Annotated in this window: 48 protein-coding genes and 1 tRNA gene (1 of these 49 cut by a window edge); 22 read left to right on the top strand and 27 right to left on the bottom strand. The window is 44.2% G+C overall.

The features are described 5' to 3' along the window. Positions 1 to 163 precede the first annotated feature (163 nt). The gene (locus ABD894_RS14475) at positions 164 to 829 is read right to left on the bottom strand and encodes a DNA alkylation repair protein (RefSeq protein ID WP_345211762.1); all 666 of its coding nucleotides are present in this window, start codon (positions 827 to 829) and stop codon (positions 164 to 166) included. 153 nt (positions 830 to 982) lie between these two features. Continuing rightward, positions 983 to 1,525 carry a hypothetical protein gene (locus ABD894_RS14470; RefSeq protein WP_345211761.1) on the bottom strand — a complete coding sequence of 181 codons (543 nt, stop codon included), beginning with the start codon at positions 1,523 to 1,525 and terminating at the stop codon, positions 983 to 985. A gap of 191 nt (positions 1,526 to 1,716) precedes the next feature. Here ABD894_RS14470 and ABD894_RS14465 point away from each other — a divergent pair, with 191 nt between their 5' ends. The 3 genes from ABD894_RS14465 (at position 1,717) to ABD894_RS14455 (ending at position 3,664) form a co-directional block, all read left to right on the top strand. Continuing rightward, positions 1,717 to 2,304, top strand: coding sequence for a Crp/Fnr family transcriptional regulator (locus ABD894_RS14465; protein ID WP_345211760.1), 588 nt, complete (start codon positions 1,717 to 1,719; stop codon positions 2,302 to 2,304). Between the two features lie 80 nt (positions 2,305 to 2,384). Next, complete coding sequence (locus ABD894_RS14460; RefSeq protein WP_345211759.1) at positions 2,385 to 3,068, top strand: alpha/beta fold hydrolase; 684 nt, start codon at positions 2,385 to 2,387, stop codon at positions 3,066 to 3,068. Beyond that, positions 3,065 to 3,664, top strand: a complete 600-nt coding sequence (locus ABD894_RS14455) for a Crp/Fnr family transcriptional regulator (protein ID WP_345211758.1) — start codon at positions 3,065 to 3,067, stop codon at positions 3,662 to 3,664. The genes ABD894_RS14460 and ABD894_RS14455 overlap by 4 nt, the downstream gene beginning before the upstream one ends. A 144-nt stretch (positions 3,665 to 3,808) precedes the next feature. On the opposite strand, the gene ABD894_RS14450 is transcribed toward ABD894_RS14455, so the two are convergent. The 5 genes from ABD894_RS14450 to ABD894_RS14430 form a co-directional block, all read right to left on the bottom strand. After that, positions 3,809 to 4,744: a hypothetical protein gene (locus ABD894_RS14450; RefSeq protein WP_345211757.1), complete on the bottom strand. Its 936-nt coding sequence runs from the start codon at positions 4,742 to 4,744 to the stop codon at positions 3,809 to 3,811. 219 nt (positions 4,745 to 4,963) lie between these two features. After that, positions 4,964 to 5,632, bottom strand: a complete 669-nt coding sequence (locus tag ABD894_RS14445) for a MarC family protein (protein ID WP_345211756.1) — start codon at positions 5,630 to 5,632, stop codon at positions 4,964 to 4,966. A gap of 112 nt (positions 5,633 to 5,744) precedes the next feature. Further along, the gene (locus ABD894_RS14440; protein ID WP_345211755.1) at positions 5,745 to 6,431 is read right to left on the bottom strand and encodes an ATP-dependent Clp protease proteolytic subunit; all 687 of its coding nucleotides are present in this window, start codon (positions 6,429 to 6,431) and stop codon (positions 5,745 to 5,747) included. Continuing rightward, the gene (locus ABD894_RS14435) at positions 6,432 to 6,704 is read right to left on the bottom strand and encodes a hypothetical protein (protein WP_345211754.1); all 273 of its coding nucleotides are present in this window, start codon (positions 6,702 to 6,704) and stop codon (positions 6,432 to 6,434) included. Beyond that, the gene (locus ABD894_RS14430; RefSeq protein ID WP_345211753.1) at positions 6,685 to 7,215 is read right to left on the bottom strand and encodes an RNA polymerase sigma factor; all 531 of its coding nucleotides are present in this window, start codon (positions 7,213 to 7,215) and stop codon (positions 6,685 to 6,687) included. The genes ABD894_RS14435 and ABD894_RS14430 overlap by 20 nt, the downstream gene beginning before the upstream one ends. Positions 7,216 to 7,628: 413 nt before the next feature. Between ABD894_RS14430 and ABD894_RS14425 the strand changes: the two genes are divergently transcribed. Then, the gene (locus ABD894_RS14425; protein WP_345211752.1) at positions 7,629 to 8,738 is read left to right on the top strand and encodes a hypothetical protein; all 1,110 of its coding nucleotides are present in this window, start codon (positions 7,629 to 7,631) and stop codon (positions 8,736 to 8,738) included. Between the two features lie 92 nt (positions 8,739 to 8,830). Here the strand turns inward: ABD894_RS14425 and ABD894_RS14420 are convergent, their stop codons facing one another. Next, on the bottom strand, positions 8,831 to 10,003 hold the full coding sequence (locus tag ABD894_RS14420; RefSeq protein ID WP_345211751.1) for a PepSY-associated TM helix domain-containing protein: 1,173 nt from the start codon (positions 10,001 to 10,003) through the stop codon (positions 8,831 to 8,833). A 2-nt stretch (positions 10,004 to 10,005) separates the two neighbouring features. Then, on the bottom strand, positions 10,006 to 12,408 hold the full coding sequence (locus ABD894_RS14415) for a TonB-dependent receptor (protein WP_345211750.1): 2,403 nt from the start codon (positions 12,406 to 12,408) through the stop codon (positions 10,006 to 10,008). Between the two features lie 151 nt (positions 12,409 to 12,559). Between ABD894_RS14415 and ABD894_RS14410 the strand changes: the two genes are divergently transcribed. Together ABD894_RS14410 and ABD894_RS14405 are read left to right on the top strand one after the other, a co-directional pair. After that, entirely contained in the window at positions 12,560 to 13,183 is a 624-nt protein-coding gene (locus ABD894_RS14410; protein WP_345211749.1) for a methyltransferase domain-containing protein, read from the top strand. Positions 13,184 to 13,308: 125 nt separating this feature from the next. Next, positions 13,309 to 14,139 carry a hypothetical protein gene (locus ABD894_RS14405; RefSeq protein WP_345211748.1) on the top strand — a complete coding sequence of 277 codons (831 nt, stop codon included), beginning with the start codon at positions 13,309 to 13,311 and terminating at the stop codon, positions 14,137 to 14,139. 97 nt (positions 14,140 to 14,236) lie between these two features. Here the strand turns inward: ABD894_RS14405 and ABD894_RS14400 are convergent. Next, positions 14,237 to 14,310: transfer RNA gene (locus tag ABD894_RS14400), tRNA-Asn, on the bottom strand. Between the two features lie 86 nt (positions 14,311 to 14,396). Here ABD894_RS14400 and ABD894_RS14395 point away from each other — a divergent pair. Next, positions 14,397 to 15,311 (top strand): PfkB family carbohydrate kinase, encoded by a 915-nt coding sequence (locus ABD894_RS14395; RefSeq protein ID WP_345211747.1) that lies wholly within the window; start codon positions 14,397 to 14,399, stop codon positions 15,309 to 15,311. Positions 15,312 to 15,561: 250 nt separating this feature from the next. Here ABD894_RS14395 and ABD894_RS14390 read toward each other — a convergent pair whose 3' ends face one another. The 4 genes from ABD894_RS14390 to ABD894_RS14375 are packed head-to-tail and all read right to left on the bottom strand — an operon-like array spanning position 15,562 to position 17,853. Further along, entirely contained in the window at positions 15,562 to 15,798 is a 237-nt protein-coding gene (locus ABD894_RS14390) for a cytochrome b5 domain-containing protein (RefSeq protein ID WP_345211746.1), read from the bottom strand. Further along, the gene (locus tag ABD894_RS14385; protein ID WP_345211745.1) at positions 15,795 to 16,478 is read right to left on the bottom strand and encodes a lycopene cyclase domain-containing protein; all 684 of its coding nucleotides are present in this window, start codon (positions 16,476 to 16,478) and stop codon (positions 15,795 to 15,797) included. The genes ABD894_RS14390 and ABD894_RS14385 overlap by 4 nt, the downstream gene beginning before the upstream one ends. Beyond that, the gene (locus ABD894_RS14380) at positions 16,475 to 17,008 is read right to left on the bottom strand and encodes a hypothetical protein (protein WP_345211744.1); all 534 of its coding nucleotides are present in this window, start codon (positions 17,006 to 17,008) and stop codon (positions 16,475 to 16,477) included. Before ABD894_RS14380 ends, ABD894_RS14385 begins: the two co-directional genes overlap by 4 nt. An 8-nt stretch (positions 17,009 to 17,016) precedes the next feature. Beyond that, positions 17,017 to 17,853: a phytoene/squalene synthase family protein gene (locus ABD894_RS14375; protein WP_345211743.1), complete on the bottom strand. Its 837-nt coding sequence runs from the start codon at positions 17,851 to 17,853 to the stop codon at positions 17,017 to 17,019. A 98-nt stretch (positions 17,854 to 17,951) separates the two neighbouring features. On the opposite strand from ABD894_RS14375, the gene ABD894_RS14370 reads away from it, so the two are divergent. After that, positions 17,952 to 19,421, top strand: coding sequence for a phytoene desaturase family protein (locus tag ABD894_RS14370; RefSeq protein ID WP_345211742.1), 1,470 nt, complete (start codon positions 17,952 to 17,954; stop codon positions 19,419 to 19,421). 816 nt (positions 19,422 to 20,237) lie between these two features. Here the strand turns inward: ABD894_RS14370 and ABD894_RS14365 are convergent. Together ABD894_RS14365 and murB are read right to left on the bottom strand one after the other, a co-directional pair. Next, the gene (locus ABD894_RS14365; RefSeq protein ID WP_345211741.1) at positions 20,238 to 20,777 is read right to left on the bottom strand and encodes an RNA polymerase sigma factor; all 540 of its coding nucleotides are present in this window, start codon (positions 20,775 to 20,777) and stop codon (positions 20,238 to 20,240) included. Between the two features lie 280 nt (positions 20,778 to 21,057). Then, complete coding sequence (gene murB / locus ABD894_RS14360; protein WP_345211740.1) at positions 21,058 to 22,080, bottom strand: UDP-N-acetylmuramate dehydrogenase; 1,023 nt, start codon at positions 22,078 to 22,080, stop codon at positions 21,058 to 21,060. A gap of 101 nt (positions 22,081 to 22,181) precedes the next feature. Here murB and ABD894_RS14355 point away from each other — a divergent pair, with 101 nt between their 5' ends. Further along, on the top strand, positions 22,182 to 22,808 hold the full coding sequence (locus ABD894_RS14355; RefSeq protein WP_345211739.1) for a hypothetical protein: 627 nt from the start codon (positions 22,182 to 22,184) through the stop codon (positions 22,806 to 22,808). 132 nt (positions 22,809 to 22,940) lie between these two features. After that, on the top strand, positions 22,941 to 23,666 hold the full coding sequence (locus ABD894_RS14350) for a hypothetical protein (protein WP_345211738.1): 726 nt from the start codon (positions 22,941 to 22,943) through the stop codon (positions 23,664 to 23,666). Between the two features lie 12 nt (positions 23,667 to 23,678). Here the strand turns inward: ABD894_RS14350 and ABD894_RS14345 are convergent, their stop codons facing one another. The 4 genes from ABD894_RS14345 to ABD894_RS14330 form a co-directional block, all read right to left on the bottom strand. Beyond that, complete coding sequence (locus ABD894_RS14345) at positions 23,679 to 24,119, bottom strand: sterol desaturase family protein (RefSeq protein WP_345211737.1); 441 nt, start codon at positions 24,117 to 24,119, stop codon at positions 23,679 to 23,681. Positions 24,120 to 24,253: 134 nt separating this feature from the next. Next, positions 24,254 to 25,657: a dihydrolipoyl dehydrogenase gene (lpdA, locus tag ABD894_RS14340; protein WP_345211736.1), complete on the bottom strand. Its 1,404-nt coding sequence runs from the start codon at positions 25,655 to 25,657 to the stop codon at positions 24,254 to 24,256. Between the two features lie 541 nt (positions 25,658 to 26,198). Then, the gene (locus ABD894_RS14335) at positions 26,199 to 26,663 is read right to left on the bottom strand and encodes a hypothetical protein (protein WP_345211735.1); all 465 of its coding nucleotides are present in this window, start codon (positions 26,661 to 26,663) and stop codon (positions 26,199 to 26,201) included. A gap of 3 nt (positions 26,664 to 26,666) precedes the next feature. Continuing rightward, entirely contained in the window at positions 26,667 to 27,128 is a 462-nt protein-coding gene (locus tag ABD894_RS14330) for a DinB family protein (RefSeq protein ID WP_345211734.1), read from the bottom strand. Between the two features lie 156 nt (positions 27,129 to 27,284). Between ABD894_RS14330 and ABD894_RS14325 the strand changes: the two genes are divergently transcribed. From ABD894_RS14325 to ABD894_RS14315, 3 genes are read left to right on the top strand one after another with little or no spacing between them, the layout of a single operon-like run. Beyond that, positions 27,285 to 29,003 (top strand): ArnT family glycosyltransferase, encoded by a 1,719-nt coding sequence (locus ABD894_RS14325; protein ID WP_345211733.1) that lies wholly within the window; start codon positions 27,285 to 27,287, stop codon positions 29,001 to 29,003. Between the two features lie 15 nt (positions 29,004 to 29,018). After that, the gene (locus tag ABD894_RS14320; protein ID WP_345211732.1) at positions 29,019 to 30,044 is read left to right on the top strand and encodes a hypothetical protein; all 1,026 of its coding nucleotides are present in this window, start codon (positions 29,019 to 29,021) and stop codon (positions 30,042 to 30,044) included. Between the two features lie 24 nt (positions 30,045 to 30,068). Beyond that, complete coding sequence (locus tag ABD894_RS14315) at positions 30,069 to 30,788, top strand: DUF2490 domain-containing protein (protein WP_345211731.1); 720 nt, start codon at positions 30,069 to 30,071, stop codon at positions 30,786 to 30,788. A gap of 84 nt (positions 30,789 to 30,872) precedes the next feature. On the opposite strand, the gene ABD894_RS14310 is transcribed toward ABD894_RS14315, so the two are convergent. The 4 genes from ABD894_RS14310 to ABD894_RS14295 form a co-directional block, all read right to left on the bottom strand. Beyond that, entirely contained in the window at positions 30,873 to 31,616 is a 744-nt protein-coding gene (locus tag ABD894_RS14310) for a head GIN domain-containing protein (RefSeq protein WP_345211730.1), read from the bottom strand. Between the two features lie 89 nt (positions 31,617 to 31,705). After that, complete coding sequence (locus ABD894_RS14305) at positions 31,706 to 32,017, bottom strand: Dabb family protein (protein WP_345211729.1); 312 nt, start codon at positions 32,015 to 32,017, stop codon at positions 31,706 to 31,708. 217 nt (positions 32,018 to 32,234) lie between these two features. Further along, the gene (locus ABD894_RS14300) at positions 32,235 to 33,557 is read right to left on the bottom strand and encodes an ABC1 kinase family protein (RefSeq protein WP_345211728.1); all 1,323 of its coding nucleotides are present in this window, start codon (positions 33,555 to 33,557) and stop codon (positions 32,235 to 32,237) included. Between the two features lie 254 nt (positions 33,558 to 33,811). Continuing rightward, entirely contained in the window at positions 33,812 to 34,465 is a 654-nt protein-coding gene (locus ABD894_RS14295) for a TetR family transcriptional regulator C-terminal domain-containing protein (RefSeq protein ID WP_345211727.1), read from the bottom strand. A gap of 87 nt (positions 34,466 to 34,552) precedes the next feature. Between ABD894_RS14295 and ABD894_RS14290 the strand changes: the two genes are divergently transcribed. Continuing rightward, positions 34,553 to 34,783, top strand: a complete 231-nt coding sequence (locus ABD894_RS14290; protein WP_345211726.1) for a DUF2256 domain-containing protein — start codon at positions 34,553 to 34,555, stop codon at positions 34,781 to 34,783. A gap of 46 nt (positions 34,784 to 34,829) precedes the next feature. Further along, on the top strand, positions 34,830 to 36,134 hold the full coding sequence (locus ABD894_RS14285; RefSeq protein WP_345211725.1) for a DASH family cryptochrome: 1,305 nt from the start codon (positions 34,830 to 34,832) through the stop codon (positions 36,132 to 36,134). Positions 36,135 to 36,589: 455 nt separating this feature from the next. Here the strand turns inward: ABD894_RS14285 and ABD894_RS14280 are convergent, their stop codons facing one another. The 3 genes from ABD894_RS14280 to ABD894_RS14270 all read right to left on the bottom strand — a co-directional run bounded on the left by ABD894_RS14280 (position 36,590) and on the right by ABD894_RS14270 (position 39,772). Next, the gene (locus ABD894_RS14280; protein ID WP_345211724.1) at positions 36,590 to 37,237 is read right to left on the bottom strand and encodes a gluconate 2-dehydrogenase subunit 3 family protein; all 648 of its coding nucleotides are present in this window, start codon (positions 37,235 to 37,237) and stop codon (positions 36,590 to 36,592) included. A gap of 16 nt (positions 37,238 to 37,253) precedes the next feature. Then, a complete protein-coding gene (locus tag ABD894_RS14275) occupies positions 37,254 to 38,987 on the bottom strand; it encodes a GMC oxidoreductase (RefSeq protein WP_345211723.1) in 1,734 nt (577 codons plus the stop codon). A gap of 86 nt (positions 38,988 to 39,073) precedes the next feature. Then, positions 39,074 to 39,772, bottom strand: a complete 699-nt coding sequence (locus tag ABD894_RS14270; RefSeq protein WP_345211722.1) for a 3-keto-disaccharide hydrolase — start codon at positions 39,770 to 39,772, stop codon at positions 39,074 to 39,076. A gap of 34 nt (positions 39,773 to 39,806) precedes the next feature. On the opposite strand from ABD894_RS14270, the gene ABD894_RS14265 reads away from it, so the two are divergent. The 7 genes from ABD894_RS14265 to ABD894_RS14235 form a co-directional block, all read left to right on the top strand. Further along, a complete protein-coding gene (locus ABD894_RS14265; protein WP_345211721.1) occupies positions 39,807 to 40,022 on the top strand; it encodes a hypothetical protein in 216 nt (71 codons plus the stop codon). 314 nt (positions 40,023 to 40,336) lie between these two features. Continuing rightward, the gene (locus ABD894_RS14260; RefSeq protein ID WP_345211720.1) at positions 40,337 to 43,138 is read left to right on the top strand and encodes a 2-oxoglutarate dehydrogenase E1 component; all 2,802 of its coding nucleotides are present in this window, start codon (positions 40,337 to 40,339) and stop codon (positions 43,136 to 43,138) included. 127 nt (positions 43,139 to 43,265) lie between these two features. Then, positions 43,266 to 44,843 carry a 2-oxoglutarate dehydrogenase complex dihydrolipoyllysine-residue succinyltransferase gene (gene odhB / locus ABD894_RS14255; RefSeq protein ID WP_345211719.1) on the top strand — a complete coding sequence of 526 codons (1,578 nt, stop codon included), beginning with the start codon at positions 43,266 to 43,268 and terminating at the stop codon, positions 44,841 to 44,843. A 229-nt stretch (positions 44,844 to 45,072) separates the two neighbouring features. Further along, entirely contained in the window at positions 45,073 to 46,941 is a 1,869-nt protein-coding gene (locus ABD894_RS14250; RefSeq protein ID WP_345211718.1) for a CocE/NonD family hydrolase, read from the top strand. Between the two features lie 2 nt (positions 46,942 to 46,943). Continuing rightward, on the top strand, positions 46,944 to 47,567 hold the full coding sequence (locus tag ABD894_RS14245) for a M949_RS01915 family surface polysaccharide biosynthesis protein (protein ID WP_425562960.1): 624 nt from the start codon (positions 46,944 to 46,946) through the stop codon (positions 47,565 to 47,567). Positions 47,568 to 47,589: 22 nt separating this feature from the next. Continuing rightward, positions 47,590 to 49,257, top strand: coding sequence for a M1 family metallopeptidase (locus ABD894_RS14240; protein ID WP_345211716.1), 1,668 nt, complete (start codon positions 47,590 to 47,592; stop codon positions 49,255 to 49,257). Positions 49,258 to 49,576: 319 nt separating this feature from the next. Further along, on the top strand, positions 49,577 to 50,779 hold the 5' portion of the coding sequence (locus tag ABD894_RS14235) for a DEAD/DEAH box helicase (RefSeq protein WP_345211766.1). The gene runs 15 nt beyond the window's last position; 1,203 of the gene's 1,218 nt are visible here — the first part of the coding sequence; the start codon lies at positions 49,577 to 49,579; its stop codon lies beyond the right edge, outside the window.

Genomic DNA, 50,779 nt, shown 5'->3' with positions numbered 1-50,779 from the left:
ATTCTTTGATCAGCAAACGATAGGTCTGAAGATAGTTCCGCTTAAGGGTGAGGTCATTCGTGTTGATGCGCATGGTGACTAACTTTTTTTAAAGCTAATCTTGTTACCGAATTATATAACCTTTACAGCAATGACATTCAAATATAGAATCAACCTGATCTACTTACCCCTGCCGCCGCACCATCTCATTGATCCAGATGGGGGCAAATGGCGATGTACAGCCCTTTGATGTTGGATAATCGCGGTAAATGCCTAACCGTTCGCCTATGGCTAAGGCACGTTCACGGTAAGCAGGATGATTTATACCGATCTGTGCCAGTGTGCTATTCATGGTCCACTGCACTTCAGGCGGGGCAACAGGCATTTCGACCTCTATCCTATCCAGTAATGCCGGTATATCAATTCCTTCCGGGCTCCTTGCTACCTTTCCGCTGGTAAGGCTCCAGCCTGCACGGGCTGCCATGGGATCGTCGGTAAGCATCCATTGTTCGCGCAACTGTTCCTTATCCGGATATTCCTTTATTACATAAGCGCTAAGCCAATCGGCCACCTGCGAGAAACGTTCCGAGCGCACCATATTGTCCAGTTCTGCCTGCGACAATAGTTTAGGGTTGACCACCAAAGTAGCCAGCAGCCTGGCCTCTACATTCCCGGTTTCCCATAGTGCTTTAGCCAGTTGATGATCGGTTTTTAGTTTTTTGGCCAGCGTTCTGATATCGCCCATCTTTACCCCAAACTGGTTTTCACCCGCCCCAAACTTTACATTATGGGCATATACCTTTTGGTCGGCAAGCGATTTTAGTTTTGTTACAATTTCAGCTACAGTCATGAACATTACAATTTTTACTGCGGATTATAAATTACCAGCAATTTAAGTTTTTGGTGTATAAATAATGTCTTCATCTGCATAAAAACATTATTCATAAAACCAATAACCATGCTAAATAGCATTTTATACCCACCGCAGCATTAAACGAGTGCTTTAGTTGGTAGCTGCTGTAGGGCTTGTTTTTGAAAGGCGAAATGCGGCCAGCAAATAATAAAAAGCTCCAAAAGCTGCATAGCCGGCCAGGCTTGTAATTCCTTTTGTTGGGTCATGTGCCAACAAAATAAACGAGGTGCCTCCAAGGATGGATTGTCCGCCGCTGATGATCATAGGCCATTGGCCACCTAAAACCTTCCTGCGGCGTAACCCTAATATTAGTTGAATTAATCCGGTACCGATAGCCCAGGCACCAAAAACCATTAACGCTTCAGGAACGCCTTTCTGCAGCGCTATACCAACAGCTATGGTAGTGATGCTACTGATCGCCGCGTTAATGTATTGCGGCGTTTTGGATGGGCTGTTTTGATTAGCACGGATATCAAGAAAAGTGCCTACAACATCCCATGCCGGATAAATGATCAGCAATATGGTAGCCATCATAATGGAGGTTTTTGCAAATAGTGCTACAAGTATTACCCATAATACCGAAAATGCGGCGCGGGTAAAATAGAGTTTACGTAGTTCAGAACTTGTTGTCATGATTTTTAATATTTTAATTGCTTGTTAGGGCAAAGTTGTAAAGGATAAGCCGGCATCATTTTCACTTAAGTGAAAATACAAACAGAAGATTACCTTGCAATTACATTCTCATTAAGGTGCTAAATTTTCACCTAAGTGAAAATTTCCCGTTGATATTCATATTATATTTGAAATATAATAACCCGGTATTGATGAAACATGAATTACCTTATTGGTACGAGCCGCTAAAAAGCAAGTACCCGGTGGTGACCGAAGAAGAATGGCACTTACTGGATAGTATGGCTGCTGTTAAATACATCCGTAAAGGCGAATCTTTTTTAAAACATGGTAAGGTGGCACGCTTTTGTGCTTTTGTCATGTCCGGGCAATTCAAGTTTTCAATTGTGGATGAGGATAGTAATGAAAAGATCATCAGGTTCGGCTTCCCTAATGATTTTTTGGCTAACTGCGAAAGTTATAATAAAAAAGCACCATCTGCCGTGAGCATTACAGCACTGGAGGATTCGGTGATCTTAAAAATAAATATCAAAAAATTGCAGCCGCTTTATGAACTGCATATGAATTTGCTGCATGTTAACCTGGATTTGTATCGTGAAATATCAGAGCAGCAATCAGAACACCAGCATATACTTTCGCTAAAAAGTCCGTTGGGGCGTTACCGGTATCTGCTTGAACGCAGGCCCTTAATCATTCAAAAAATAACGCTCACCAATATTGCCCGTTACCTTTATATAAGCCGGGAAGCATTGAGCCGTGCAAGATTATCGGTATTAAAATAGCCATGCAATTTTGTGATTGAAATCACGGGCAAGGCTCTGCTTCGCCGGTAGTTTTGTTTAAAAAAAAAATGAAGCAAAGCATGATCTTACTCCATGGCTTATTCGGAGGATTGAGTAACTGGACCGAAGTTGTACGGTATTTTGACGACCGGTTTGATATTTATGTTCCGGAGTTGCCGCTGTATGAAAAACATAAAGGAGACACTGTTGAATATTTGGTAAATTTTTTGGCATTAATGATTAACGCTGCCAAGCTGGAAAGTGTGATACTGGTAGGAAATTCACTGGGAGGCCATATTGCTATACGCTACACCCACCGTTTCCCAAATAAAGTTGCGAAATTAGTGCTCACCGGAAGTTCCGGACTTTATGAAAACACACAGGTTGGGAGTTATTTAAAACGCGGCAATTATAGTTATATCAAAGAAAGAGTTGCAGCCACATTTTACGATCCGGCTATGGCTACCGACGAACTGATTGCGGAGGTGATGCAGGTTACTACCGATGCTTACAAATGTTTATGTATTATAAAAGCAGCCAAAGCTACCCAGCGCGACCAGGTGCTTACCCGACTTCCGGATATTCAGGTTCCTGCTTTACTAATATGGGGCAATGATGACCGGATAACACCTCCGGCAGTTGCCGAACAATTTAGGGATAATTTACCCAACGCTATACTCGTAATGTTTCAAAATTGCGGACATGCACCAATGATGGAAAAAACCGACGCATTTAATAGTGCATTAGAAAAGTTTATACAATGACCGATAGAAACGAAATATTAATGCAGCATCTAAGAGATTTTGCGCCGTTGAACGAAAAAGACATAACCGATAGTCAGCTTCTTTGGAAAGCCCGAAGAATAGCTAAGGGAGACTTTTTCAACATGCAAAGCATGGTATGTAATGACCTTGGCCTTATAGTTAAAGGAATATTCCGCATCTATTTTCGTGCGCCTGATGCAAAGGAAGATCAGAACATATTTTTCTTTTCAGAAGAACAATTCGTAGTTTCTTTAAGAAGCTTTGTTTCACGCAACCCTTGCTGGTATTTTATCGAGGCTATGGAAGATTCGGAGATCTTTTTCATTTCATATTCCGATCTTAATCGCCTTTATGAAAGCCACCCCAATTGGGCAAAATTTGGCAGGTTACTGGCCGAATTATTCTTTACAATAGCGCAATCACGCACAGAAGAGTTGCTATTTCTATCGCCCGAGCAACGTTATACCCGATTAGTGAAAGAACACCCGGATATTGTAGAGCGTATACCTGCCTATCACATTTCGTCGTACCTGGGCATTACCAATCCCTCATTAAGCCGCATCAGAAAACGTATTGAAAATAAAAAGGCAGAGTAAATTATACAGTTATTTAACAAAGAGGCACAAAACTCGTACTGACTCATTGTAATTCACCATGTGCCGGAAAGTTAACAGCCTCAAGCACCCTACCTGAGGCTGTTAAACATAAGTGCTAAACAGTTTGCATTTAAGCCATCCTTTTTACTTGTAAGTATAATTATATGTTTTAGTAAAATTAGTGGTAACGGCCCTGTAGTAAGTTGTAAATACAGTAACTTTTGTAGGATAGCCTTTGTCGTTATATTCATATACAAAATCGTCCTTTTCGTCGGGTACAAACATGCCCTTGTTAAGATCGTATCTTTCGCCGTTAATTTGTATCGGGTTGTTTTTACAGAACGCCCAGGCAAAATCCCAAGGGTAGGCTTGCGGATAAGTTGCCGGCCAGTAGCCTTTCACGCTGGAGAAAGGCGAAGGCTTATCATCGAGCGTGGTAAATGTTAGGCGATAATATAATGCACCGGCCCGCGGCCCGGACAGATCTACAAATTCTATCAATTTAAGGTTGCCGTTTTCGTAATAAGTATAATTATAATTGCGGCCACCGCCGTCAGATGTAATGGCCTTTACCGGTAAGCCATTCTTGTTATTAAGAAACTGCCACAGGCCGCCGGGGCGACTTTGTGTAACCCCGGTTTTAACGTTTTTATCAAAGTAGGTCCAGCTTACCTGTGTTGGTGCACTGTTAAAAAAATTCACCGAGGTATTGGGTACGCCAACAAGGGTAAACAGATAACTGGTGGTACTTATCTTTGCCAGATCTATGTTGCCCGAAGGACTTTGATCGAAATAAGATATGGTTTCGTCAACCTGGTTTGTGCCTATGTTACGTACAACATCACTATCGCGACCGAATTTCTTTATGTGATTATCTTTATCATACTCGTATTTAAAAATAACAGGATAGCCCGTATTGCCGTCGTAATAGGCACGGCTTATAGGGTACATGGCATTCACAATGGCCGAATCAACAGGTGGTGCAGGTTTTAGGTCGGTTACTTTTTTATTACAATTGGTTAGTAATAAAATAGTACACGCCGCCAGCAAACAAATCACAGCTTTGATAGATGTTTTCATAGTAGGTAAATATTTGAATGTTATTTAATAAACAAGTTATTGTGGAGCCAAAAACTTATTGCAAATAAAGGTGACGATGATGGCAAATACTTTCGCGTATGTTACATATCCTTTCGATTTTGTTGCAATTTGTTTCGCCGTGCAACAATTTAGCTCGAAATAGGATAACGCATGCTTAGCGACAATAGCTGAATTTACTGCATCAGTAATTAGCCCGGCTTATAAATGAAGAATGGCTGTGAGGCCGGAGAAGCCTATTTTTAAGCCTACGCAAAATATCAGGAAAGCGGATATGCGGTTCACTACCATCTCGCCGTTTTCGCCTAGATAATGGATCAGTTTTTCGGTATTGAGATAAAAGATATATACCAGCACGCACATCGCGGTGATGGCCAAAATGATAGATAGCATATTCATATAATACTCGCGGCTGCCAAAAACAGTTACGTGGGCACCAAGTGTGAACAGTACCGATATAGTGCCCGCACCTGTAGTGATAGGGAAGGTAATGGGATAAAAAAGACGGTTGGCTATACTTTTGAAAGGAACTACGACGGGCTTTTCTACACCCTCTGCGGTGTCTTTTTTGTCATCGGTTGATAAAAACTCCCAGCCCATCTTACAGATCATGATGCCCCCGCCAAGCTGTACGATAGGCATAGAAATACCGAACAGCCTTAAAATATACTGCCCGGCAAACAGCGAGATAATGCAAATAAAGAAAGCGTAAATAGTGATCTTTTGTACGGCCACACGTTTATCTGCCGGGCAAAGGTGGGCCAAATAAGGCGATACCATAAATGCCGAGCCGATAGGATTGATCACCGGGAACAGGGCGATCATACCTAAGAAGATAAGATTGATGAAAGAGTTATCTATTTGAAACATATACAGCTGCATTTATGTGCCGGTAATGGTGAAGATAATGAAAAAGCAATATAATAAGCTCATTATCTTCAGCCACTTTTCTATCCGGGGCGGTTTTATGCAGGTATTTGTGTTAATCTATATCTCCCAAAACCTCGTCGACCATGCCGTGTTGCTTTGCTTCGGGACCTGTCATCCAGTAGTCGCGGTCAGATGCTTTGTGCACCCAATCGTAAGTTTGTCCGCTATGTTTAGCTATAATTTTGTAGAGATCTTGCTTTACTTTTATTACCTGCTGAGCGGTGATTTCAATATCTGCCGAAACGCCCTGCACGCCACCCGAAGGCTGGTGAATCATCACGCGCGAATGCTGTAAGGCGGCTCGCTTCCCGGCCTTGCCCGCGCAAAGTAAAATAGCGCTCATGGAGCAGGCCATGCCAATACAAATGGTACCTACATCGGGGGTGATCAATTGCATGGTATCATAAATTCCCATCCCTGAATATACATCACCACCCGGTGAGTTGATATACAACTGGATGTCTTTCTTAGCATCTACCGACTGCAAAAAAAGCAGCTGCGCTTGTATAATGTTCGCCATTCTATCGGCAAGGGGTTCGCCTAAAAATATGATGCGGTCCATCATCAACCGCGAAAAAACATCCATTTGCGCTACGTTCATCTGGCGCTCCTCGGTAATGTAAGGCGTCATGTTTTTGGGGATGCTTATTGCGCGACCAATATAGCTATCCACATGCTGGCTGCCTATGCGGTGGTGTTTAACCGCGTATTTTCTGAATTCGTTATGATTGATATCCATTTAATGCTTTTTGAACAGGTTAACAATGCGCTGCATAAAATCCCGGTGTTGCGGTGCAGCGGCTAATTTTTGTTGTGCCGAAATAATCTCAGCCTTTATCTTTTGCCGGCCGTATTGCCTGATGGTTTCGTGGGTGAGCCGCTGATGCGCTATATCGCTTTCCAAATCATCATTTAATATGATGTTGGCCTCAAACAAAAGCTTGTCGGCGGTGGGCATATAACCTAAAAGGTAATCGTCGATAGTTTTGATGTTATTCAATGAAGTCCGCATAGGTTAATGATTTTTGTTTAACGGTTTCTCTTACTTTTTCGAGGCATTTATACTTTGCTACCGTTGCCGAGTGCGTGCCTGAGTAGCCGAAAATGGTAGCCACATCACCAACCGGTAAATGATCGTAATAACAAGCCTTAAGCAATTCCATGCATTTTTTACCGGCGGTTTCGAGGTAGCGCATTATTTTGCCGGTGGCAGGTTGTTCATTGGTAATGGCTTCGGTGTCGAACCCGTTTAAAGGCTGGTTCTTGCTGCCGGTTTTATAATGCTGCAACCACAGCCTTTTAGCAATACCTAATAAATAAGCCTTTTCATTCAGTACGTTGGCCTGTGTTGACGCAATCTTTTCGTAATATATAACCAGCGTATCCTGAAAAATATCCTGCGCTTCTTCAAGGCTGCCGCCCATTCGGGCCACATAACGGGCAACGGGCGAAAAGGCTTTTTTATAAAGCGCCATAAAGAAAGCTTCACGCAGTTCAGCTGTTGATAATCTGTTGTTATTCATTGCTTATCATGAGTGTTTATTACTATGTGTAATATATGTACGAATTATCACCCATCAAATTGCAAAATATTTTAAAGGTGTATGAATGTGTTAAATAGATGCAATAAGAAATGAAGTCAAAATGCCAATGATATTGACCGAATAGTAATTTAATTAACAGGTGGAAAATAATTCAAAAAGTATTTGGCGGCTTAAAAGCAATAATTAACTTAGAGGCAACCAATAGCCTTGTCAAATTCTTTGCACATGTTAACCTATACCTTTCATAAAACCATTCAAAAATTAGCTAAAACATTTAAGCAATTTAATACCGCTTTCCTTTATCCATAGCATTCTACTGAATAGCACCCATGCTTACCTATGCATGCGTTAGCTTAAATACACCAATTTAAAAACCATTTATTTGAAAAGAAATGAAAAACAATCGTGTTATGAAAAACATGGCATTTATTGCCCTGCTCTTATTTGCCTTTGGCTGTAAAAAAGATGCCAAAGCACCACAATCTGCCGAAAAAAATGATCGCAAGCCAACAGCTAAAACATTAAATACTACTGTTGATGTTTATGTTACCGGCCTTTTTAGTAATAACGGTGTCGGAAGGCAATATGCCCGATATTTTATAAATACCGGCAGCCCGGTAACCTTACCATCAAGTACTGCTGATGCTCAGCCCACAGGTATAAAAATAGTTGGTAATGATGTTTACATTTGTGGATATGAGAGCTCTTTTTCAGCTCCATGGCAGCCCAGGTATTGGAAGAATGGCGTAATTGTAAATCTTCCTGCAATACCCAATTCTACTGCTAATGTAGTGAACAGCATCTTCATATCCGGTACCGATGTATACGTGGTAGGTACAGCTACTGTAACCCCGCCTGGTGGTTCGGCTATGTCGCGCGCTGTAATATGGAAAAATGGCGTATCTACAATAATTGGCTCCAGCAGCTACAAAACCTACGCTACCGATGTAACGGTTGCAGGCAGCGATGTATATATTGCTGGAAGCAAACAGTTACCCACAGGTTACAATACCGGGATATACTGGAAAAACGGCGTAGAATATGCATTAAGCAGTGGCAATAATGTTGCTGTTGCCCGTATTGCAGTGGTAGGTACGGATACCTATATCGCCGGAGTGGGCCCTAATACGCTTTACTTTTGGAAAAACGGTGTTATTGTTCCGTTGAGCGGCGGGCCTACAAATGGCGGACAAAGTAGCCCGGGACTTGCTGTTTCTGGTGCCGATGTATATGTAAGCTGTGTTGGGTTTAATTCAACGGCTCCATACTCAAGTATTTATATATGGAAAAATACAGGAAGCCCGGTATCAACCATCAGTTCATCAGCTACCAATGGTAATGTAGATAGTACCCCTGGCAACCTGGCTGTATCAAGCGCCGGCGATATCTACTTTTCGGGCCGTGATCAGTTTTTGGCATGCTATTGGAAAAATGGCGTTAAAACCAACCTTACCAGCGGTACTTACACTTATCCCTACGGCATAGCCCTTAAAGAGTACTAAGATATTATTTCAAAAGCTATTCAGCCGGAATGAAAAAGGCTGTTCCCATATTACCGGGAGCAGCCTTTTTTTATATGTTGATAGTTAAGTGCTTATGAAGCATTTATAGAAACAGATTTATGGCGCACGCTGCGTGGCCGTGGCTTGCGTTTGTTATACCATATTATAAAACCGGTAACAGGCAACGAAGCGCAAATAAACGAAACAATAAAAGCAAGTATTTTGGTAGATATGCCCGAATAAGCGCCGGTGTGCAGGTCGTAATTCATACTTCTTATGTTTTCGCCACCCGTTAAATTTTCGTTTCCGTACTTCAGTAAAAGCTTGCCGGTATTGCGGTCAAAATAATACCATTCAAACTCATGTGTGCGCTTTTCTGCTAACCGTACCTGAACATCAAAGGGATCAGTCTTTTTCTCGCGGAACCGAATGGAAAAAACATCAGCATCAGGGTAGCTGTTAAGCAAGCCTGCAACAGCGTCATCTATTGCGTTCCAATTGTAATTAGCGTTTGGTGTTGATTTAGGGATCTTCCGCTTTTTTACTACCTGCGCGCCGTTAGCCAGGTATTGTACAGAACTATCGGCCCAATCAAAAGCGAACACCAACCCGGTGATACAAATAATGAGAGCCGGTATCAAAACATAAAAGCCCAGCACGGTATGCAAATCGTAATTGAACCTTTTTTTGCCGGTGCCTTTTTTTATAGAAACTTTAGCTTTCAATGCTTTCTTTTTCCACTTGGCAGGCCACCATATCACCAGGCCGCTTAGCAATATCACAAAAAAACAGGCCACAGATACACCGGTGATCATGCCGCCTATATGCTCGCCCAAAAGCAGGTTGAGGTGTAAACTCAGCACCAGTTGAAAAAACTCATTGCGGGTATCTTCAACATAAGCCACCTTGCCGCTTACCGGGTTAATGTAAACGCGGTAATAGTATTTGTAGTAGTTCCAATGCCCAAATGCTTCGGCATTGGTTTTGGAGGCCCTGAAGACCCAGTTACGGTTGGTTGCAGGGTAAACCTCGCAACGGCTTATCTTATATTTTTCGCCAAGGGCGTTCTGCGCGTTGGCACGCAGAACGCTGAAGTTTAACACCGGTTTGTTCTCAACCGGTCTGAAATAACGGTCGTGATAAAAATATTCCTTTAGCTCGTCGGCAAAAACGTTGATGCAGCCCGTTACACTTACAATGATCACAACAATACCGGTGACCAGCCCTAACCACCTGTGTAGCCACAGAAACGTTTTTTTCGCCATATTTAGAAATTATAGTAAAGATTCAGGTTAGCTGTTGCCCCATTCCCCCGAACATATTCGGCATCGATAGCACGATACTGGCTAACTACCGGATAGTAGGAATTATTGAACAGGTTCTCCACACCTAAGCCTGCCGAAAATTTACTGGTGAACTTATAGTTGGCTACAAAGTTGAACAAATTGATCGATTTTACAGGGCCCTCGCTGTTAGCATATAAACCGGTAGAACGTACATCGAAGCGATCTCTGCTGCCGGTGTACACCCAAAAAAGTTTCATATCAAGCTTGTTATAAGGGCGATAGCCAAGGTAGCCGGTAGCCTTTGGCGGCGCTATACGCAAGCCATTCAGGTATACTTTTGTGCCGTTGGTTTGCTCTGATTTACCTTCTACATAGGCGTAGCTACCACCAACTGTCCATTGCGGACTAAGCAACAGGTCGGCAGTAAGCTCATAACCATGTATGTTTTCAGGCTCGCGCTGTGCTACCAATACGCCATTGCCGTTATCAACTAAATTGGCACCCAGGTTTGATTTACTGATGTAGTAAGATGCCGTTAAATTCAATTTACCTATCGTGCTGCTGAAGCCTGCCTCGTAGTTATTGGTAATAATAGGGTCGGTAGTGATGCTTTCCAGCGTATTGCTCGTAGCGCTCCTTAATATCCGCCCAAGCTCATTAATGGCGAAGCCTTGCGAAAAGCTCACGAAAGGGTTAAATATTTCATATTTATTGTAACGTAGGCCCGCGTTAAAAGTAGTGGTTTTGTAAGGGATCTTACCGCCCTTTACCGCAATGCTGCCCTCGTTATTTGGTCCTTTGGCAATGGTGCTGTAGTCTTTCACCTTAACATTGGCATTTTCATAACGGATGCCCGCCTTCAAAATAAAGTTGGTTAATAGGTCGAGCTTCATTTGCGCGTACGGCGCCTGGTTAACCATGTTCATATCGGGTATGTAAACACGGCCATCAGTGAGTATCTGGTTGGTACGGTCGTTTAACAGGTCGAGGCCGTAGGTTACTTCGCCATCGCCTAATGCGCCCATTGTCCATGGAGTATTCAAGGTAACACGTAAGCCTTTTTTGAACGACTGTATTTTAGTTTGCCCCGGCCCGTACCATGCGCTTGCCTGTGCCACATAGCGGTTCATGGATATAAAACCGTTGTAATAGCCCGAAAGATCAAGCGTGGTATTATATGGCAGCGCCTTGTTATGGTACGATACCAAAACATTATGGTTATAAGGCGTGCCCGCGGGTTCGCCCGGATCATCGCCTTTTTGGCCAACTGACGGATTAACGCCGTATTTGCCTATCACGTTCACATAATCGCTGTTTTGGGTACTTCTGAAAAGATTATACGAGGCGGTTACATCGCTGTTGTCATCAATATGATAACCCAATTTAATAAAGGTGTTGTAAAGGGCGTTTTCGCCAAGTCCGTCGGGTTGCGCGTTCACATTTCCTTTGGCATCGCGCTGTACCCCGGTGTAATTGTACGTGCCATTCACCACATACGAGAAGCGGTTAATAGTACCCGCGAAAGATTGCGATACTCGATAGCCTAATGTATTGGCCGTGTTGGCGAGGTTGCCGCTCATGCCAATACTTGAGGTGCCCGAAAAAGTTTTATCAGTAGCAGGTTTTTTGGTAATAAAGTTGATAATACCACCTGCCGAGCCGTTACCATAAATTGAGGTAGCGCCTTTGATCACCTCTACACGGTCAATCACTGCCGGGTCAAGCGTGCGGATATCGCGACTGCCGTTCATTAACGGCGTTGATTGCGGAATACCGTCTATCAATACCAATACCTGGCGGCCACGCAGGGTTTGGCCCGAATTGGTGGCTTTGTTGGTTGCTGTACCTAAGCCGGGTATAGTATTACCTAATATAGATGCTACAGACGGATTTACATTAAGTTGCTCCCTTACCTGGCGGGCGTTTAAAATGCTCACCGATGAAGGAACTTCATTAATACTTTCGGCCTTTCGCCCTGCGGTTACTACTACTTCTGATAAGGCATTGCCGCCTTGCAGTGCAAATGAAACTTCAATGCTGCCATTGGCAACAAGCTCCACATCTTTAGTTACAGGCTGATAGCCAACCATACTAACGCTAACCTGATGAACACCGGCTGTTAAGCCTTTAAATTCGAATTTGCCTTGCTCATCTGTACGGCCATTGGTACCGCCGGATACGCTAACTGTAGCGTAAGGCAAAGTATGACCTTCGGAGTCGGTTACCGACCCATTAACAGCGGCATTTCCGGTATTGGATGTTTGCGCCGATATAGTAAACGGAATAGCTAAAAATAAAATAAAGAGTGCGGCTGTAATTTGGAGTATTCTGCTATGAGTGCGCAAAACACCACCTTTTTGAACGGCTAATTGATGAGATAGCATAAATTGTGGTATGAGTAAAGTTTTTTGGTAAAGATACCTTATTTAGACCAAATAAAAACAATGCGATATGATTTAGCTTGCACAGCTTATTTAAGCGCTGAATCATGTTTATTTTCGTGCGAAATCATTTTAATGAAAAGCATTTATAGATATGGCAGATACATGGACCAACAGGTGGAACGACCGTTACAGCGACAGTGAATTTGCTTACGGAGAACAGCCCAATAATTACTTAAAAGAGCAACTTGTAAAAATAGATCCGGGTAAAATTCTTTTCCCGGCCGAGGGGGAGGGGAGAAATGCCGTATTCGCAGCCCAACTTGCTTGGGCTGCTTATGCATTCGACATCAGTACGCAGGGGCGAAAGAAAGCAGAACAACTGGCTCAAAAAAATCAGGTAACTATCGATTACCGGGTAGGGGAGTTAGATACATTGGGGTACAATGAAAATGAATTTGATGCCATTGCATTGATATATGCCCATTTCCCGGCAGCTATAAAGTCGCAGATGCACATAACACTCAATAAATACCTGCGGAAGGGCGGCATGATCATTTTTGAGGCATTTAGTAAAAACCATCTCCATTATTTGGCGCAAAACGAAAAAGTGGGTGGCCCCAGGGATATTGATTCACTGTTTTCTATTGATGAAATAAAGGCCGATTTTGGTAATTATGATTTTATAGAATTAGAGGAAACTGAGATACTTCTTAACGAGGGTACTTACCATAACGGGCTGGGCTCTGTTATTCGTTTTGTAGCTTGTAAGAGATGAAATTGCATCGTTAGGTTGAAATTCGGATGCAGAAAACATGTTCGATAATTAATATATAATATACTGCCCGGCAGTTAGTTAACTTCAGTAAAAATTGATAGGTTTATTAATTAATTTTATATAGAATGAACCGTTCACAAAAATCAGGCTTGATTTATTTATATTCAGTTCCACCAGTGGCAGCTGCTATTGGATTCGGTATTGGAAAGGTGAATGTTGCTGTATATTTAACCTTATGGGGCGTAAATATCTGTCTGATGCTATTGGCCGTCTGGCAGCTCACCAAACGCCATCCAAATGCCGGGGGGAGAAAATCAGAGGGTTGGACAAGTGCTGCTATATTGCTGATTATTCCCTGGATGCTGTTCTCTATTTTTGCCGGAATGGGACCGCCGCCGGTTACCATAGCGGGTTGGTTGGACACTGCAACAGAGCAACAAGCCAGGTATACAATTTTAATATGTGGGGGTATCATCGCTTTAATGGGTTTCGCTTTACTCAAGGTAAAATTAGAAGATGAGGGCGAACGGCGATACTCAACTTTAGGTTTTACGGCTTTAGGGGTGGCGATCCCTTTGTTTATACTGAATATGGTATTTTGGGGCTATTACCTCACGGTCATTTTTCAGTATTTTGTAACCCTACCAATAGGTAAAAGGCCTGAATGGTATCCGCCGGTCAAAATGTTTTTTTATGTTATTTCGGTTGTCGAAGTGTCCCTAATTTACCTTGCCACAATCCTATTTGCCATTGCGCTCAAAAAGACAGGTATATTGAACATCCGCGCCGGCTATTGGTATATAGTTATTGCAACAATTGGGTTTGTATTGGTTATATTACCACCTTCCTCGCCCGAACCTTTTTCTACCGCAGGCTATCTGGCAGCTATTCCTGCTATTAATTTTATTATGCCTTACCTTATGGGCGTGCGTTTATTACGCTTTAGTAAGGTTTAGGTTTAAATTCCCGAGCTGGCACACGCGTGCCGTGGCAATCTCATCTTAAATCAAATTTTAAGACATAAAAAAGCCCCGCGGACGTGCGGGGCTTGTGCTCCTGAGGCTGGGCTCGAACCAGCGACCCTCTGATTAACAGTCAGATGCTCTAACCGGCTGAGCTACTCAGGAGTATTTTCCGTTTGGAGTGGTGCAAAAGTATAATTTCTGCGGTAATTTCACAATATTTGCGAAAAAAAAATTAAAAAAAATATCGGATGAGTTTGGTAGTGATTGGTACTGTGGCATTTGACGCCATTGAAACACCCTTTGGTAAAACAGATAAAATTATTGGCGGCTCTGCTACTTATGCGGGCTTGTCGGCATCATATTTCTATGATAAAGTGAAAATTGTGGCCGTTGTGGGTGATGATTTTCCGCAAACAGACATTGCCGACTTCAATAGTCACGGCATTGATACTGAGGGACTTCGGGTGAAAAAAGGTGAGAAATCTTTCTTTTGGAGTGGTAAATATCATAACGATATGAATAGCCGGGATACGCTGGTAACCGACCTGAACGTGCTTGCCGACTTCGATCCGATCGTTCCTGAGAGTTATCAGGATTGCGAATACCTAATGTTGGGCAACCTATCGCCGCAGGTGCAGCAAACGGTAATAAAAAGATTAAAAAATCGCCCGAAACTGATCGTGATGGATACGATGAATTTTTGGATGAACATCGCTTTAGACGAATTATTGGAAACTTTAAAGCTGATAGACGTGCTTACCATTAACGATGAAGAAGCCCGCCAGCTTACCGGCGAGTACTCTTTGGTTAAGGCTGCCCGTAAAATATTAACTATGGGTCCTAAATACCTCATCATTAAAAAAGGCGAACACGGGGCTTTATTGTTTGATGAACATACCGTATTTGCTACCCCGGCCATGCCGCTTGCCGAAGTATTTGACCCCACAGGCGCAGGCGATACCTTTGCCGGTGGTTTTATTGGCTACCTGGCTAAAGCAGGCACCATCAGCTTTAACAACATGAAGAATGGCCTTATCTACGGCTCTGCACTGGCATCGTTCTGCGTAGAGAGATTCGGTCCCGAAAAAATAAAGAACCTTACCGAAGAAGAGATCAACGAAAGGGTACAGCAGTTTGTGGCTTTATCGAAGTTTGAAATTTAATTGGAGAGATTCAAGAGTAAAGAATCAGGAGACAAGATAATAGCTTTTAGCGAGCCCTACAAAGTAAAACTTTGTAGGGCTTATTTTACGATGTCATTTCGAACGAGGAACGAGGAGAAATCTTCTGCTCAGAGCAAGTAGCAGACTTACATAGTAAAGAAGATCTCTCCCTATGGTCGAGATTACAGCTTTGAGAGGTTAATTGAAGCTCCGTCTTAATTCTTGATTCCTGATTCTTTACTCTTAACTCTCACCCAAGTCTTCCTACCTTTTCAAACTTCTCAAATACCGTTTGGGTATGCGGGGCGTCGGCGAGTTCGGGGGTGAGGTCCTGGCCGGCCCAGTGTTCATAGTGTTTGCCGTTGCGCCACAGGCGGCTTTCGGTTACATCGTATATAATACCTTCAAAGGCCACCCATATCTGCGGCTTATCCTGTCCGTTGCGCAGGGCCAGTTGCGATTTGGTATATACCGGCAGCTCGCTCATTTTGTTATGTTCTTTCTGTTTTTAAAATACTCATAAAAACCTACGTTCATCACCAGTAAGGCCATCGAATAAAAATGATCTTCAAACGGGATGGTTGTTACCCTGATACCTAAATTCTCGTCGTTATTATACATTACCACCGGGATGGCCGTCAGTATACCGTTCACAATATAAAACGGAATTAAGGATACCAAATAAGCCATGTAAAAGCGGGGCATCCATTGCACCTTGGCCATATACTGCAAATAGGTTATCAGCACAAACAGCAAACTAAAAGTTACCGTTGTGTATAGCTTATCATAATTAAATATCAGCAGGTATAATGATAGTATTAGGATCAGGTTGGAGATAATGCGCGATAACCGGTTGCTGATCTCCCATTTTACGTAATAATTTAAACAGGCATAAATAAATATGCAGGCAAAGGGCACGGTTAAAAAAAATAAGATCTCTTCCAGCGGAAGCTGAAAAAAGCTAATACCCGTAATACGTTCCGGGTTGAACGACCATACGCCTTTTACGGTGAACAGCACATCCCAAAACAAAAACACCAACCCCGTAATAGCCATGCCCGGCCAAATAAAGCGCCAGGTTTTATAAAATGCCACACGCTTATCAAACGATAGCGCTACCGGGAAAACTACTGTAAGAAAGTTTATAAGCAGGTAAGTATATTTCACTTGGGCGGGGCTAATTGCTGTGTAAGATACTCATTTTCGGCGGGCGTGCAGCGTTTTGATTCGAGCAGGAACTTAATGATGGCCTGCACCAGTTCGTGGTCTGCCGAGCCGTAATTTTTCTTTTTAAGCTGATGGATGATGGTTTCCCTGTCGTCGGTAAGGTTTTTATTGTAGCCCAAAAAACCGGGCACGTTATGTTCTACCGAAAAGCGCATAAACCGGATCTCGATATTATGTACATCCATGGCAACGGCCTTTTTATAGCTCGATTCGGCATTATTCAGGTATTTTATCTTGAAGTACGGGTTCCAGGTATGTACCGCTTTAAGTGCCTGCAAAGTAGCGATGTAGCCAATGGTTAAGCCCGATTTCTCTTTTACGGCGTCCAGCTTGGTGTATAATGAGTCGGTAGTTTTGCTGCTTTTGAGGGCTGCTACCAATTGTTTTCGTACCTCGTGAGGGGTTTGTGCATCAGCATTTAAAAAAGGGAATAGCAGCAAAAAAAATAGTACCGGCAATAAACGCTTCATTAAAAAAATTATATCATGTTAAACTTGTGCCGTAAAACAGCCTTGCAATATAACGTGATCTTTTGTACATCAGGTATACGGATGCGTTGCTGCAACACTACACCTGCCGGGGTACGGCTTATTTTATCAAATAGTTTGGTATAGTAGGTATAAGCGATGTATACCCCCAGCTTAGCGCCGGCCGGCAGGGCTTTTATACCCTCAAGGGCATCATCAAAATCCTTTTTAATATCCAGCTCTATATTCCGCTTATCCTGCTCGGTAAAGTTGTTAAAATCAATATTAGGGAAATAGGTGCGACCGCGTTCTTCATGGTCGGCTTTTACATCCCGCAGAAAATTGATCTTTTGAAATGCCGAACCCAAACTGCAGGCCTTAGGCAAAAGGGACTGGTAAACCTGATCGTCGTTTTGGCAAAATATGCGCAGACACATCAACCCCACCACCTCCGCAGAGCCATAAATGTAGGCTTTGTAGCCATCTTCGTCGTACCGCTGGGTATAGAGGTCCATCTCCATCGAGATCAGGAAGGCGTCGATCAGATCGTGGTCTATCCCATAACGGTTCACTACCAGCTGAAAAGAGTGCAATACCGGGTTAAGACTTATTTTTTGCTTAATGGCTACAAAGGTTTCCGTTTTAAAATCGCTGATGAGGGTGGCCTTGTCGTAATCGTGAAAGGTATCTACAATTTCATCCGCGTAGCGCACAAAGGCATAAATAGCGTAAATAGGATTCCTGAATTGTTCATGGAACGCCTTAATACCCGAGCTGAAAGATGTACTGTATTTGTTGGTTATTAATTTACTGCACTCAAAGCAGGTATCATCATACAGTTGCATCATACGCTAAATCACGGGTTATGTTCAAAACTACAAAATAAGGGCGGCATTGTTTTTTACCACAGTGAAACAATTTGCTTACTTTGGGTTAATTAGTGGTGATGAACAATAAACACATTGTAGTAATAGGTTCGGGCTTTGCAGGCCTTTCGGCAGCTTGCGTACTGGCCAAACAGGGGCATAAGGTAACCGTACTGGAAAAGAACGATCAGCCGGGCGGCCGGGCCCGTATCTGGGAGCAGAATGGCTTTCGGTTTGATATGGGGCCAAGCTGGTACTGGATGCCCGATGTGTTCGAGAACTTTTTCGCCTTGTTTGGTAAAAAGCCTGCCGATTATTACAGCCTCAAACGCCTAGACCCGGGCTATCGTGTTTATTTTGGGAAGGATGATGTGCTGAATGTTCCTGCGGATATGGCGGCCATTGAAACTGTTTTTGAACAGCTGGAACCGGGCAGCAGCAAAGCCCTGCGCGAATTTTTAAGCCAGGCCGAATACAAATATAAAGTGGGCATGGGCGAATATGTATTTCGTCCGTCGCATTCCTTTACCGAATATTTCGATCTTAACCTGATCAAAAAAAGCTTCGGCATACAGTTGCTTACCAGCATGAGTAAACATGTGCGCAAGTATTTTAAAAATCCGAAACTCATTAAATTACTGGAATTTCCCGTTTTGTTTTTAGGCGCTACCCCGCAAAATACCCCGGCCATGTACAGCATGATGAACTATGCCGACCTTGCCCTCGGCACATGGTACCCCATGGGCGGCATGAACGAAATTGTTAAAGCCATTGTGAGCATAGCCGAAGAGCTGGGCGTTGATATCCGCCTGAATACCGAGGTTACCAAACTGCATATAGAGAATAAAGCTGTAACCAATATAGCTACTACCCAAGGTGATTTTAAAGCTGATGTGGTAATTGCCGGGGCCGATTATGAGCACGTAGATCGGCAATTGATTGACGAACCTTATAGAAACTATACCGGCAAATATTGGGATAGCCGCACCATGTCGCCATCGAGTTTGTTATTCTACATTGGCACCAACAAAAGGGTGGAGGGCATTGAGCATCATAATTTGTTTTTTGATGAAGATTTTGAGCAGCATGCCCGCGAGATCTACACCGAGCCGCAATGGCCGTCGAAACCGTTGTTCTATGTATCGTGTACTTCAAAAACCGACGATACCGTTGCTCCCGAAGGTGGCGAAAACCTGTTCTTCCTGATGCCATTGGCCCCTGGTCTGCAAGACAGCGACGCCATGCGTGAAAAGTATTTCGACCTGATGCTCGCGCGGTTTGAACATGTTACCGGCCAATCCATCCGCCACAACATCGTAGTGAAACGCAGCTACGCCATGAATGATTTTAAAGCCGATTACCACTCGTACAAAGGCAATGCCTACGGCCTGGCCAACACGCTATCGCAAACGGCTTTTTTGAAGCCATCCATGCGGGCGAAGCATATCAAAAACTTACTATTCACCGGTCAGCTTACCGTACCGGGACCGGGTGTGCCGCCTGCATTAATTTCAGGACAAGTTGTGGCCGGAGAAGTAGAACGGTTGTAGGTTATGAGGTTCCGGGATCCAGGTTCGGGGTTCGGGTGCTTAGTACGTAATTGTCATTGCGAAGAATGAAGCAATCTCGTCGCGTTTTTCTGCTACTTTTATGTAATCACGTCATTGCGAGAAACGAAGCAATCTCTACTTAGGATTTGCTTGTGCTAAGATTAACGTCAGTCTGCTCTTGGGCGCAGGGCCCCATTACTTTTGAGCTCAAAAGTAACAAAAAGCTTGTCCAGCAATAGGCTTCTTTGCCGCACGAGGCCTTCCCCTGCAAATCGTGCAGAACTTAGGGCTGGAACTTTTGCCCCCTCACTCATTTCCGCCCACATGCAACAAGTTCGCTATGCCCGCCTTTACGCACCGGGCCATTATCGTTCTGCCCGTTTTCGGCCGAAGCTGTTTGCTGACGGAAAACGCCAAATGGAGCAATGAGGTGTCAAGTAAGAACTGATCAATACTGAAAAAGTAAACGTTATAGCGTCACATCAACTCACCCCGACATCACTTCGCTCGTCACCCCTCTCTCCGCAAGCGGAAAGAGGGGTTTTTAAAATCGTTTTTATTTTTCATCCAGCCCTCTTTACGGCAAAGCCGCAGAGAGGGCGGTCCAGCGAAGCGTAGACCGGGTGAGTTGATTATGCGCTTTGCTTTAACGCTTAAATCGACAACTATGCTCCAGGGCAAGGATTTACCCATTTATAATTTAATAAATAGATGGCATCTCCAGTGGAAAGTGCACAAGTATTGGATAACCCCAAACGTAAAAACCCGCCTTGTGGGGCGGGTTTTTACTATATATGTTGAGTTTAATTGTCTTGATTAGTCAATTTCGGCATAAACGGCTTTGGTTACGCCATTATCATATGCTTTAAGGTTCTTTTTTAACAGCTTGCGTGCCACGTGGATACGGGTTTTTACTGTTCCGATCGGGATATCCAGGTGATCGGCAATTTCGTGGTATTTGTGGCCTTCAAAGTACATGGTGAATGGTACGTAGTAATCTTCAGGCAATTTGTCTAAAGCTTTTTTGATATCGTCCATCACAAATTTTGATTCGCCTTGATTTTTTGTTGAGCTGAAAACCAGGTTTGGTGATGATATCTCATCAGACTTGGTTACAAACGTGCTCATTTTTACAAACCTGCGGTAGTTATTAATGAAAGTATTTTTCATGATTGTGTATAACCACCCTTTAAGGTTTGTACCTTCTTTAAACTTGTTGTAATAAGTTATGGCTTTCAGCATGGTATCTTGTACCAGGTCGTTGGCATCGTCAGCATCATGGGTAAAATGTAGCGCATAAGACCTTAATGAACTTGCTTGACGTAATACCAGAGTGTTAAACTCAATCTTTGTCATAGTAGTAGTGTTTATGTGATTGAGTTAAGGCAATTATGATACCACTTTGCCAAACTTTAAATAATTGGCTTTATTTGGCCTTAAAACAGCGCATTTTATAATGAAACACGCATTGCAGTTAATATTTAGATAATATAACGGGTAATTAGTGCAATACAGGGTGTATTGATAGGCAGAAAAGTGTACACATTAGCAGAATTTTAATTATAACTTAATTAAAACCGCATTAGAAAGACCGCTTTAAGTAGCGTGTTTTTACAAAGTTTACTTTAACGAAAGTTTATTGGCCAATAATATTTACCTCGCGTTCCAGTTGAACGCCAAACTTACTATACACACTGTCTATGATTTGCGACGAAAAAGCATACACTTCCTCTCCGGTAGCGCCGCCGTGGTTTACCAGCACCAGCGCCTGGTTTTTCCAGGTACCGGTATTGCCTACCACTTTGCCCTTCCAGCCGCACTGTTCAATTAGCCAGCCTGCTGCTAATTTAACTAACCCTTCGCCCGCCGGATAGTTCACCACATCGGGGTGATTAGTTTTCAACACATCGAACTTATCAACATCAATCACCGGGTTTTTAAAGAAACTGCCTGCATTGCCAATAGTTGATGGGTCGGGCAGTTTTGATACCCTGATGTGGGCAACCACTTGCGATACCTCTTTAATAGTAGGCGCGGTAATACCCCGGTTGTTTAGCTCCTGCTCAATAGCGCCGTATTTTAAATTAAGGTTAGGCTGAAGCGATAACAGGAACTTTACCGATGTAATAATATATTGCCCTTTCAGCTCGGTTTTAAAAACACTCTCGCGGTAGCCAAACTTGCATTCTTCTTTAGTAAACGTGCGGAATGTGCCTGTGGCTATTTCAAAGGCATGGCAGCTGTAAAATACATCTTTCAGCTCCACGCCGTAGGCTCCTATATTTTGTATGGGCGATGCGCCAACCGAACCGGGGATAAGGCTCAGGTTTTCCATACCGGCATAACTGTGGTCGACAGCGTAATTCACCAGGGCGTTCCATACTTCGCCGCCGCCGGCCTCTACAAATACCTCGTTGTGGTTGATGCGATGCTCGATACCGCGAATATTCATGCGGATCACCAGTCCGTTAAAGTCGGCTACCATGAGCATGTTGCTGCCGCCGCCCAAAACCAAACGATCAGCCTGCAACCATTGCGGATCGGCAAACAGTTCCTGCAACTCATCTTCATGATTGATCTCTACAAAGTATTTCGCATAGGTTTTAATACCAAAGGTGTTAAAGTTTTTAAGGGATACGTTTTGTTGGATTTGCAGCATGGCAGTAATTTCGGGTACAAGGGGCGAATTTCGTAATTAATATAATAGCACGCTGAATAAAATTTTCTATTATTATATCACAAAAACATAATACGAGGCTTATGAAACCTAAACTACTTATCGCGTTTTTATCGTTAGCCATTTTCTCATGTACACAAACTAAAGAAGAAAAAGCATTCAAAATATTTAATGAAGGGGTAACACTTTCGTTGAATGCGGCTGAAGAGGCGGCTAAAGGTGATGAAGTTAAAGCAACAGAGACGAACAATCTGGCTATAGAAAAATTCAGAGAAACGTTAAAAATTGATTCATCACATTTATTAGCTAAAAGTGCATTAGCACATAGTTTGTATTGGGGAAAGAAATTTGAGGATGCAATTCACTGGTATAATATAGCCATTCATGGCGATTCTGCGATGGCGGTTCTTTACCAGGAAAGAGGCTTATGTAAGATAAATTTGGGACGTGTTACTGAAGGGAAAAAAGATATCTATAAAGCGTTTGAGTTAGACCCGTCAAACGAAATAAAAGCACTCACTGTTGAAGATCTTTATGATATAGGCAAGCTTGCATATGAATATGGAGCCGGGTATGAAAAAGAAGGAAAAAAGGAAATCGGGTTAACCTACAAAAAATTTGCGATCGAGGTATTAGCACTTTCAGCTGAAATTGCTCCCGCAAGAAAAGATATTTCAGAAAGTATAAAAACATTCAGCAATGAACTTTAATTAACCAATATCTGTGCAGTGGCGAAAAGACAAACTTTTCCGAAGGATCGATAATCTTTATTTATAAATGTAACAACAGATAGATTGACGCCTCTAAATGCTAAATTGCACCATACTAAACCTTTATCCATTATGAAAAATATTGCATTCTGCTTTATCCTGATAACCTTTTGCTTAGCAAGCTGCGTTGATAAAAAAGAATCTGATGTGGCTGATCGGCCTTCGCACGATGAGGTTATACCCGACAGTTTATCCGTAGAAACCTTTACTACCGCGGGCATCCAAATTGATAGTTCGGCGTATGTTATGTACCCGCTTTCGCTCGATGAAAAACAAGCGGAGTATGACGAATATTCTTCATCAAAGCGTTCAGGAGGATATAATTACTGGAATATAACTTTCTACAATACCGAAACAAAAGAGTATCACCTGCTTAGTGCCGACCGTAAAATGAGTATCGAGTCGTACAGCTTTTTAGATGAGGATGCGATAACTGATAAGGATACGCTCATTTATTACGATGTGAAAGTTACAGATTATAATAAAGACGGAAAGCTGAATCTTGAAGATCCATCATACCTGTTTATATCAAACAAAACGGGAAATAATTTCAGGCAGATCTCGCCCGATGGCTACCATGTAACCAATTGGAAAGTTACCCGCCAAACAGGTAAAATCCTTATCAGTGCCAGGGCAGATACCAATCGTGACAAAAAATTCGATGGGGAAGATAGTACGATACCTTTTATATACGATGTTAAAACCGGCACCATAGCTGTACCTGTGTTCAACAAAAACTTTTTTGAATCAACTAATAAACTTTTTGACAAGCTGTGGCCCAAGAAGCAAGACAAATAGATAAGCAGACGGCTACTGCTTAAACCACTTCTTATTAGCCACCAGCAACCCAAACTCTTCCGAAGGATTTTTCTCCGTTGATTTGTGGTGAATTTTGTGCGCTCGGCGAATACCCATCAGGTAGCGGTTATTGCTTTTGAAAGCCTTAAAACGGTTGTGGATAAACCAATCGTGAAAGATGAAATAGATGATGCCGTAAATGCTGATGCCCGTACCTATCCAAAAGCGATAATCTAAAGTAAGATGGCCAAGCCACATCAGCCATAAGGCTAAAGCCGCGAAGCCGATGCTAAACAAATCGTTCAGCTCAAACCAGCCATGCCTTTGCTGGTGGTGCGTTTTATGAATAAACCACAACGGCCCATGAAATAAATACTTATGCATCGCCCACGAAAGCAACTCCATCAGCCCGATGGTAGCTATTAATGTGGCTATGTTAATTAATATGTTCATTGCTTTGTTGGAATGTTCAATTTCGAATTTATTATGCGGTTGTGTATATGTGTATAAACAAACATAGCAAACCGTGTTGCGGTTTGCTATGTTTTTAGATTTAAAAATCCGAAATCGAAAATTCGAAATCCGAATTATATATGTATCGCCCTGTTTTCCGTTGCCGCTAAGCATGCTTCGCGCATGGCTTCGGTATAGGTAGGGTGGGCGTGGCTGGCGCGGGTTACGTCTTCGGCGCTGGCACGATATTCCATGGCTATTACGGCCTCGGCAATCATATCCGCAGCACGCGGACCGATCATGTGTACACCTAATATTTCGTCGGTAGTGCTATCTGCCAATACTTTCACAAATCCATCCAAATCGCCGCTGGCGCGTGCACGGCCGCTGGCTTTGAATGGGAACGATCCTGTTTTGTATTTAACGCCTGCCTCTTTCAACTGCTCTTCGGTTTGGCCAACGCTGGCAACTTCAGGCCAGGTATATACTACGCCCGGTATCAGGTTGTAATTGATGTGCGGTTTTTGGCCAGCAATAATTTCGGCTACCAAAGTACCTTCGTCTTCTGCCTTGTGGGCAAGCATGGCGCCTTTAATAACATCGCCAATGGCATATACGCCCTTAACGCTGGTTTCGAGGTGTTCGTCAACGGTGATCTTTCTGCCGCGTTCTTCAACGGTAAGGCCAATTTTATCTAAACCTAAACCATCAGTATAAGCAATACGGCCAACAGCTACCAGGCAGTAATCGCCTTTAAGTTCTTTCTTTTCGCCTTTAGGGCTATCAAAACTTACGGTTACCTCTTTACCTTTTACAGTAGCGCCGGTTACTTTATGCCCCAGGTAAAACTCCATACCCAGTTTTTGCAATACCTTTTGCAGCTCACGACCCAGGCCTTTATCCATAGTTGGGATAATGCCGTCCATAAACTCAATTACCGATACCTTTGAACCCAGGCGGGCGTAAACCGAACCCAGCTCCAATCCGATAACACCACCACCGATAAGCACCAAATGCTTAGGGATCTCTTTGAGAGTTAATGCCTCGGTTGAGGTAATGATGCGTTTTTTATCGACAGGTAAAAATGGCAATGCCGATGGTTTTGAACCGGTAGCGATAATTACGTTTTTGCTGGTTACTTCTTGCGTAGTACCATCGCTTTTAGTAACGATGATAGTGTTTTTATCTTTAAAAGAACCAACGCCGGTATATACATCGATCTTGTTCTTTTTCATAAGGTAGGTGATGCCGCTGGTATTGGCATTAACCACTTCTTCCTTACGTTTTATCATCTGCCCAAAATCAATGCTCAGGTTATCTAAATTGATACCGTGTGTTTTAAACGCGTGGGCAGCGTTGTGGTAGTGCTCTGATGAATCAAGCAGGGCCTTCGACGGGATACAGCCTACATTAAGGCAGGTACCGCCAAGGGTATTATATTTTTCAACGATAGCTGTTTTTAAACCCAGTTGGGCGCTGCGTATTGCGGCTACATAGCCACCCGGGCCCGAACCTATTACGATAACATCATATTGCATAGTAGTGTATTTTATGGTTGGCAAAGTTAAACATTATCAGCTGCTAAAGAAAGCCGAAAGGGTACGCTGAAAGTAAAAAGGTTAAAGCTGAAAGGGAAAAGGGGAGGCCGAAAGGGAAAAGGTTAAAGCTGAAAGGAAAAAGGTTAAAGCTGAAAGGAGAAAGGTTAAAGCTGAAAGGGAAAAGCAAAAGGCCGAAGACCGCTTTTGCACTTTACGTCAGCAAGCAGCTTCGGACGAAAGCGGGTGGAACGATTAAAGGACTGAGCGTTGGCGGGCATAGGAACTTGTTGCATGTGGAGTGGAAGTGAGCGGCGAAGCAAGGGGCAAAAGTTCCAGCCCTGATCGTTCCACTTGCTTTGCAGGGTGAAGGCCTTGTGCGGCAAAGAAGCCTTTTTGCTGGACAAGGGTTTTGTTACTTTTGCCCTCAAAAGTAATGGGGCCCTGCGCCCAAGAGCAGACTAACATTGAGTATAGCACAACCCTTACATAAAAGAGCCTCAGATTGCTTCGACCAATAAAACGCGTTTTTAGACAACGCCCTTTACTTCGCTAAACCCATCGCCTTCTTTATATCACGATCAATAAAATTCATCTCTACACGGGTAAACAAAATAAACAACGCCAGGAACGCGAAAGGGATCAACGCGTTTTCCGGGCGGTTCTTATTCATTAATACCGAAGCGATGGCCAGCAGAAATCCGGCCGAAAGCAGGCAGAAGAATACAGTCGACATGATGCTGTAGCGCACCTTGTAATAATTTTCGGTTTCGCTTTTCGGCAGACTGATAATAAGTTTGGGTAGATAATTCTCTACCAGGTAGCGGATACGGGTAAATTTAATATCATCGCGGCCATCCTGTCCTAAAAACAATTTGCCCGAGCCCTCATGGCTCGATCCGCTGAAATCAATAGAAGGCGGGCTTTTCAGCGCGAACTTGCGCATGGCCCGTTCTACGGCCTTCTTTTCGCCTGTGTCGTTCAGGTATACTTTTTTAAAGTAGATCATCGCTTACTTTGTTAACACCTTCCGTATCGACATGATGTAGCCAATGTGCAGGCCATCATGAAAAGGCAAAAAGTTAATAGCGTTATCAATATTACCCAGTTCAACACCGTAGCGGGTAACCACCGGTGTGTACTCCTTAAAAATTTGATTGGTATAATCCTGCTCCAGTTGCTCCAAGGTAGATAGCATGAGGCCTTTTATATGTTTTATGCCATCGGCATCAACAAACCGCTCGGGTTTGGTGCCGGGTTTGTAGGCGTCAAAAAAATCCTGCTCAATCAAAATGGGTACGCCGGTACGTACATAGCATATACCTTGTTGGGCGGCAACCATGTGGCCAAGGTTCCAGATGATGTTGTTGTTGAAACCCGCGGGCACTTCGTTAAGTTGTTCAACGGTATAATTCTCTAAAATATTGAGTACGTATAAACGTGGTTTTTGCAGTATTTCAATGGCTCGCAGCATGGGTGTAACAGTATTGTTTTAACGGTGCTAAAGTAAGGTTATTAGTGCAATTATCAAGTTGTTTACACAGTGTTACCCTTGTTATCAAATTGTTTAAAAGCGGGTTATTATAGGTTTTATTATACCTTTACACCGTAATTATCTATCAACTAATACATGCAGGCAACGGCTGTTAATAAACCGGCAGATCAGGAAAAACTGATATGGTACTTTTTATCATGCTGGACCCTCCTGAACATTGTACAGGCCTGCACCCTGCAATTACACCCCGACGAAGCTTATTACTGGATGTACTCGCGCCTGCCGGCCTGGGGTTATTTCGATCATCCGCCTATGGTAGCCATGTTCATCCGCCTGGGCGATAGCATTGTTCATAACGAGTTTGGTTTGCGCCTGGTTAACATACTGGCCAGTACGGCATCATTATACCTGCTGTGGCGTATCGCTAAAAAATACAATGTCGATGCTTTGCGTTTTATCCTGATCACCGGCGGTATATTCACTTTCCACATCTACGGCTTTATTACCACACCCGATGGGCCGCTGCTGTTTTTTACCGTGCTGTTCTTTTATTTCTACCGTAAATATTTAGCGAAAGACGGACTGCTGCCTGCCATTATATTAGGCTTGGTTGTAGGTGGCCTGCTGTACAGTAAATACCATGCCGTATTGCTGATAGGCTTTACAGTGCTGGCCAATATCAAAATACTAACACGCTGGTCGTTTTGGGTAATTGTGCTGCTGGCAACAGGGCTGTATCTTCCGCATATTATGTGGCAGGTGAATAACGATTACCCTTCGCTGGCCTATCACCTGTCCGACAGATCGGCGCGTAGTTACCAGATCGATTATACGCTGGTTTACTTCCTGTCGCAAACTTTAATGGCGGGGCCGCTTATTGGCTGGTTCCTGTTTTACAAGAGCGCCACCGTTAGAATAAAGGATGCCTTTACCCGTGTTTTGCTGGTGAACGCCATTGGCATTATCCTTTTCTTTTTAATTACCTCTATACGTGGCGAAGTACAACCGCAATGGACCATCATTGCTTTAGCCGCTATTGTTTTACTGGTGATGATCCGTTTTGGGCAGGATGCCAAAGTACCGGCCTGGTTCAATCGTGTAGCTATCGCCAATATGGCCATTTTGGTTACCATCAGGCTACTGGTGCTGTCGTCGCTGCCTTTTGTGGAGCACATCGCGGCTATGGATCGCTTTTTTCATAAAAAGGAATGGGCGCAAACCATCCACCAAAAAGTAGGCGATAATTATCTGGTGATGAATACCGGTTTTCAGGAACCCGCGCGTTATAACTTTTACACCAATACGCTGAAAGGCTTCTCGTATGATTCGCGCTACTACCGCCTAACCCAGTTTGAGATTTGGCCGCTGGAAGACAGCATACAGCATAAACGGGTTTACTACCTGGCATCGAGCCCTATGCCCGGCATTACAAAAGATACCATTAAAACTGCCGATGGCGATTATTTTGGTGTTTGGGTTGATGATGTGCGCACCTACCAAAAGGTGAATTTTGTATCAGGCATTAAAAAGATGGTGTCATCGCCGGGTAAACAATTTCAGATCAGACTATCGGTTACCAACCCCTATAACCACCGCATCAGCTTTACCAATACGGGCTATAAAATGCACGTGTTTTTAGAGGCCTGCTTTGTGCAGGGCGACGCGGAAGTAAAGGTTGAACCTGCCGGAGATGATTTTCATAACATCAACCTTAAACCGGGCGAAACCACCAGCTACGTGTTTAACCTTACCGCACCCGATAAAAAGGGTGTTTACGACCTCATGTTCTCCCTGCGTACAGGCCCATTTCAGGGGAGTAAAAACGGCAGGGTTATTAATATTTCGGTAGAATAAAGATACCTTTGCGGCATGTATAAAAAGATATACCTGCTTTTCACGCTGCTGCTGCTTACCGGTGCCACTGCTATGGCACAAAGCCTCGATATAAATTTTAATGGCCTCGGCTTTTTAGATAACCGCGAATACAAGGTTTTTCTGCAACGTTCACGCACCTATTCGGGTACCCGTTTGGCGCTCGATTTCGGCTTGAATATTGACAGTGTTAACCGTTTTGTGGTGGGTATAAACGGCATCCACGAGTTTGGTGCCAAGCCTTATTTTTTAAAGGTAGATCCCGTTGCTTACTACAATTACCACAGCAAAAACTGGACGTTTGATGCCGGTATGTTTCCGCGCGAGGGCGTGCTGAGCAATTACCCGCGTGCTTTATTAAATGATACTTTACGTTACTACCGCCCCAACGTGGAGGGTTTGCTCACCCAGTTCCACAATGAGCACATTACCGAAACCATTTGGCTTGATTGGGTAAGCCGCCAAACCCTTACCGACCGCGAGCAGTTCCTGTTCGGGTTTGCGGGTAAGTACAAACCGGCCGTTAACGGTCCGTTTTATATAGCCCATTATTTTGTGATGTTGCACGATGCAGGCGCCGAGGTATACGACCCCGAAAAACCGATACAGGATAACGCAGGCGCGCAAGTCCGCCTCGGGCTTGATCTGAGTCACCGTGGCAAGATAGATTCATTAACCTTTGAGGCCGGTGGTATGTTATCACTGGAACGCCAGCGTGGGTTGAGCGGCTTTCAAAAACCTACAGGTTTTGTGGCCAGCGCCTATGCCAGCTACAAACGTATTGCCTTGTATGATGAATTTTATGCAGGCCAGGGCAACTTCGTTATCTATGGCGATTCGTACTACTCGCGCAAAATGTATAACAGGCTCGATGTTATTATTACCCCATTCCTGTTCAAAAGGGTTAAAGGGCAGTTCATATTCAGTTTCCACCAGTCGCCCGCTCACCTGAACGATAACCAGCAGGCTTTCCGTGTAACGGTTGACCTGGGCAGGCAAACGCTTGTAAAGTTTAAGAACTAACGCAATTTTACCATATCCTAAATCATGAAAATATCTCTTAAACTATTTTTACTCGCCTTAACATTATTTGTAAGCAGCGGCAAATTGTTTGCGCAAAGCACACAATATAGCCTGTGGGGTGCGTGGTTCTATAACCAAAAACTATCAGAACACTGGGGTGTAGGCGGCGATGTGCAATTCCGTTCGGCTAACCATGCCGATTACTTGCGGAACATATTGATCCGCCCGCAGGTGAATTACTACTTTAATAAAAACAAGTTTGCCAGTGCCGGTTATGCCTACATAGCTACCCATGGCCGCACCGCTACTGATGATAAAACCTTCCGCCCCGAGCACCGCAGCTGGGAGCAATTTACATTGGTACATAAGGTGGGGGCAAATACAGCGGTGTCGCACCGTTTCAGGTTAGAGCAACGCTACATGGGCAATACCACCAACCGTAACGACAGCTACTTTTCGCAGCGTTTCCGTTATTTCGTAAGGGCGGTTGTACCGTTCAAAAAAGATTCGGTATTCACCAAAGGCCATTTCCTGGCCCTGCAAAACGAGGTATTTGCCAACGTGCAGAATAAGCACAAGGTGAACAACCATTTCTTTGATCAAAACCGTGCCTACGTAGCGTTCGGTTACCGCCTTAACAAAGGCCTTGATATTGAAGCAGGATACTTAAACCAATACACCAAGCAAGCCACCAGCGGGGTAACCAACCACGTATTGCAGGCGGTATTGTATACAAGGTTTTAAAGCAAACTTTACAGCAAATTGAAAGGGCGCCGGGATTGATCCCGGCGCCCTTTCTACATAATTATATAATTGAGATAGATCAGGTTAAAACCTGCTGATATCGCCGCTGCCTGCTTTAGAGGTGGAGATATCTTTAACACTGCCGGTGTAATGCACATCGCCGCTGCCTACTACCGAAGCTTCGATCTTTTTGCTGGCATTTACCCTTGCATCGCCGCTGCCGGCTACCTTAACAATAGTATATGAAGTAACCAAACTGCCTGCGGTAAAATCGCCTGAACCAACTACTTTCACGGTAGAATTTTCGGCAGAACCAGATAGTTTGATGTCCCCTGAGCCTGATACGCTGCTTTCCAGGTTTTTAACGTTTACCTTGCCAGCGATATCACCAGAACCTACTACTTTCAGTTCCAGGTCGTCGCCTTTTATGCCATCTTTAAAGTATACATCGCCCGAACCTGATAGGCTTACCGCTTTGATGGTTTTGGCAGTTACATAAATGATCAATTTTTTATTACCGCTCCAATTCCAGCCATTGTTGCCGTCATTTTTTGAGTAGATCTTCAGCACACCATCTTTAACCTCGGTGATAATACGGCCGATAATGTCAGATGGCGCCTCAACCTTAACCGATTCGGTAGAACCCTGGGTAATAAATACATCGTAAGAACCCGCGACCGCAACGGCTGTAAAACCCGAAAGGTGACGGTCTTCAGTTTCCTGTGCCGGTTTTGATACGGCAGTATGATGGCTGTTTTTAGCGAAAGTGGTATAAGTACTGCCTGCAAGTAAAGCAGCTACGAGTGTAATTTTGGTTAGTGTTCTCATGGTGAATAGTTAATTGTGTTAATGCTATTTTAGCTATTAGACGCAAGCCTCTTACAAACGTTGCACGGTTTCTGAAAATAAATGAAAACTTAAGCGTTTACGCTATCGGCTACTACAATCTTTTCGCAAAGTGGCTTAGCATATTTCTCTACAAATACCTGGTGGATTGGGTCTGCATCGTAGGCGTTGTGAGCGTCGATATCGTCAAATAATATCAGCAGCGAAACATCATAACTGCGGTCTACCACATCGCCAAAGGTATCGGCAGGTATGCCCACATGGTATTCGCGGATATGGGTAATGGGTGCCAAAGCATGCAAACCTTCAATAAGGAGTTCGCGGTCGCCACGGTTCTTTAACCAAAAATGTACGTGGTGGGTAAATGTGTTTTTAAGTAGCATGATAATTGGTTGTTTATGGTTTACTTTTATCGATTTTTTGTCATTGCGAGGCACGAAGCAATCTCGTTGGATACAGAGCTGTCCTGCATGGTTCTCTATTGCTTCGCACCTAAAAAACTGTCATTCTGAACGTAGTGAAGAATCTTCTTCACTTTAAAAGTAGCCGACAGATGCTTCGTTTCTCAGCATGACAGTAATGGAGAATACTAGCCCTCTGTTAATACTCCAATACCACGTGCGGTTTATAAGTATCGGTACGTACTTCGGCTTTTAGTTCGTGCAGTATGTTGTATAACCCGAAATTGGTGCGGTTAACATAAATAAAATGCTTAACGCCGCGGGCTTGTTTAAACTCGGGCATTTTTGATATTTTTTCGCCGTAACGGTACAGCTCATCAAAAAATTCCGACTGGCTAAAATCGAACGTTTCATTAATATACGGCATAGCGAACAAGCCGATCATCTGCTTATACATACCATAATAAAACTCCACTTGCGCCGGGGTATCATTAGGCAGTATCATTTCCAGCAGGCGGAAAGCCTTGATGGTTTCCTCCTTATTATCCAATAAATTGGTTGAGGTAAGCGAGAAGAAAGGTGTATAAAACTCTTCGGGCATCTCTTTAATACAACCAAAATCAATCACTCCTAATTTGCCATCGGGCGTTATCATAAAATTACCGGGATGCGGATCGGCATGTACGGCGCGCATTTCGTGCTGCTGGTAATTATAAAAATCCCACAACGCCTGCCCTATCGTATTACGTAACTCCTGCGATGGGTTAGTGTTCAGAAACTCGCGCAGGTGTTTACCTTCCAACCAGTCCATAGTAATAACGCGCTTGCCCGAAAGTTCGGGGTAATAGGTTGGGAACACAACATTATCCAAAATAGAACAAGCGGTAGAAAACTCGATAGACCGGCGTACTTCCAGCTCGTAATCGGTTTCTTCCAACAGGCGCTCTTCTACCTCGCGCATATAAATATCCAGTTCCTTTTCGCTCATGCCCAGCAGGCGGAAAGCGAAAGGTTTAACCAGTTTCAGGTCAGATGATATGGAATCGCCCACACCGGGGTATTGAATTTTAACCGCCAGTTTTTTACCATTCAGTTCGGCCTGGTGCACCTGCCCTATCGAAGCGGCATTGGTGGAACGCAGGTTGAATTTATCGTAGATTTGATCGGGCGTTTTACCAAACAGCTTGCGGAAGGTTTGCACGATGAGCGGTCCGGATAGCGGCGGGGCATTATATTGCGATTGCGAGAATTTATCAACATAAGCCTGCGGTAGCAGGTTCTTATCCATACTAAGCATTTGCGCCACCTTAAGGGCACTGCCTTTGAGTTCGCTTAATGACTGGTATATATCAGCCGCGTTATCTTCGTTCAGCTCTGTTTTATCCATTTCGGGATTGAACAGTTTTTTTGAATAATGCTTTATATAGTTGCCGCCAATTTTAAAGCCCGTTTTTACAAACTTGGCCGAGCGTTCAACTTTACTGGTGGGTATACTATTTTGTTCTTTAGGGGTATCACTCATGTGTTTAAAATCAGGATATGGCAATCGTGATAAAGGCTTGGGTATTTTTTATGTATGCTTGATAAAGCGGCGATGGGATTGCTTCGTTCCTCGCAATGACAAGTTTAGAAGGCTTATAGGTGGGTCATCCTGAGCTTGTCGAAGGATCGTGCGTAGAGGCCCTCACCCACACCCTTCGACAAGCTCAGGGTGACAAGCCATACCTCTATTCAATTTCCATCACTCATTCACCAATCACTAAATCACTCACTAAATCAGAAGCCCATTTTCTCTTTAATATTGCCTGTTTTATACAGGAACTTGCCGTAATCTATCAGGTTATCGATAGGGGTACGCTGAAACAGATCGAACGTTACGTTTACGCCTTTTTCAATGGCTTCGTCGGTTTTCTCAAACCCGGCCGAATTGTCTTTTACCCAAAAGTTAAGCACAAAACCAAACTGTACCCAAAGGGCATCTTTATAGCGTTTGGCAAAAAATTTGCGATCGGATAGTTCGCCGCTTTCTAAACCTTCGTTCAGTATTTCGCCTGCAAAATTCTCGAATATATTTTTCAGCGGTTCAAAAACTTCAGGGGTACTAAAACCCCTTGGCTGTTTTTTAAGGCTATATACCGCGAAGCTGCGGCTACTTTTCAGCAACTCAAAGAAACCGTAAAAGAACGATAATGCTTTTTCGCGCGCGCTGTATTGTGCCCATACTTCTTGACCTTTTATTTCGGCAAGGGTTTTCTTAGCGAAATCGGCCCATATATTTTGCTCCACCGCGTCGAACGAGCCGAAATAGCGGTAAAATTCTTCTTCGGTAAGCTCATTCTTTTTGGCGAATACGTAAACCGATTTGGGTTGCTCGCCTTCGGTTAACACATGATCTATATATGCTGCTTGTATGCTTTCAATGGTAGCCATAGCTTTTGGTTTAAAAATTCAATATAAAATTACTACTTATTAATCAATGTAATTGTCATACCTGTATATAATTAAACGGCTGATGCAGTGCTATATTACAGCCAATTTTATAAAAGAATAAAATGCCATGGCTGCATCTGTAAAAAGTTAAGTAAATTCGCAAGTATCACATCAGCAAGCACAAAACACACTCCAAAGCACAACCTGCCGCATAAAATATGCGCAGTTTGCAACAAGCCTTTCAGTTGGCGAAAAAAGTGGGCTAAATGTTGGGCGGATGTCAAATATTGCAGCGAACGATGCAGAAGAAATAAATAAATCGCATTTTTGTTGAACTGCACAAAAGTTAATTCCCCTGTTACCGATGAGTGAACGAACTATTCTGGTATGGTTTAGAAATGATTTGCGGGTTCATGATAACGAAATATTGTTAGAAGCCACCCGCAAAGCTGATAAGGTATTACCGGTTTTTTGTTTCGATCCGTTCTATTTTAAGCAAACCGAAACCGGCGGTTTAAAAACAGGTGGTTTTCGTACCCGTTTTCTTATCGAATCTGTTGCCGACCTGCGCAATAACCTGCGTGCCCTTGGTGCCGAACTTATTATCCGCACCGGCGATCCCGTAGAAATTATACCGCAATTGGCTGCCGAATACCAAGTTAACGAGGTATATCATCATCGTGAAGTAGCTTTTGAAGAAACGGCCATATCCGAACAGGTAGAAGCCGCCTTGTGGAAAACAAGGCTTAATCTTAAACATTTCATCGGCCATACTTTATACCATAAAGAAGACCTTCCCTTCCCGATAAAGGATATACCGGACAGTTTTGCGGTATTTAAAAAGAAGGTGGAGCGCGACAGCAATGTGCGCGCCGTAGCGGCTACGCCCGAGCAGATCAGCACCCCTGAAATTACAGATGCCGGTGAACTGCCCACATTGCAGGATCTGGGTTTGGAAGCTCCGTACGATGATCCGCGTGCTACCATGCAGTTTACAGGCGGCGAAACCATAGCCCTGCAATACCTTAACCAATACTTAACTAATAAGGAACCGCTGAACAGCAAGGCGGCCCGCAATCCGCAAATTGTAGCCGAGGTTTCGTCGAAACTGTCACCATGGCTGGCCTTGGGTTGCATTTCGCCACGGCAGGTTTATTGGGAGGTGGTTGAGCACGAACGCAGCAACTCGCACAATAATCCGCTAATTACCGAATTGCTTTGGCGCGATTATTTTCGCTTCATGTTTAAAAAGCATGGCCGTAAATTCTTCAATTCCGAAGGGTTTAAGACTGAGGCGCCCGAAACAGGCACTAATCAGGATAAGTTATTTAAGCAATGGCAAACCGGCAATACCGGCATACCTTACGTTGATGCCGCCATGCACGAACTTAACGCTACCGGCTATATCAACAATTACAGTCGCCAGATTGTAGCGGGCTATTTAGTACGCGATCTTAAGGTTGACTGGACACGCGGCGCTATTTATTTCGAGGAAAAACTGATAGACTACTCCCCTGCCAGCAATTGGGGCAACTGGGCCTTTGTAGCTGGCGTAGGCAACGATCCGCGCGATAACCGCAACTTCATTACCCGCACCGCCGAAGAACTGGAAACCAAAAGTGCTTTTATTGATACCTGGTTACCTGTAAATGAAACTACTGCCGCTTGATTAGGGTTGTAGGTTGTGTGTTGAAGGTTGTATGGGTTTTGGTTTTCTATAAATAAAATTCCAATCTATTACTCTATTGTGGTTACAAGATTTCGAATCCGATAGATTGTGAAAGCAGGGGCACTCATATCCTTTATTACTGTCATGCTGAGGAACGAAGCATCTGTTGACTACCTTTAAGGCGAAGAAGATTCTTCACTACGTTCCAGAATGACCGTTTTTTAACACGTCAGGATTAGATACGAAGAAATACAGTCTCGTTTATTGCTTTGACAACTTTTAAAAAGTTGTCAAAGTTTTAATTCTTGCATTAAGCCTCACCTAAATCCTCTCCAAAAGAGAGGACTTGTCTTAGCATGTTTCATATTTTCACACACATACCGGTCTCCCGATACTGGAACCTCAAACCTGGAGCTCCCCCACAACTTACAACACACAACCTACAACTCGAACAACTAAGCGTGCTCCATACCGTACTGTTTCAGTACGTCGGCGGGTACGCCGGTCCATTTGGTTGGGGAGTTGCCCAGGTAGCCGATGTCTTTATAGCCTATTTCGCTGGTAAAAAAGCCGGTGGCGGTAAGGTCGCGCATGCGGTTGAAGAAGGCTACGCCTTGCTGCATATCGTATTTCGCTTTTTTAGGGTAAGCGATCTGGTCTATCATTTCAATACGCTGGTGCGGTGTGCACTCGGTGAAAGTGGCATTGTAACGACGCAGGCATTGCAGATCGAGCCAGCGCAGGCCACCTCTCAATGGCACCTGGTGATCAGGCATATCCTTAACTATAAACTCTATAAACTCGGGCACCTTGGCATCAGTAGCACTGCCCGATTTTTCGTCTTTCGGTATAATAATATCTACCAGTACCGTTATGGTTGCCATTTCGGCAGCGGTAAAAAACTTTTGAGCGTTAAGCGCCTTATCGCGTTCGGTTTCCCAGGGCTGGCGGGTTTCGTCGGCCGTTTCCTCGGGTTTTGGTACCGATGCGGTGGTATCAGGCGTTACAGCCTTTTTTTCTTCCTTGCCTTTACAGGCCTCAAGCAATAAACCGGTAGATAATGTACCGAAGCCTATAGCTTTTAACGAATCACGTCTGTTCATAAATAATTGATTTATGTTATACGTTTAGTTTCTTACGTTGTTCTAAAATATACTCGGCGGTACGCATTGAGAGGGCCAAAATGGTCCATGTAGCGTTCTTGTCGCCCTGTTGCACAAACGGCGCGGCATCAACCACAAAAAGGTTCTTGCAATCATGCGCCTGGCTCCATTTATTGAGTGCTGATTTTTTAGGATTATCGCCCATACGCACGGTACCCACTTCGTGGATGATCTTGCCGGGAGCTTCCAGTCCGTAATTGGTATCGGCGCCTTGCGGTTTAAAGCCGATAGCACCCATGTTGTGCATAATTTCGGCAAAGGTTTCCTGCATGTGTTTGGCTTGCTTCACCTCATCGGGTGCCCACTTATAATGGAAACGCAATACCGGGATACCGAATTTATCAACCACTTCGGGGTCTATTTCGCAATAGTTATCCTCGCGGGCAATAGCGGTACCACGCCCGGCCATCCAAACACCGGTACCGTAAAAACGACGATAGTCATCCTTCAGCGAAGCGCCATAGCCGCCGGCCTCTTTCATTTTACCATCGCGACCCGGTACAGTACCGTTCATCTCATGCATACCCGATGTGAACCCGTACGATGGCATACGCATGCCGCCGCCGTATTCAATATGGTATCCGCGAGGGAAATCGAGCTTTTTATTATCCAGCCACCATGGCGAGTAAATGTGGATACTACCCACACCATCCTCGTTGTAGCGTTTACGATCGAGCAATTGTGGAAGGAAACCGCCGCCGCTTGACCCGGTTGAATCATGCAGATATTTACCAACCACACCGCTGCTGTTTGCCAAACCACCCGGATGTGCCGGTGATTTCGAGTTGAGCAGCAAACGTGCCGATTCGCCGGCGCTGGCACCTAATATTACAATTTTGGCATTTACCTGGTACTCCAGCATATCCTCCTTATTAATATAGGATACGCCTGTGGCCAAGCCATTTTTATCGGTAAGTACCTCGCGCACCATAGCGTTTGATATTACCTGTAAGTTGCCGGTTTTCATGGCCGGTATCACCAGGCACGACGACGACGAGAAATCGCCATAGATTTTACAGCTGCGGCCGCACTGTCCACAAAAGAAGCAGGCGCCACGGTCTTTATTACCCGGCAATGCCTCTGTTAACACCGAGCCGCGGCTCGGGATAACGGTTACACCGGCTTTCTGCGCGCCTTTCTTTATGAACAGCTCATTTAGGCGTGGCTTGGGTGGTGGTAAAAATATACCGTCGGGTTCGTTCTCTAAACCTTCAACCGTACCAAACACCCCTATCAGGCGGTCAACTTTATCGTAAAATGGTTTTATTTCATTGTAGGCGAAGGGCCAGGGCTCGGTAAGGCCATCCTTGGGTTTAAAATCGAGCGGCCCCATGCGTAATGAGATCCGTCCCCAGTGATTGGTTCGTCCGCCCAGCATCCGCGAGCGAAACCATTGAAATTCCGTTCCGTTTTTGGTAGTGTAGGGCTCGCCATCCAGCTGCCAGCCGCCAAAGGCCGCGTCGAAGTCGCCGAATGGCCTTGTTGTGCCTGCTCCCCTTCGCGGCGACTCCCAGGGGAACTTCAACTGCGATGAGTTTTTTGCCGGGTCAAAGAACGGCCCGGCCTCCAGCATTAATACTTTTAAACCTGCATGCGCCAAAACATAACCGGCCATGCCACCTCCGGCACCTGAGCCAACAACTATGGCATCATACGTAACCGTTGATTTTTTAATTTGAAATTCGCTCATAAACCTCTCCCCATCTCCCTTTATAAGCAAGGGCATAATTGAAAAACCCTATGGTGTTTTTAAGGCATCATAGGGTTTTGAGTATTTTATAATTGTTTTACCTTGATATTGCGATAGGATACTGTAGCGCCGTGATCTTGTAAGGCTACGCGGCCTTTTTTGTAAGTGGCAAAATCAGGGAAGGATTTAAACTTGCTGCCAGCAACCAGTTTTTTCCAGTTATCGTCCCAAAGACCAACGTTAACTACTTTGCTGCCGTTCATCCAAAAAGTAAGCTTGCCATCTTTCTGGCGTATCTTTACTGTATTCCATTGTCCGGCAGCATTAGCCGCACGGGCTGGGGCAATAATATCATATAATGAACCGGCCAGGTGGTTAGGCTGTTTGTTATCTTCGGCCTTAACATCGTCAAGCACCTGCATTTCAATACCTGTTAGGTACGATGCGCCAAATTTAGCGTCTTCATGCACATCGAAAATAATACCGCTGTTACCGCCTTCGGCTATTTTCCACTCTAATGATAGTTCGTAGTTTTCGTATTCACCATCGGTAGTAAGGTCGCCACGGCCTTCGGCACCCGGAGTAAGGGTTAACGCGCCATCAGTAACTTTCCATGATTCGCCAACTGTAGTTTGGTTATAAGTATGCCAGCCTGTAGTGGTGGTGCCGTCAAACAATAATACCCAGCCGTCTTTTTTTTCTTTAGCAGTTAAAGTATTGGGGGCCTGTGCTAATACCGTACCCGAAGCCGAAAAAGCAAGAATGCCTAACAATAGTTTTTTCATGTTATATTATATATATCTAATAAATGTAAGATTAATGATTTTAGGTGCCGGTAAATATATTGCTTTTTTATTTACACCCTATATTAATTGTATAACACCTTGTAAAAATATGGATACTGTTTGGGGAGATGAGTGGTGGGGTTCGGGGTTTCAGGTTCGGGTGCTTGGGGAAGATTATAAATGTCATGCTGAACTTGTTTCAGCATCCCACGAGCAAAGTAAACACTTTGCTTATCTGAGACTTTTGTAATGGGATGCCGAAATAAATTCGGCATGACGGATTAAGATTTTGATCTTCCGAACACCTATCAAGTAAGGATTTCGGGTACGGGCTTGGGTAACCGCAATCATCAGCTTATAATTAAAACGCTCTCCTTTTCAACCATTATAATAAACTCCTGCCCATTGGGTTAAAGTATAGTGATACATTATCTGAAAGAATAAAATTTAAGCTAAATCATAAATGACCGTAATATGTTAGGTTAAACAGATGATTTACAAATTAATTTTAAGGTTTGTAATACGATATGTTTACTTTTGCACTGTTTTAAAGACTATAATTAAATGAGTGGCCTGGATTATATAAATAGCGGAAACGCAGCCTATATTGATTCTTTATACGAAACATATAAACAAGACCCTGAATCGGTAGATTTTGGGTGGCAAAAATTTTTTGAGGGGTTCGACTTCGGTAGAGGATCTGAAGCCCCGGCAGTAAGTGCAGAAACTCCCGAGCATTTTTTGAAGGAGATCAACGTACTCAACATGATAGACGGGTACCGCCACCGCGGGCACCTGTTCTCAAAAACCAACCCTGTACGCGAGCGCCGCAAGTACTTTCCGGGCAAAGAACTGGATACTTTTGGCTTGAGCGAAGCCGATTTGGACACCACCTTTAACGCGGGTGTTGAAGTAGGTTTAGGCCCGGCAAAGCTGCGCGACATTCACCAGTTGCTTGAAGAAACCTATTGCGGTACCATCGGCGCCGAATACAGGTATATTCGCAACCCTATCAAAATCAAGTGGTTTGAAGATAGGATGGAGAAGCAGCGCAACAAGCCTGCATTTTCTGTTGACGATAAAAAGCTGATGCTGAACAAACTTAGCCAGGCAGTTATCTTCGAAAACTTTTTGGGTACCAAATTCCTGGGCCAGAAACGCTTTTCGTTAGAAGGTGCCGAGGCGATGATACCGGCGCTTGATTCGGTTATTCAAAAGGGCGCGCAATTAGGTATCGAAGAGTTTATCATCGGTATGGCACACCGCGGCCGTTTGAACGTGCTGGCCAACATCATGGAGAAAACTTACAAAGAGATCTTCTCGGAGTTTGAAGGTAAGAACTATGATTCTGACTCTCCATTTGGCGGCGACGTAAAATATCACCTTGGTTTTTCAACCGACGTATCGGCAGCCAACGGTAAAAAGGTACACTTGAGCCTTTGCCCTAACCCATCGCACTTAGAGGCGGTTGATCCGGTTGTAGAAGGCTTAACCCGTTCAAAAATCGATTTTAAATACAAAGGCGACCATACCAAAATAGCTCCTATATTAATACATGGCGATGCTTCAATAGCAGGCCAGGGTATTGTGTACGAGGTATTGCAAATGGAAAAGCTTGATGGTTACCGCACAGGTGGTACTATCCACATTGTTATTAACAACCAGATAGGTTTTACCACCAACTTTAAAGATGCCCGTTCAAGTACTTATTGTACTGATGTGGCCAAAACAGTGCTTTCGCCGGTTTTCCACGTTAATGGTGATGATGTTGAGGCTTTGGCCTACGTGATCAACATGGCCATGGAATACCGCCAGATTTTCCACGACGACGTATTTATCGACATACTTTGCTATCGCCGTTACGGCCATAACGAGGCTGATGAGCCTAAATTCACCCAGCCGGTATTATACAAAGCCATTGAGGCGCACCCTAACCCGCGCGAGGTATATTTGAAAAAGCTGATTGCCGAAGGTAGTGTTACCGAGCAATTTGCCAAAGATGCTGAAAAGAAATTCCGCGATCTGTTACAAGGTCAGCTGAACGAAGTAAAAGCGCAGGATAGGTTTACAGATACCATCCCGATGTTTGCCGGTGCCTGGGAAGGCCTTCACCTGGCATCAGACAGGGAATTGCACGTACCTATCGATACCTCGGTACCTGAAGAGGAACTGCTGGAAATAGGCCGTAAACTAACCGAACTGCCAAAAGATAAAGTGTTCTTCAAAAAAATTGAAAAACTGTTTGAAGACCGCAATAAAATGGTTACAGAAACCCACGTGTTCGATTGGGCAATGGGTGAGCTGTTGGCCTACGGTAGCTTGTTGAAAGATGAGCACCCGGTAAGGTTAAGCGGTGAGGATGTTAAACGCGGTACTTTTTCGCACAGGCACGCGGTGTTAACACTGGCCGAATCTGAAGATGAGTATACCCCGCTTACCACCCTTGGTGCCAAAGCTGAGTTTAATATTTACAACTCCTTATTATCTGAATATGGTGTGTTAGGTTTTGAGTACGGCTATGCCCTTGCCAACCCTAACGCTTTAACGATATGGGAAGCCCAGTTTGGTGACTTCTTCAACGGCGCGCAGATCATTATTGACCAGTACATTGCCAGTGCCGAAACTAAATGGCAGCGTGGTAATGGTTTGGTAATGTTGTTGCCGCATGGTTACGAAGGTCAGGGACCGGAGCACTCATCGGCCCGTGTGGAGCGCTTTATGGAGCTTTGTGCCGATAATAACATCCAGGTGGCTAACTGTACCACCCCGGCCAACTTCTTCCATATTTTACGCCGTCAGATGAAACGCGATTTCCGCAAACCGCTCATCATCTTTACACCGAAGAGCTTATTGCGTAACCCTAAATGCTCATCACCGCTGGAAGACTTTACCAAAGGCAAATTCCAGGAGCTGATTGATGATAATTACGCCGATGTTAAAAAGGTAAAACGTGTATTACTATGTACCGGTAAAGTATATTACGATCTGCTTGAGAAACAACAAACAGATAAACGTAAGGATGTAGCCATTGTACGTGTAGAACAGCTATACCCAACCCCGGTACACCAGATATTAAAGGTTAAGGCTAAATACAACAAAGCCAAAGAGTTTATATGGGTACAGGAAGAGCCCGAAAACATGGGTGCCTGGCCATACATTTGCCGTAAGTTCCATAACGATACGGTGGTTAAGCTCGATATTATATCGCGTATTGAGGGCAGCAGTACCGCTACCGGTTATGCTAAACAGCACGCCGCGCAGCAACTGTACATCATCAACAAAGCTTTTGAAACACAAGGGAGCAAAGATGTTAAAGCCTCTATAGACAAAACAACCAAAAAACTGGCCGAAGCCGGCGCAGATTGATCTTAGTATGGTTGCAGGTTATGTGTTGAATGTTGTAAGCTAACAGGTATACATTTAATACGGAACCTGCAACTTATAATACACACAACCTGCAACACAACAAAGAGAACACTACAACTAACATACTATGAGTTTAGAAATAAAAGTTCCGCCGGTAGGCGAATCAATTACCGAAGTAACCCTGTCGAGCTGGATCAAAAAAGATGGCGACCAGGTAGCCATGGACGAAGTAATTGCCGAGTTAGAATCAGACAAAGCCACCTTTGAGCTTACTGCCGAAAAAGCCGGAACTTTAAAAACAATAGCTGCTGAAGGTGATACTTTAGCCATAGGCGCTGTAGTTGCCAGCATTGAAGATGGCGGCGCTGCTGAACCTGCTAAAGAAGCCGCACCGGCAGTTGAAGCTGATAAAGCCGACGAGTCTGCACCATCTGCCCCTGCACAGGTTGCAGAAGCAGCACCTGCACCGGCCGCGGCTACAGGTAGCACTTTAGAAATTAAAGTACCTGCCGTGGGCGAATCAATTACCGAAGTAACCCTTTCGCGCTGGATCAAAAAAGATGGCGAAGCCGTTACTATGGACGAAGCCATTGCCGAACTGGAATCAGACAAAGCTACTTTTGAACTTACTGCCGAGCAGGCCGGTACATTAAAAACCCTGGCTAACGAAGGTGATGTATTGCCTATTGGCGCTTTAGTAGCCAGCATATCAGGCAGCGGTGCTGCACCTGCTGCACAACCTGCCGCGGCGCCAACTGCTGCCCCGGCCGCAACTGCCGAGGTATCAAAAGAAAAAACTTACGCGTCGGGCACACCATCGCCTGCCGCAGCTAAAATATTAGCCGAAAAAGGTGTTGACGCTAAAGGCGTAGCCGGTAGCGGTGTTGATGGCCGCATCACTAAAGAGGATGCCATTAACGCGCAAAAACCTGCCGCAACGCCTGCGCCTGCTGCCAAACCGGCCGCTGCATCGGCTCCTGCTGCCGCCCCTGCAAAAGCAGGCGAACGTGGCGAGCGTCGCGAAAAAATGTCGTCGTTACGTAAAACAGTGGCCAAGCGTTTGGTTGCCGTTAAAAACGAAACCGCCATGCTTACTACCTTTAACGAGGTAGATATGTCGCCGATAATGGAGGTACGTTCTAAGTATAAAGATAAATTTAAAGAGAAACATGGTGTAGGCTTAGGCTTCATGTCGTTCTTTACTAAAGCAGTTACCGAAGCCCTTAAAGAGTGGCCTGCCGTAGGTGCCCGTATTGATGGCGAAGAAGTGGTATACAGCAACTATGCCGATATTTCAATAGCGGTATCAGCCCCTAAAGGTTTGGTAGTTCCGGTGATCCGCAATGCCGATACCCTTAGCCTGGCTGAAATTGAGAAAGAAGTAGTACGCCTGGCGGTACGTGCCCGCGATGGTAAATTAGGTATCGACGAAATGAGCGGCGGTACATTCACCATTACCAATGGTGGTGTATTCGGTTCAATGATGTCAACCCCTATTATCAACGCGCCGCAATCGGCCATATTAGGTATGCACAACATTATTGAGCGCCCGGTTGCCGTAAGCGGACAAGTGGTGATCCGCCCGATGATGTACGTAGCCCTATCATACGATCACCGTATCATTGACGGCCGCGAATCTGTAAGCTTCCTGGTACGCGTTAAACAACTGCTGGAAGATCCTACAAGGTTATTATTAGGCGTATAATTAGCGCTAACATAAATATTGAAACAGGCTGTTATTTTTAAATGACAGCCTGTTTTGTTTTTGGAGAATTTGATATGCCATTTAATTCAGTAGAAAAGCATCAGACTTAAATATTACGAATCAATCGAGCCCCTCCACCCGTAATATTTATCACACAAACTACATCCCCTTCGCTAATTATTAAATAATTGGTACTTTGGTGCATTAACTGTAACCCTCATAAATTTTAATGATGAAAAAGTTTACCACTTTATTATTATTGGCATTGTGCTGTTGTAATGCGCTCTTCGCGCAAACAGACTATGTTAAAGATCACTTTACCAAAAAAGATGTGTACATCACCATGCGCGATGGTGTAAAACTGTTCACCTCTATCTATACCCCCAAGGATGCTACGGCGAAAAACAAGTACCCGATAATGATGCAGCGTACCTGCTACAGCATTGGCCCCTACGGCGAAACTAAATATCCTTACCAGTTGGGCCCATCGGCTTTAATGATGAAAGAAGGCTATATTTTTGTTTACCAGGATGTACGCGGTCGCTACAAAAGTGAAGGTACCTGGACCAACATGACCCCGGCTATCGACAATAAAAAAAGCAAGACCGATGTTGACGAAGGTTCTGATACGTATGATACTATCGACTGGCTGATCAAGAACGTTACCGGCAACAATGGTAAAGTTGGGCAATGGGGCATCTCGTATCCGGGTTTTTACACTGCGGCGGGCATCCTGTCTAACCACCCGGCGCTGAAGGCCTCATCGCCGCAGGCTCCTATATCTGATTTCTTTTTTGATGATTTTCACCACAACGGCGCTTTCATTGAAGGTTACTTTTTTACCTTCCCGGTGTTTGGTGTGCAAAAAAAGGATACCACCAGCAAATCATGGTTTACCGACAAAATGTTTAACGCCGGCACCCGCGATGGCTACCAGTTTCTGCTTGATCTTGGTCCGCTTAAAAATGCCGACAAATACTATAAAGACAACTTTTTTTGGCAGGAAACCATTAACCACCCCAACTACGATGATTTTTGGCAGAAACGTGGTTTGCTGAAACACTTCGGCAAGGTAAAACCCGCGGTAATGCTGGTAGGCGGCTGGTTCGACGCGGAAGACCTTACCGGTCCGCTGGCTATTTATAAAACCATTAAAAAGAGCGATCCATCGGCATATAATACCATTGTGATGGGGCCGTTCGGGCACGGGCGCTGGTCGCGCGAAACCGGACATACCCTGCACAGCAACGTTTACTTTGGCGATAGCATAGCTACCTTCTACCAAAAAGAAATTGAAGCAAAATTCTTCAACCACTTTTTGAAAGGCAAAGGCGATAAAAATTCGGGCCTGCCTAACGCCTATATGTACAATACCGGCAAAAAAGAATGGGCTACGTTTGATAAATGGCCTGTACCTACTGCCGAGCATCGCAAATTATTTTTAGGTGCCGATGGTAAACTGGCCAGCACACAACCGGGCACAGCCGCTTCGGTAGATTTTGTGAGCGACCCGATGAAGCCGGTTCCGTATACCGAAGACAACAGCACCACCATGGGTTTCACCCCACATAATTACATGAGCGAAGACCAGCGTTTCGCAGGCCGTCGCCCCGATGTACTGGTATACCAAAGTGAGGTACTTACCGATGATGTAACCCTTGGCGGCGAAATTATGGCACACCTTAAAGTGGCCACCACCGGCAGCGATGCCGACTGGGTAGTGAAACTGATAGACGTATACCCACCCGACGAGCAGAACCATCCATACATGCCTAACAAGAGCATCATTTTGAGCAATTACTGGCAAATGGTACGTTCGGAAGTAATGCCGGCACGTTTCCGCAATAGTTTTGAAAAACCCGAAGCTATGGTACCCGGCCAAAAAACCGATGTTAACTTCCAGTTACAGGATGTACTGCATACCTTTAAAAAAGGGCACCGTATTATGATACAGGTACAAAGTACCTGGTTCCCTATTGTGGCGCGTAACCCGCAAAAATTTGTGGAAAACCCATACAAAGCCAACGAAAGCGATTATATAAAAGCCACACACCAGGTATTTAATGATAGCTATATTGATGTAGAAGTATTAAAATAATGATAAAACTATTTTGCCCGATATTACTGCTGCTTTTTATACAAAGCGCGTCCGCGCAGGTACAGGTAACTAAGCTTGATAAAAAGACTGTACCTGCATCTGTAAAATATAGCGGCCATATTATTGACGCGGTAAAATATAAAGACAGCGGCGGCGAGTATTTAGTTATAACTACCGAAACAGGAGAAACTCCCACCAAAAATTCAGAGATGGAAGGCAGGGATGCAGCCTTGTACGCTTACCATTATACAATTGAGGGCAATGGCGTTTATAAATCAACCTGGCAAACTTATGATTTTATAAAAGATTGTCCGGTAGATATCAACGCCAGTTTTATACCCGGCACCTTCGCGGTAACCGATCTTGATAAGAATGGCAAGGCAGAGGTATGGCTAATGTATAAAACGGTATGCCATGGTGATGTTAGTCCGAGTAATATGAAGATCATCATGCACGAGGGCGATAAAAAATATGCCGTTAGAGGTACTAATAAAGTGAAGCTTTCGGCAACGGAAACCGAAGGTGGCAAATACACTTTTGATGAAGTTTTTAAAAACGGACCGGAAGCGTTCAGGCAGTATGCCGCCAAGCTTTGGCAAAAAAACATAATGGAAACGTGGAAATAATTCCATAACAACAAACTCATAAATGAAAATTAAGAATATATATTTCGGCAGCCTGGCACTCTTGTTTACAGGCTTATTATCGATACCGGCACAGGCTCAGTTAATGCAGAAGAAAGAAACCTTTACCCGTGCAGATAGTTTGCGCGGCAGCCTTTCGCCCCTGCGCAGTTATGATATCAATTATTATCACCTGGATGTGAAGTTTGATATCGATAAAAAATACATCAGCGGCAGCAACCTGTTCAAGTTTACCGCCACCGAGGATATCAGCAAACTGCAATTCGACCTGTACGATAACCTGAAGGTTGAAAAGGTAGTTTACAAAGGCAAAGAAGTGCCTTTTACCCGTGAGTTCAACGCGGTGTTCGTAACCTTTCCGCAGGCGATAAGCAAGGGTGCAAAGGATGAATTTACGGTTTATTATTCGGGCAACCCTACTGTGGCCAAACGCGCCCCATGGGATGGCGGCGTGGTATTTACTACCGATTCGTTAGGCAAGCCATGGGTAGCCACTGCCTGCCAGGGCGCGGGTGCCAGTATATGGTGGCCTAATAAAGATCACCAAAGCGACGAGGTGGATAGCATGCTGATCAGTATCAGCGTACCCAAAGGTTTAAAGGATATCTCGAACGGTCGCCTGCGTAAAACTACCCAACTGAAGGATGGCTATACCAAATTCGACTGGTTTGTAGCAAACCCAATCAATAACTACGATGTGGCTGCCAACATTGCGGACTACGCGCATTTCAGCGATAGCTACGCAGGTGAAAAGGGCAAGCTATCTTTAGATTATTGGGTGCTTACTTACAACCTGGAAAAAGCTAAAAAACATTTCGCGGCTAATGTAAAACCTATGCTGAAGGCCTTTGAACACTGGTTTGGTCCATACCCTTTTTATGAGGATGGTTATAAACTGATAGAAACCCCACATTTAGGTATGGAACACCAAAGCGCCGTGGCCTACGGTAACAAGTATCGTAATGGTTATTTAGGCAATGATCTGTCGGGTACAGGCTGGGGTTTGAAATGGGATTTCATCATCATTCACGAAAGCGGGCACGAGTGGTTTGGTAACAATATCACCTCGAAAGATATCGGCGATATGTGGATCCATGAAGGGTTTACTAATTACTCCGAATCGTTATTTATAGAAGATAACTGGGGTAAGGAGGCTGGCTTAGAATACGTGCACGGCGTAAGAAAAGGCATTGCTAACGACGCGCCTATTGTTGGCCCGTATGGTGTGAACAAAGAGGGGTCGGGCGATATGTACCCTAAAAGCGCCAACATGCTCAACATGATCCGCACCATTATAGGTGATGACGAAAAATGGCGGGGCATACTGCGTGGACTCAACAAAACCTTCTACCACAAAACCGTTACTTATGATGACGTGGTGAGCTATGTAAATGAGCAATCGGGTAAAAACTTCAGTTCGGTATTTGCGCAGTACCTCAAACACAAAGAACTGCCGATACTGGAATTTGTAACCATGAACAAAAAATTATATTGCCGCTGGATAGCTTCTGAAGAAACCTTTGACATGCCGGTGCGTGTAAAACTAAAAGGTGGCGAATACCAGTTCATCAGCCCCAAAACCCGCTTAACCCCGGTAACCATTGAAGGCGCCACTAAAGATAATATAGAGGTAGATACCTTCAACTTTTACATAGGCGTACTGGTGGAGTAGTTTTTTATAGAGTCAAGAAATAAGAATCAGGAGACAAGATTCTTTATATAGATTCAAGAGTTGAGAATCAGGAGACAAGATTCAAAATAACAAAAGCACCGGCAACATTGAGTTGTCGGTGCTTTTCGCTTTTATATAGAGTGAAGAAAGACTTACGAAGTTTTGAAAACTTCGTAAGTCTTGCTCTCCAACGAGTTTGTCTTGCATCCTGATTCTCAACTCCTGAATCTCCTCACTCACAACTTTCAACTCACCACTCACAACATACTACTTATAACAAATTTTACCTATCTTGCGCATTACCGTATTAATACAGATAGTGACTTTTCAGGAATTTAATTTTAACGAGCATTTATTAGAAGGTGTACTGAGCATGGGTTATACCAAGCCAACACCCATACAGGAAATGGCTATCCCCGTGATAGCAGGCGGGGAGGATCTGATTGCTTGTGCTCAAACAGGTACCGGTAAAACCGGGGCGTTCCTGTTGCCGGTTTTGAACCATATTGCTCAAAACCACACCCACCAAACCACTGTACTTATACTTACCCCAACCCGCGAGCTCGCGCAGCAGATAGACCAGCAGGTTGAAGGCCTTGCTTATTTTACGGGCATCAGCTCGCTGGCGGTATTTGGCGGCGGCGATGGTATTGTTTACGAACAGCAGCGCCGCGGTATCCAAAATAATGTAAATATTATTATAGCCACCCCGGGCAGGCTTATAGCCCACCTTACATCGGGCGTGCTTAAACTTAACCATATACAGCACTTAATATTAGACGAAGCCGACCGCATGCTCGACATGGGTTTTCAGGATGATATTATGCGTATTATCAGCTATCTGCCTAAAAAAAGGCAAACGCTGTTATTTTCGGCTACCATGCCAGGGCGTATCCGTACGCTGGCAAAAACGGTACTGAACAATCCGCAGCAAATAAACATCGCGCTATCGCAACCGGCTGTAGGTATCGATCAGCAGGTTTACCGCGTTGCCGATCAGCAAAAAACACCGCTGATCAAATACTTGTTGAAAGATGGCAAATACACCAGTATCATCATCTTCTCGTCTACTAAAGACAAAGTAAAATCTGTTTATAAAGAACTGAAGGCTGCCAATATCAAAATAAGCGCTTTCCACTCCGATCTGGACCAGGTGGAGCGCGAGCAGATCTTGCTTAACTTCAAGAACAAAAACCTGCCGGTAATTATCGGTACCGATGCCTTATCGCGCGGTATTGATGTAGAGGGGATCGACCTGGTAATTAACTACGATGTACCACCCGATCCGGAAGATTATATACACCGCATAGGCCGTACCGCACGTGCCGCCACTACAGGTACCGCTATCACTTTGCTGAACGAGCGCGACCAGGGCAAGTTCAACAACATTGAAAAACTGATAGAGAAAACCATAGAGCAGAAAACCCTGCCCGAAGAAATTGGTGAATCGCCGGTTTTCCGTCCGCCGCACGAGGTGCATTTCCACGCCAAGAAGAAAAGATTTAATAAAAAGAAGAAACCT

Source organism: Mucilaginibacter gynuensis, assembly GCF_039541195.1.
GTDB lineage: Bacteria > Bacteroidota > Bacteroidia > Sphingobacteriales > Sphingobacteriaceae > Mucilaginibacter > Mucilaginibacter gynuensis.
This window is presented reverse-complemented; position numbering and strand designations above follow the sequence as displayed.

Coding starts and splice junctions, on each gene's coding strand:
- ABD894_RS14475 (WP_345211762.1), bottom strand. CDS start 829: ATGACTGTAGCTGAAATTGTAACAAAACTAAAATCGCTTGCCGACCAA.
- ABD894_RS14470 (WP_345211761.1), bottom strand. CDS start 1,525: ATGACAACAAGTTCTGAACTACGTAAACTCTATTTTACCCGCGCCGCA.
- ABD894_RS14465 (WP_345211760.1), top strand. CDS start 1,717: ATGAAACATGAATTACCTTATTGGTACGAGCCGCTAAAAAGCAAGTAC.
- ABD894_RS14460 (WP_345211759.1), top strand. CDS start 2,385: ATGATCTTACTCCATGGCTTATTCGGAGGATTGAGTAACTGGACCGAA.
- ABD894_RS14455 (WP_345211758.1), top strand. CDS start 3,065: ATGACCGATAGAAACGAAATATTAATGCAGCATCTAAGAGATTTTGCG.
- ABD894_RS14450 (WP_345211757.1), bottom strand. CDS start 4,744: ATGAAAACATCTATCAAAGCTGTGATTTGTTTGCTGGCGGCGTGTACT.
- ABD894_RS14445 (WP_345211756.1), bottom strand. CDS start 5,632: ATGTTTCAAATAGATAACTCTTTCATCAATCTTATCTTCTTAGGTATG.
- ABD894_RS14440 (WP_345211755.1), bottom strand. CDS start 6,431: ATGGATATCAATCATAACGAATTCAGAAAATACGCGGTTAAACACCAC.
- ABD894_RS14435 (WP_345211754.1), bottom strand. CDS start 6,704: ATGCGGACTTCATTGAATAACATCAAAACTATCGACGATTACCTTTTA.
- ABD894_RS14430 (WP_345211753.1), bottom strand. CDS start 7,215: ATGAATAACAACAGATTATCAACAGCTGAACTGCGTGAAGCTTTCTTT.
- ABD894_RS14425 (WP_345211752.1), top strand. CDS start 7,629: ATGAAAAACAATCGTGTTATGAAAAACATGGCATTTATTGCCCTGCTC.
- ABD894_RS14420 (WP_345211751.1), bottom strand. CDS start 10,003: ATGGCGAAAAAAACGTTTCTGTGGCTACACAGGTGGTTAGGGCTGGTC.
- ABD894_RS14415 (WP_345211750.1), bottom strand. CDS start 12,408: ATGCTATCTCATCAATTAGCCGTTCAAAAAGGTGGTGTTTTGCGCACT.
- ABD894_RS14410 (WP_345211749.1), top strand. CDS start 12,560: ATGGCAGATACATGGACCAACAGGTGGAACGACCGTTACAGCGACAGT.
- ABD894_RS14405 (WP_345211748.1), top strand. CDS start 13,309: ATGAACCGTTCACAAAAATCAGGCTTGATTTATTTATATTCAGTTCCA.
- ABD894_RS14395 (WP_345211747.1), top strand. CDS start 14,397: ATGAGTTTGGTAGTGATTGGTACTGTGGCATTTGACGCCATTGAAACA.
- ABD894_RS14390 (WP_345211746.1), bottom strand. CDS start 15,798: ATGAGCGAGCTGCCGGTATATACCAAATCGCAACTGGCCCTGCGCAAC.
- ABD894_RS14380 (WP_345211744.1), bottom strand. CDS start 17,008: ATGAAGCGTTTATTGCCGGTACTATTTTTTTTGCTGCTATTCCCTTTT.
- ABD894_RS14375 (WP_345211743.1), bottom strand. CDS start 17,853: ATGATGCAACTGTATGATGATACCTGCTTTGAGTGCAGTAAATTAATA.
- ABD894_RS14370 (WP_345211742.1), top strand. CDS start 17,952: ATGAACAATAAACACATTGTAGTAATAGGTTCGGGCTTTGCAGGCCTT.
- ABD894_RS14365 (WP_345211741.1), bottom strand. CDS start 20,777: ATGACAAAGATTGAGTTTAACACTCTGGTATTACGTCAAGCAAGTTCA.
- murB (WP_345211740.1), bottom strand. CDS start 22,080: ATGCTGCAAATCCAACAAAACGTATCCCTTAAAAACTTTAACACCTTT.
- ABD894_RS14355 (WP_345211739.1), top strand. CDS start 22,182: ATGAAACCTAAACTACTTATCGCGTTTTTATCGTTAGCCATTTTCTCA.
- ABD894_RS14350 (WP_345211738.1), top strand. CDS start 22,941: ATGAAAAATATTGCATTCTGCTTTATCCTGATAACCTTTTGCTTAGCA.
- ABD894_RS14345 (WP_345211737.1), bottom strand. CDS start 24,119: ATGAACATATTAATTAACATAGCCACATTAATAGCTACCATCGGGCTG.
- lpdA (WP_345211736.1), bottom strand. CDS start 25,657: ATGCAATATGATGTTATCGTAATAGGTTCGGGCCCGGGTGGCTATGTA.
- ABD894_RS14335 (WP_345211735.1), bottom strand. CDS start 26,663: ATGATCTACTTTAAAAAAGTATACCTGAACGACACAGGCGAAAAGAAG.
- ABD894_RS14330 (WP_345211734.1), bottom strand. CDS start 27,128: ATGCTGCGAGCCATTGAAATACTGCAAAAACCACGTTTATACGTACTC.
- ABD894_RS14325 (WP_345211733.1), top strand. CDS start 27,285: ATGCAGGCAACGGCTGTTAATAAACCGGCAGATCAGGAAAAACTGATA.
- ABD894_RS14320 (WP_345211732.1), top strand. CDS start 29,019: ATGTATAAAAAGATATACCTGCTTTTCACGCTGCTGCTGCTTACCGGT.
- ABD894_RS14315 (WP_345211731.1), top strand. CDS start 30,069: ATGAAAATATCTCTTAAACTATTTTTACTCGCCTTAACATTATTTGTA.
- ABD894_RS14310 (WP_345211730.1), bottom strand. CDS start 31,616: ATGAGAACACTAACCAAAATTACACTCGTAGCTGCTTTACTTGCAGGC.
- ABD894_RS14305 (WP_345211729.1), bottom strand. CDS start 32,017: ATGCTACTTAAAAACACATTTACCCACCACGTACATTTTTGGTTAAAG.
- ABD894_RS14300 (WP_345211728.1), bottom strand. CDS start 33,557: ATGAGTGATACCCCTAAAGAACAAAATAGTATACCCACCAGTAAAGTT.
- ABD894_RS14295 (WP_345211727.1), bottom strand. CDS start 34,465: ATGGCTACCATTGAAAGCATACAAGCAGCATATATAGATCATGTGTTA.
- ABD894_RS14285 (WP_345211725.1), top strand. CDS start 34,830: ATGAGTGAACGAACTATTCTGGTATGGTTTAGAAATGATTTGCGGGTT.
- ABD894_RS14280 (WP_345211724.1), bottom strand. CDS start 37,237: ATGAACAGACGTGATTCGTTAAAAGCTATAGGCTTCGGTACATTATCT.
- ABD894_RS14275 (WP_345211723.1), bottom strand. CDS start 38,987: ATGAGCGAATTTCAAATTAAAAAATCAACGGTTACGTATGATGCCATA.
- ABD894_RS14270 (WP_345211722.1), bottom strand. CDS start 39,772: ATGAAAAAACTATTGTTAGGCATTCTTGCTTTTTCGGCTTCGGGTACG.
- ABD894_RS14265 (WP_345211721.1), top strand. CDS start 39,807: ATGATTTTAGGTGCCGGTAAATATATTGCTTTTTTATTTACACCCTAT.
- ABD894_RS14260 (WP_345211720.1), top strand. CDS start 40,337: ATGAGTGGCCTGGATTATATAAATAGCGGAAACGCAGCCTATATTGAT.
- odhB (WP_345211719.1), top strand. CDS start 43,266: ATGAGTTTAGAAATAAAAGTTCCGCCGGTAGGCGAATCAATTACCGAA.
- ABD894_RS14250 (WP_345211718.1), top strand. CDS start 45,073: ATGATGAAAAAGTTTACCACTTTATTATTATTGGCATTGTGCTGTTGT.
- ABD894_RS14240 (WP_345211716.1), top strand. CDS start 47,590: ATGAAAATTAAGAATATATATTTCGGCAGCCTGGCACTCTTGTTTACA.